The organism is Candidatus Binatota bacterium (assembly GCA_012960245.1).
Lineage (GTDB): Bacteria > Desulfobacterota > Binatia > UBA1149 > UBA1149 > UBA1149.
In genome coordinates, this window is record DUBO01000050.1 from 1 (window position 1) to 57,671 (window position 57,671).

Consider the following 57,671-nt stretch of genomic DNA (forward strand, 5'->3'; position numbering starts at 1 on the left):
CGACAGATTCCGCTTGCGGGCGAACCCGCCGACGTGGTTGAAATCGTCGCCAACTACGGCCAGTGGCTCACCACTTGCGACATTCCCAAGCTCTTCGTCAACGCCGAGCCGGGGGCCATCCTGGTCGGTGCGGCGCGCGATTTCTGCCGCCGCTGGAATAACCAGGAAGAAGTCACGGTCAAGGGCGCGCACTTCGTGCAGGAAGACTCGGGCGAAGAAATAGGCCGCGCCGTGGCCGACTGGATCAAGCGCCGGGCCTGACCACCCATGCAGCCCACCAAGCTTGGAATCATCGGACTGGGCCGCCACGGCAGCCGATACGCGCGCCACGCGGCGCAAGACGTGGAGGCGTTGCAACTGACGGCCATCTGCCGCCGCGACGAAGCAGCGGGCCGCGCCCTGGCCGGGGAACTCAACTGTCGTTGGACGGGCGACGCACGTGAACTGATCGCAAGCGACGACGTCGACGCGGTAGTACTGGTGACCCTGCCCTCGCTGCTACCCGAATTAGTGACCCTGGCGGCCGAACTCGGCAAACCGCTGCTGGTCGAAAAACCCGTCGCAACAGGGCTCGAAAGTGGCCGGCGCATTCTCGCGGCCGTCGAATCGGCCAACATTTACTGCATCGCCGGGCACACCCTGCGCTTCAATTCGCTCTGCCTGGCCATGCGCGATGAAATCGACAGGCTGGGCCGCATCGACACACTCACTTTCAGCCAGCGTTTTCCGCCGCAGCAGCAACTCGATTGGCTCGACGATCCGGCGAGATCCGGCGGAGGCAACATCATCCACACCGGTGTTCACTGCTTCGACCTGCTGCGCTGGTTCACCGGCCTCGAGGTATCCTCGGTGGCCTGCTCGATGCGCAGCACAGTGACCACCGACACCGAGGACAACTTCGTCGCCTCGCTGCAGCTCTCGAACGGCAGCACCCTGGCCCAGGTTAACTGTTCGCGAAGCAGCAACAGTCGCAACGGCCTGATCGAAATATCCGGCGAGCACGGCCAGCTCGTGGGCGATCACGTGCTGGGCACGCTCCACTTCCTGGGTCCCGATGGCCCGAGGGAGCTCACGACGGCCGCGCCGGTGATGACCGTGCCCGCCATACTGGAGGCCTTTGCCGCCGGCGTGGGGGGCAAGCAGAGTGCCACGGCCGCCGCCGCCAGTTACCGCGACGGATTGGCCGCGGTGGCCGTGGCCGAGGCCTGCTATCGCTCGGTGTCCAGCGGCCGTTTTGAAAACGTAACCGCGCTCTGAAGCCTGCGGCTGCCGGTTGGAGTTTCTCCAAAACGACCGCGAGCCTTACCCCGACGCCCGTGCTCGTGTATCATTCGTGTCACGGCTCGCGGGTGAGCCCAGTAGAAGCGTGGACAAGCGACTCGAGCATCTCTCCAGTAAGTACGGCGCACCCAGGCAGCTGACCCTCGAGCTGCCTTCGCTGGATTTCCCGCCGGTTTCGCGGCGACGCCACGGCGAAGTCTGCATGGCCATCCTGCGGCCCAGCGGGGGCTTTCTGCTACAGACCAAGGCCAGCTACCCCGGTTCGGTCATGCGCCTGCCCACCGGCGGTATACAGAAAGGCGAGGCGATAGAAGACGCACTGCTACGAGAAATCTGGGAAGAGACCAACCTCGAGGTAGACGTGGCCCGCTTCGTGGCCGCCATTCGTTACAGCCACGGCAAGCGCGTGTCGAGCTTCTGCACTTACCTTTTCTTCACCCGCGAAACCTCGGGCGTGCTGCAGAGCAACGACCCAGGCGAGAAAATAACCGAATGGGTAGAGGCCAAGCCGGCCGAGCTGGCCGACTACGCCGGCAAGCTACGGGACATCGTCCCGTCCTGGTCGAACTGGGGCACGTTCAGGGCCATGGCCATGGACGTGCTGCTTGAAGACTGCAACAGCCACGGCCTGTAACCACTGGCGACCAGGTTTTACCGTCCGCGGAAACCGTCCCCAGGAGGTCAGTTCAGGCGGGCGGAAACAGCGGCGAGCTCAGCAGCCCGGCGCGCGCCAGCCTGAATTGCACACCCGTGCGCAGGCAGCCGAGCCCGTACACCACGCTGCGGCGAAAATTAATGGACGACGCTTCGTTGCAGTAGCTGGTAGGGCAGCTGATCTCGGCCACCGTGTAGCCGAACCACATGACCTGGGCCAACATCTGGTTGTCAAAAACAAAATCGTCGGAATTGGCATCCAGCGGCAACTTCTCGAGCAGTTGCCTGGAGAAAGCGCGGTAGCCGCTGTGCAGCTCGGACAGTTTTGACCCCATCAGCAAATTGCCTGCCGCGGTGAGAAAGCGATTGGCGACGTACCGCCACAGCGGCATGCCCCCCTTGAGCGCGTAGCCACCGAGCACGCGCGAACCCATGGCGCAAGGATGCAGTCCGCTGCCTATCACCGCCACCAGCGCGGGTATCAACCTGGGCGTGTACTGGTAGTCCGGGTGCACCATCACGACTATGTCAGCGCCTTCTTCGAGGGCGAGACGATAGCAACTTTTCTGGTTGGCGCCGTAACCGAGATTGTTGTCGTGCCTGAGCACGGTCGTATCGGGAAACGTGCGCGCTATTGCAGCGGTCTGGTCGGCGCTGCCGTCGTCGACCACGATCACCCGGTCAACCACGCCCTGGGCCATGACCTCTTCCCAGGTGCGGCGCAATGTAGTCTCCGCGTTGTACGCGGGCATGACCACTATGATTTTATTTTCCCGGTACACCGACGCTCCCCTTCCCCCAACGAGTATACCAAGTACGGGCAGCGTCTACCCACATCGTGTAAAACATCAGTCTGTGCCTGTCTGGACGGCCGGCACAGACACGAACTCGTGGTAGCGCAGGTCGGCGCGGTCGGCCTCCCTCACCGACCTGAGATCGTGGCCCGGCACCACCAGCACACCGCCCTCGTCTTCGAGCAAACCCACGAAACGGTTTATGCGCCAGGCCTGTTGCCACCAGTCGTCCATGTTATGGGCGAAAGCCGGCTGTGCCACGTGGCGCCAGCTGGCCTCGGTGTAGGCCGCGTCGCCGGTGAGCAGTATCACCCCGCCACGGCCCCTCAGTACCAGCCCTTGCGTGCCCGCTGTGTGGCCGTGCAGGTCTACGAGCACGGCACTGCCGTCGCCGAATACGTCGTAGTGCCCATCAAAAGTTGCCCAGGGCTCGGTGGCCGCGTAATCGATAACCGTGCGCCGCTCCAGGTCGTCCCAGTCCTGCTCGAAGAAAAAATCCTCGAACCAGCGAGCACCCCACGCGCCCTCTTCCTCGCGGCGCGGCAACAGCAGAGTGGCCCCGGCAAAGGCCTCCACGCTTCCCGCGTGGTCAAAATGCAAGTGTGAAACCGCCACGTAGCCGACGTCAGCCGGGTCCAGCCCCGCCGCCGACATCTGCTCGGGCAAGGACTGCCCGGGCTCGGTATGGCAGAGATCGAGCGCCGCCAGCAATGGGCCCAGGTACTGCTCCGGGCTATCCCTCACTGCAGGTGAGTAACCGGTGTCGAACACCAGCAGGCCCTTGCTCTCGTGCTCGACCACAAAAGCAGGGACGGGGATTTCGCTGGCCTCCTGCCAACTTCCACCCTTGGCCATGACGCCGGGCAGGCTACGCATGGTGCCGGTGTTGAACGCGTGCAGCAGCAGGTCTACCGGCTCGTGGGCCTGCTCCCAACCCCGCAGCACGGGCTCTATTCGCGGCACCCGTCGTTGATCTGCACAGCCTGGCAGCAAGGTAGCGATCAACAGGCAACACGAAAGAAGACGCAGAGGCGCGCAGAAAGGAGAGGTCATTTTACAGCGACTGACTGTAACCGGGGAGGTCAGGAATTCCAGTAGCAGCCGAAGGGGTCGCGGGAGATCTCGCCGACGCAGTCGGCAAGCGAACCCTCGACCGCGTCTCCGCGATCGTCGTAGTAAGCCGCCCAGCGCCCGTTGCCCTTTTTCCAGAAGAGCTTGTAGCCGCTTTCTTTCTCCGGCCTCAACTGGGCAATGCGGTGATCGACGATGTCGCCGTTGCACCCATCGCGAAAGCGATGCACCACCGTGATGACTCCCGCCACCGAACACCTGGCCGTGAGTATTCCCCTGGGTCCTACTCTCCAGCCGAGTACGCGTCGGACGAAGGGGGCCATAAACTCGTGCACCGATGCGATGCGTTGAGTTTTCTTGCGAGCGGAGGAACGTGCCATACACAATTACAGTAGCCCCGGCGGCCGTAGCGGGCAAGTTCCCCCCCCCCTTGGCACACAGCGCATGTGCCCCGACCACTTCACTATCGTTCAAACAACGGGGGTTGCCCACGCAAGCGCAACTGGTTTCAATCCCCTGCAGGTACGCGTAAACTCTGTCACTTAGAAGTGAGTCCGTCATGAAAAAAATGAAGGTAGCCATTGTCGGAGCCACGGGTATTGCCGGGCAGCAATTCGTTTCTGCCCTGGCCCAGCACCCCTGGTTCAGGATCGCTCGATTGGGGGCTTCCCCCCGTTCGGCGGGGAAGAAATACGGTGACGCGCTGCGCGATGAGTCCAGTGGTTCAATGCGCTGGTGGGCTGGCGGCAGTGCCCCGGAATCTGTGCTCGGCATGACCGTGGAAAACGGTGCAGACCTGAAACTGGACAATGTGGACCTCGTATTCTCGGCTGTGGAATCCGACGTCGCCGTCGACCTCGAACCGATGTACGCGCAGACCACCCCGGTGGTGAGCACCGCCTCCGCCTTTCGCTACGAAGACGACGTGCCGCTTTTGCTGCCCGGCGTCAGCCTGCAACAGGCCTCCTTGCTACGCCGCCAACAGAAGAACCGTGGCTGGAAAGGATTTATCGTGCCCCAGCCTAACTGCACCGTTACCGGCCTGGCCATAACCCTGAAGCCGCTGGACGAACGCTTCGGGGTCAAAAAAGTATCGATGGTTTCCATGCAGGGCATTTCGGGAGCCGGCCGGTCGCCGGGAGTAGCCGCGCTGGACGCCATAGACAACGTCATTCCCTACATTCCGTCGGAAGAAGAAAAGGTGACCGCCGAGGCCCGCAAGCTGCTGGGCAAGGTCGTCGCCGGCAAGCTCGAGGAATCGTCGGTGAAGGTATCGTGCACCTGCACGCGGGCGGCAGTGCTCGAAGGCCACACCGAGGCCGTATCACTGGAACTCGAACGACCTGCGACACCTGCCCAGGCGGCCGCGGCCCTGCGCACGGCGGGCAAGCGGGCGGCGCGGCTCAAGCTGCCTTCGATGCCCGAAACGCTGATATACGTGCACGACGACCCTTTCAGGCCCCAGCCCAGGCTCGACCGCGACGCCGGTGACGGCATGACCACCTCGGTGGGCCGAATCCGCGAAGAGCCGCTGTACCGGCACGGCCTGCGCTACATGCTGGTATCACACAACACCAAGATGGGCGCGGCCAAGGGAGCTCTGCTCATAGCCGAGTACCTGCTCGACCGCGGTATACTCTGAAGAGCCAGGCAGCGGATTCGACTCAGCCGATGTCTGTTTCGCCTCCCCCGCTACGCCCAGCCCTGCTCCCGGACAAGCCGCGTGGCTTCATCCGCCTGCTCGGCCCGGGCGTCATGCTCGTCGGCCTGGCCATTGGCGCTGGCGAGCTCGTCATCTGGCCCGTTACCACGGCCCGCTTCGGCGCCACGGTGGCATGGGCCGCCGTGCTCGGCGTGAGCCTGCAACTGATCATCAACCTGGAGATAGGCCGCTACACCCTGGCCACGGGCGAAAGCGCCTACGGGGCCCTGGCCCGCCGGGGGCGCGGTTGGGTGCCCGTGTTCCTGCTGCTCAACGTCGTGTCGTGGATACTGCCGGGCTGGGCGCGCACCTGTGCAGGCGCCGTCAAGGTGCTTGTGGTCGGGCTCGATGGCCCCGGCGATCCCTGGGTCTGGACGGCGCTCACCTTCGCCATCGTAGCGCTGGTTATGTTCGGGCCGCGCAACGTCTACGGGTGGATGGAAAAGATCGTCACCGCCTTGGTCTGCTTCATGCTGCTGGGCCTGCTGGTAATAGTAGCCAGGCTGGGCAACGGCGAGACCGCCGCCGAGCTCGCCCGTGGCATAGCCTCGGTGGGTGTAAAACCACCCGACATGCCGCCCTACCAACTGCTGTCAGCCGTCGTCTTTGCCGGCGCCGGGGGAACCGCCAACCTGTTGTTCTCGTATTACCTACGCGACAAGGGCTGGGGAATGTGCGGGCGCCTGTCCAACTCCGGCGAATCAAACGAAGCGTGGATTCCCGACGATAACAGCGTAAACGCCGACCGCTGGAGCCGCTGGTTCAAACACATGGCCCGTGACCAGGTGATCTTCTTCTGGCTCACCAACCTCGTAACGATACTGTTGTTTATCTTCGCTGCGCTGGCGGTGCTGCACCCCGCCGGCATTGTCCCGTCCAACGAGGCCCTGCTCTACGAAGAGGCGGTGCTGTTGGACACGGTCTGGGGGCCGGGAGGAAAAATCCTCTTCATGGTCATAGGCATCGCCTGCCTGTTCACCACCCAGCTCACCCTGCTCGACGGCGTGGCCCGCAGCTGCGCAGACCTGCTGCACAACAACTACCGCTGGAGCCGCCGCTGGAGCCTCAAGGACTGGTACCGGGGCATAGCCCTGGTTTGGATGGTCGTGGGCACCGCGCTCACCTGGGCATGGGGAGCCCTGCCCCCGTTTGTCTTCCTGCTCTCGGCCGGCTTCTTCGGCGGCATAGCCATGGCGGTCTACTGCCCCCTGCTCCTGTGGAGCAACATCCGCGAATTGCCCGAGTTGTGCCGGCCTTCGATAACCGCGCGACTGGCCATGTCGGGCGTGAGCCTGTTCTACATCGCGTTTGCCACCATTTCGGTAGGCGTGGTCGTTCAACAGTTGTTTGTGGGCTGACCCCCGCAAGGGGGAGCCATTGGCGCGCAGCACCTCTGCTGCCGCAGACCGGCTAAGCGGGAAATCCGCCACCCGGTAGGGGAAAAATTGGCCCGACAGGCGAAAACTCGTTCCCAGCGAGCCTTCCGGACGCTAGAATGTAAGACTGCGGACAGGTCCGCGAACACATGTACCAGCACCTGAAACAATTCATCATCCGCCGACTGACGGCCATCCTTGTCAGGGAACGCATGGGTTACCGGCAACTGTTGCCCAGTGACATGGGTCGGCTGCGCGATGTCATACAGCCCGGTGACGTCCTGCTGGTGGACGGCAGCCAGCGCATAAGCGAAGTTATCAAGTACCTGACGCAGAGTTCGTGGTCGCACTCGGCGCTCTACGTCGGCGACGCGCTGCTCAAACGAGGTGGCCCCCAGGCCGACGAGTTTCACCGCTTGTACGGTGACGAAGCCTCGGCACTGCTCGTCGAGGCCACGGTCGAGAACGGCGTCGCCGCTGCGCCGCTGTCAAAATACCGCAACCACAACGTGAGAATATGCCGCCCCTTCAAGCTGCGCCCCGGTGACCTCAACACGGTACTCGCCACCGTCATCGACCAGATCGGCTCGAAGTACAACGTGGAGCAGATATTTGACCTGCTTCGTTACTTCTTTCCGGTAACCCTGGTCCCCAAGCGCTTCCGTCGCAGCATGCTCGAGCACGCGGGTACCCTGTCCAAGGAAGTAATCTGCTCGGCGCAGATAACCTCTGCCTTTCAGAAAGTACGTTACCCGGTACAACCACTGGTAACCTCGCCGCGGGTTTCCGAACGGGTGCAGGTAGACACCGGCAAGCCACGCAAGAGGTGGTTCGGCCGGGCAGAGCCCGACCTCGTCAGCGACGGGGTCTTCACAGCCTGCGATCCCAACCTGGTCACACCACGGGACTTCGACCTGTCACCCTACTTTGAAGTGGTGAAATCCGACCTGCTTGGCAACCGCAACTTCGACTACCGCAAGATCGTGTGGGCCGGCAGCGACGGCGGCGAATCTGAAGTAACCGAAGAAGAACTACTCGAGACCGGCTGACCCCCGGCCGCGTTGTTAACGATCAACGGGCCGCCAGTAGACAACAGGGATAAACTACCCCTGCAGGTGGCGGCTGCCTCAACCCGGCTTGAAGTCGGGTAACTCCGGGTTGTCGAAGAGGTAGGCGCAATCCCATTCCAGACCTGCAGCGCTGACCATGAGCTCCATTGCCCGCCGGTACTCCTCGCGGCTGAAACCTTCGATCGTCGACCCCAGCAACTCTCCATCGAGCTGCAGCAGTACCGGCACCGAGGCCAGGCCCAGCTCGGTCGACAACGGCCAGCCGGGGTTATCCAGGTACACCGGCATGGTTATCTTGTTGTCACGGACAAAGTCCTCGGTCTCCTCGAGGCTGTCCTGGGACACGGCCACGATGTCGATAATGCCTTCGCCCCGGCGGTAGAGCTGCTCAAGCAGGGGCAGGGCGATGCGGCAAGTGGGACAGCCGGCCTTGTAGAGCAGCAGCACCCTGCGCCCCTGCCCCGGCAGATCCGCCAGCTCGTCGGATCCCAGCCTGGGCAGTTGTCTCGTTTTCAGCTCAACCACGAACAAAGTTTAGCCCCGGTCTGGCTTACACGCCAGCGCAAGCCTGCCGCTGGTCGCGGCAGCAGGCACCCGGCTGGTGAAACAGCTGCGCGGGCAGGCTAGTATCGCGCGTCGTGTCGACGCCGCCCTCACCAGTTCCAAGCGCTTCGCAGGCACCGGCCACGCTGGCCACTGCCACCCCGGCCACTGCCGCCTCTACGGCCTCGACGACCACCGCGGGCCACAAGCGGGGCTGGCTCCTTCTGCTGCCCCTGCTGCTGACTCTGGCCTCGCTGCTCTACGTCGTACCGATTTCGCAGGTTCCCTTTTACACCAAGGGTGAACCCCGCGAAGCCATTGTCGTGCAGGCCATCGTAGAAAACGGGGACTGGATACTGCCCCTGAGAAACGGCCACGAAATACCGTCGAAACCACCGCTGTTTCACTGGCTGGGTGCGCTCGTGAGCCTCGCCGCGGGTTTCGTTTCGGAATGGACAACGCGCCTGCCCTCGGCCGCGGCGTCTATAGCCTGCGCTGCCGCCGTTGCCGCCGCCGCCGCGAGATTCTTCGGACCACTGGCCGCCTTCCTCTCCACCCTGGTGCTGCTCACCACCGTGCAGTGGACTATCTCGGCCACCACCGCGCGCGTGGACATGGTACTGGCCGCGGCAACGACCGGCGCGCTGCTGTTCTTCATGGGCGACTACCTGCGTGATCGCAGACCTCTGTCGTTGGGTTTCTACGCCTGCGCCGCCCTGGCCGTACTGGCAAAGGGACCGGTGGGCCTGGTGATCCCGGTGGCCGTTATTGCCTGCTTCCTGCTGCTGCGCGGCGACCGCGAATACCTGCGCCGGCTGCGCCCTGGCAAGGGCCTGGCGATCCTGTCGCTGGCGGCGGCCTGGTACCTGGCTGCCAGCTGGGAAGGCGGGATGCCGTTTTTCGACAAGCTGGTCATGAAGGAGAACCTGCAGCGGCTTGTCAGTGCCCAGGCGTCGGGCGTGGGCCACGTACACTCGCCTTTCTACTATCTGCCCGCCCTGCTCGGTGGCTTTGCCCCGTGGAGCCTTTTCGCGCCCGGCCTGGTGGTCGGTCTCACGGCCCGCGCGCGTCGTGGCGAGCACGACCAGGCCACCACCCTGTTGCTGTGCTGGTTTGCAGTCACGCTGCTCATCTACTCGCTGGCCGGATCAAAAAGAGGCGTCTACCTGCTCAGCCTTTACCCGGCGCTGGCCATGCTCTACGGCGCCTGGTGGGCATCGATGGCGTCCACCGGTCAGGACACGGCCGACGCACGGCCCTCACGCATGCTCTCCTGGCTGGCGAGCCTGGTGGCCGCCGTGCTGGCGCTGCCACTCATCGTGGTGGTCGCGCAAGCACTCGGGGTCGATGTCACCGCCTGGCTGGACCCGCTGCTCAGTCGCAGCGACGCCGCTAACCTGCCGGTTATCCGCGATACCATCGCGGCCAATCCCGTGGCCTGCGTTGCCTGGGCGTCCACCCTGCTTCTGGGCGCGAGCGGTGCGGTAGCAGCCCTTGCCCGTCGCAAGCCGGTCGCGTCGGCACTGCTCCTCGCCTCGGCCATCGCTGTATCCCAGCTCGTGCTGCCGCTGGTGTTTCAACGCCAGCTCGGACGCGAGCAGGGCCTGCGCGATTTCATGGCGAGGGTCAACGTACAGCTTCCCGAAAAAGACGCGCCGTTGTTTTTCTACCGCGGCTTTGACTACGGGGCCGTCTTCTATGCCGGTCGCAACGTATACCGCGTGGACGAGCACCTGCCCTTGTTCGACGAGCAGGACACCTGGCTGCTGGTAAACGAAAAGTCCCTGCCGCCGGACGGCGACTATCACTTGCAGGAGGTTATGCGCTATACCTACGGCGATAACCCGGGCAGGGAGGCTCTCCTTTTGACCAGGGCGCGGCGCGGGGACAAGGAAAAACGGAAATGAGCGACACGGTCGAGCAGGAGCGCGAAACACGCGAACGCGTGTTTGCGGCGGCAGCGCTGGCCGACGACCTGGTGCTACGCCAGGAAACCGCCCGCCTTCACCCCGCCGACATAGCCGAGATCCTCGACCAGCTCGACGACGATAACGAGCGCCTGTCGGTATTCTCGGTACTCGATGACGCCCGCGCGGCCGAGGTCATAAGCGACGTCGGCGAATCAGCCCGAGCGGCCCTTCTCGCGCGCCTGGCCGACGTGCACATTGCCACGCTGCTCGAAGGCCTCGACAGCGATGACGCCGCTGACCTTCTGGGCGAACTTTCCGAAGACCGCAAGCTGATGCTCCTGCACCGGGCCGACCCGGAGACCCGGCGTGACGTGCAGGGTCTGCTTTCCTATCCCGACGACAGCGCCGGTGGCCTGATGAAAACCGAGGTCGCATCGGTGGATGTTGGAACCACCGTGCGGCAGGTGCGCACCTACCTCAGGCAACACCGCGAGGATTTTCACGATATTCACAACGTCTTCGTCACCGACCACAAGAAAAGACTCGTAGGCTACGTGCCCGTCCGCAACCTGGTCATGGCCAACGACGGTTCGTCGGTGGACGAGATTCTGCTTGATGACTTCGTGTCGGTAAGCGCGACCGTAGACCAGGAAGAAGTCGCTCACCTGTTCGAAAAGTACGATTTGCTTTCGCTACCGGTGGTCGACGCTTCCGAACTGCTGGTCGGTCGCATAACCGTTGACGACGTGGTTGACGTCATAGAAGAAGAGGCCACCGAGGACATGCTCAAGATGGCCGGCGTGGGCGACGAACCGCTGGGCCTGCACGGGCCCGTAAAAGCCCTGCGCACACGGCTTCCGTGGCTGGGGCTGAATCTCCTGACCGCCACCGTGAGCGTTGCGGCGATCTCGCTGTTCCAGGACACCATACACCAGGTAGCCACTGCCGCGGCCTTAATGACGGTAGTCGCCAGCCAGGGCGGCAACGCCGGCGTCCAGACAATGACCCTGGTGGTACGCGGGTTGGTGCTCGGCGAGCTGAGCCCGCATAACACCCGCCGCATCGTAGTGCGAGAACTGGCCATCGCCCTGCTCAACGGCGCGGTACTGGGCTCGGTGGCCGCGGCTACTGTCTACGCGTGGAAGGGAGACGTAAGGCTGGCCACGGTCATGGCAACCGCGATGATCGCCAACATGCTCATCGCCGCGGCCCTCGGCACGCTCGTGCCCATGGGCTTGCGGCGGCTGGGAGCAGATCCGGCGGTAGCCTCGTCGGTGTTCGTGACGGCGGGAACCGACATGCTCGGCTTCCTCGTCTTCCTCGGCCTGCTCAGCGTCGCCCTCGGGATCTAATCACCGTCGGGAATATCGCCGCCCGGCTCAGGCTTCTTCCGAAATATCCCGGTACGAAACCAGGTCGATGTCTTCCCGCGCCGCGAGTTCCTTGCGAACCATCGGGCTGGTGAGCGCGGCGGCCTCGCCCACGCCGTCGTAACGCGGCAGCAACGATCCAGGGTGGCACACCAACTCGGTGACGCCACTCTTGAGAGAAGCGAGCAACTCGACCATGCCTCCCTCAGTCACCGGACGATGACGGCCCAGGATCTCTACCCGGTCGGGTCCGCGGAACCTGCCCGAGCGCAGCCGCCCCCAGGCAAGGGCGGGGCGCATGGCAGCGTTTTCGGCGCGTCGCTCCCAGTCACCCACCACGAACTCCCTGCTGTATTTCCAGGTCGGGCCACAGGGTTTGCGCATGGCCCAGATAGGGTACTCCAGCGAGAGCTCCCTGAGGATGGACAGCACCGAGGGCAGAAGGTGCAGGCCGTAGCTGCTCGAAACGTAGCTCAGTACGAGACCGCCGGACAGGAACTTCTCGACCTGGGCGCGAATTTCGGCACGCAGCTCCTTCTTCAGTCCACCGCCCCTGCGATACAGCCACATGGCCTCGAGGGGACGGTCCACGAAGCGGCCGCCCGCGTCGACCAGGTTGGGTATGTGGCGCCGCGGAAGCGTAGACGTGCCCTCGCACAACACCAGGTGCAACCCGGTACCGAGGCCAGAGCGCATGGAGGCCGAGACCATGGCCGACCGCGAAGCCGGACCGTTAACGCGCAGCCCCGTACTCGAGATTATACCCGAATCGTAACCGTCCATGACGGCGTCGTTCACCTCGGGGTACATGCCGAGGTCGTCCGCCGTTATTATTATTCCCTTGTCTGCCATCGCTGTTGAAACCCTGCCCCCCGGGCGGATATCAGCCGTGGAGCTCCCTGGCAAGCAAGCGCTTCTGGTAAAAGTTCTGCAGGTCGGCTCTCTTGAGCATACCTACGACCCGCTTGGGGTTGGATTCATCAACCACCGGCACCTGCTCCAGGCCGCGCGCGGTTATTAACTGCATGGTATCGTAAAGGTTGTCCGAGCCCGAAACGGTCAGAACCTCCGTCTCGGCCAGCTCGCCTACAACCAGGAACGGCCAGGCATCACGGTGCAACAGCACGGTCTTGAGGTCCTGCATGCTGATTATTCCGGTCAACTCGTTGTCCCGGTTCACTACCGGAAAGTACACGTGATGGCTGTTGGTAACGTAGCGTACAAAATCGGTAACGGCCATCGACTCGGGAATCTGCTGGAAGTCCCTGCTCACCAGGCCCCGGACGTAAAGCCCCCTGAGCAGGTTGGCCTCGGCGCCGGCGTGTATGTCAAGTCCGCGACGACTGAGATCGAAGCTGTCTATGCTGTCGGTCATCAGGCGCCGGGCCACGAGGGTGGCCGTTATGGCGGTGATCATGATAGGCAGCACCACGTTGTAGTCCCTGGTCATTTCCCACAACAGGAATATCGCGGTCATCGGCGCGTGCGTCGAGGCTGCCAGGAAAGCGCCCATGCCGATCAGCCCGAAACTGCCACTCGCGCCCAGCGCCCCGGGTATGAGCATGTTCACCAGCGATGCAAAGCCACCCCCGAACACGGCCCCTATGAACATGGCCGGGGCAAACACCCCGCCCGATCCTCCGCAACCCAGCGTCACGCCGGTCATCGCGATCTTGACCAGTACCAGCGACAGCAGCAGGCCCACGCTGAGGCCACCGGAGAACACCTCGTTCATGGTGGCGTAGCCGCTGGAGCTGACCTGCGGAAAAAATATTAACGACACGCCCACTATGAGCCCGCCGAGCATGGGGGTGACGCTGCGCGACAGCCGCGAACGCTGGAACCAGTCCCTTATCCCGTAGAAAGACTTGATGTAGAAAACCGCGAGCAGGCCGCACATAAGGCCAAGCAAGACGTAGAAGAGCAGCTCGTGGTTTATCGGGTAGTCGAAGCTTGGCGCGTGCAGAACCTGGTGATCGGCGCGCATGTACTGCGACACCACAGTAGACGCGCCCGACGCCAGCACTATGAGCGCGAAGGCCTGGGACTGGAACTCGCCGAGCAGGACGATCTCCTGGGCGAAAAAGACCCCGGCGATCGGGCTGGAAAAAGTCGCTGCGATCGCTGCCGCCGAACCGCAGGCTATGAGCACCCGCAGACGCTCGGCCGACGGACGTATGGCCCTTGAAACCGTCGAGCCAATCGAGCCGCCTATCTGCGCGATCGGCCCCTCGATACCCGCGCTCATGCCCGACCCCAGCGTGATGGCGCTCGACAGGGTCTTGAGCGTTATCCAGCGGCGACGGATGTAGCCGCCCTTGATGTTTACCTTCTCAAGGAAGTTGGGCAGGCCGTAGCCTTGGACCTCACCAGGAAACCAGCGGTCGAGTATGACCAGCAGGAACATGCCGGCCATGGGGACGATGGGGACCAGCCACCACCTTTGGGGCAGCGAACCCAGTCCGTCCAGTACGCTGTCGCCAACATCGCGGCCACCAATTCCGAGGCCACTGCCGAGCTGGTTCCAGAAAAGATCGTGGGCGCCGTCCATGGCCCAGTGAAAGGCCACGTTGGCCAACGCGGTTATCGCGCCGATCAGTATCGCGGCACCGAACAGCCACGCATTGTTTTCCGAGACCAGGCGCCACCAAAGGGCGCTCGCCCGGCCTTCCTGGCCGACCGCCAACTCAGAGTCGCTGCTTACATTGTCCGCGGGGGTCACCGAAGAATCCTCTCTTCAGGATAGCTGTCGCGATGATGGTAAGGGAAGGCTCAATCGCCGATACACGTCAGTCGGCCAATTCGGCCCGGATCTGCCCACAAGCGTCAGCCATCGTCCCGGGGTCGCTTAAGTCCAGCCTGAGCATGCTTTCCCCGTCCCGGTTGCCGTCCCGGCCCCCATGCTTTACGGCCCAGTCGGCCAGTATGCTCGTGGCCACAGCCACCTTGCCCATCATACGCCCATCCGGGGGTTCGCTGCCCAGAGCCTCGAACCACTCCTCCAGTTTTTCAACGTCGCTGGCAGCTCGAAGGGTAAACGTCGCCGCGAGCCGTCCCCAGGCAACCGCGTACACCATCCTGCCGCCGTCGAGAGCGGGCAGCACCGCGAGAAAATGCTGGCCGTACCACTGCAGGGGCTGCTTGCGGTGAACGCGCGCTATGCGCGAAGCCGAACTCCTGCGCGAGCGGCGTCTCGAAGATCCGCCGAGCACTTCCTCCACGTCGAAAGCGTCATCGTCGAGGGCCGCCCTGAACTCCTGCACCTGCTGCGCGTAAGACTGGGAATCAACGGTTTCGTCGCAGGGGCTCGAGCAGCGCCCCTTTTCTTTCAACTCGCAGGCCTTGAACTCCGTCGACACGTCGAGCTCGCCGGCGCAGGTGCGAAGACCAAACCGCGCCGCAAACAAGCGCGCCGCCTCTTCGGCCAGCCCGGGTGTCCCGAACGGCCCGAGGTAAAGGGACCGGTCTGCCCGCAGCCTCGGAGCTACGTAGACGGCCGGAAACTCGTCTTCAAGCGTGACCCGCAGGAAGTGTGGTCGCGGAAGATGCTTACTGCCACGGTTGTAGGTCGGTTCGTAACGACGCACGTGCTCGGCCTCTATCATGGCCGCTTCGGTCTCGGAGCCCGCCGCCTTGACCAACACATCGCAGGTGCTTGCTGCCATGCCCATCTGCCGGTCGCTGAGATGCGGCGCGCCCACGAACCACGGCAGCACGGCCTCGGCCACGTTGTCCGACCGGCTCACGTACAGCGCATCGCCACCCGCGTCGATCATCCTGAAACAGCCCGGCCCGCGCGGCAGCGCCTCGAGACACTGCTGGCTGATGTTTATCTCGTGACGAGGCCGCGGCTCTTCTTCGTCGAGCAGGCCCAGCGCCCCTTCGATGGTCGACACGCCCCGCCCCCTCATGTCTTCAATTAACTTGCCGAGCACACCGGCGGTGACCTCGGCATCGGCCAGCGCGCGGTGCCTGTTGTCGGCCTTGAGTTCAAAGTGCTCGGTCAGGTAGTCAAGCGCCACGCGTCGCAGCTCGGGCCAGGTACGCCTGGCCAGCTCCACCGTGCACAGGTAGGGCAAGTCCAACGAACGTCCGAGTAGCTGGCGGCAGCCGGTATCGAGTACGGTCACGTCGAAGGCCGCGTTGTGCGCCACCAGCACCGCGTCGCCGGCAAACTCGACGAAGTCGGCCAGTACCTCCGCAAAGGGAGGCTTGTCGGCGACCATTTCGTCGGTGATGCCGGTGATACGCGAAACGTAGGGGGGAATAGGCGAGCCCGGGTTCACCAGCTGTTCAAACCTGCCGGTGATCTCGCCGCCCACGTAGCTCACCGCGCCCACCTCGGTGACGCCCCCGCGGCCCGGGCTGTTGCCCGTACCCTCGAGGTCGACCACGACAAAGGGCACACGCGAAAAATCCCTGCTGAAGTGGTTGTCGGTGTCCGCCTTCCAGTTGCCGCTGTCGCGGTCCTTGCTGAAACGCGCGTCGTCGCTCAGCAGGCGGTGAATAAAGTTGCGGCCAAACTCGGTGTCCTCACCGCTGCCGGGGAATACATGTCGCAGCAGGCGAGCGGGGGTGCCCTCATCGGGACTGTCGAGAAGCAACTTGTATATATCGGTGTGCAAAACAGTGTTCCGGTAGAGTTCAGCCGAACATGGAACGCCGCGGGCGCTCCAGCAGCGACTCGACTATGCGCCGCAGTTCGTCAGCAGAGGCTTTCTTTATGTCAGTCATGTTGGCCTCGTGGCTCTCGACCTCGCCCTTGACCGCCGACTCGTGGCGGTCAACCTCCGCGTTCATCAAGTCAACGTAGCGATCGAGTCTACGCGAGATTTTGAGAAACACCCGTTGGCCCGGACTGAACGAAGCCTGGCATAGCGGGCAACGCAGCACGGTACCGGGCGAAAGGAACCTGAAGTCTACTTCGTACTCACCCTGGCAGCTCCGGCACAGCACGGGCACCGGGAAATCGAGCACTGAATTGGCCTCCACCACGGGGGCCGTGGCTACAGCAGCGGGAGCCGGGGGCGCAGCCGCCGCGCCTTCAGTCGCAGTGGACCCAGCCTCAGCCGCAGGCTCGCCCGCGTCGGCCCCACCGGCGTCATCCGAAAAGCGCGACGGGAAGCTGTCGCCGAAGTTCTCGTCGGGGTGCAGGACCCGCGCTCTTTCTATCAGTTGCACTTCGGTCTCCGGGCGATCGGGATCCGGAATGCAACAGTCAACGGGACAGACCACCGCGCAGGCTTCTTCGTCAAAAAAACCAACACACTCACTGCACCTGTCAGGAATTATGTAGAAAAAATCGTCGGACAACGCCTGGTGGGCCGAGCCCTCGTGCTGATACTCTACTCCACCCTCGTAGATCGCCGTGTTGGGACACTCCGGCTCGCAGGCGGCGCAGTTTATACAATCGTCGGTTATTACCGTAGCCATATCTCCTCATTCTGACTACACCGACGGAGAAAGACAAAAATCGTCCATCGCAGCAACCCCCCTTAAGGGGGTGACCAAAATATCGTCTTGTCAGCCTTCCGCGCGACGGCTACTCTGCAAGACCTTGTTCATTAAGCGCTTTCTTCTGACCCTGAGGCAGAGCACCGGGCTTCGCCGCCGCCTCGAGGGCTACACGGTATCGGCCCTGTTCCACCTACTGCTGGTGTTATTGCTGGCCACGATCACCATATCGGCTGGCGGAGAAGGCTTCGGCCTGGGCCTGAGATCAGATAAAACGCGGGTGCATCTTTCGCTCAAGGAAGAAAGCGTCGATGAAGCCGACCTCGAAAACCTCATTGAGACGGTCGAGATAAAGCCGATAGAGGTGCAAAGGGTGCGGCCCCAGGACGTGCGCCTGCCCGAGCTGGCCAGCTTTGCCGCTCCCATGCCCAGCGCCGATCGGCTGCGCGACCTGTCGTCTCGCCACAACCCCACCGCGAGCACCGGCAGCCGCTCGGCCCGTTTTGGTAGCTTTCTGGGCAGCCTGCGCAAGTCGGGACTGGACGTCGCGCTGGTGGTCGATTCGACCGCGAGCATGCAGGATGTCATTGACGATATAAAGGACAACAGCCTCCAGCTGGTCGGCCGCATACAGGAGCTGGTGCCGATAGCGAGAATTGGAGTGGTCGCCTTTCGCGACCGAGGTGAGCGCTTCGTAGTTCGTTGGTCCGATCTCAGTTTTCACGGTAGCAAGATCCGCGACTTTATCGGCGACATCGAAGCTGGCGGTGGTGGTGACTGGGAAGAGGGTGTACGCCAAGGCGTCGAAGCCGCCATGGACGAGCTGTCGTGGCGACGCAGGTCTAAGAAAGTAATCATAGTGATAGGCAGCTCACCGCCGCACGCCTCCGATCTCGACGCCATCGACGCGCTGGCCAGGGAATTCAACGGTACCGGCGGGGTGCTCAGCACCATCGACCTGACCCGCCGCATGCACGAACGCTACGAGATCCGACTCCACACCTGGCTTTACGGCGAGCCCCCGGACAAAATCTCTCCCCTGCCCGAGTTCTACCAGGAAGTCCGACGCAGCTACCGGGCGATGGCCAACGCGGGCGGAGGCGAAATGGCCGCCCTCGGCAGCGACGAAGAACTGGCCGAGCAGGTCCTCTACTTTGCCTTCGGCTCGCAGTGGCAGAAAGAAGTAGACCGTTTCAAGGCCGTGTACTGAAAACTAAGAAAACAGAGGAGCCCCTTTTCATGAACAAGCGCAAAAACTCCACCACACCCGGGTCGGCGAGCAAGGCTGCCGTCTTCAATGCCACTGCCTTGCTGCTGTCGGCCGTGTTCCTGCTGTCGGCGACGCCGGCGGCGGCCCAGGAGGGCGCTGCGAAGGCGGCCAACGGTGCCCTCAACTACAGCCTCATGGACCTCGTGCAATTCGGCGGCATCGTGGGCTACGTCATCCTGCTGTTGTCGGTGGTAGCCGTCGCCCTGATCGTGGAATACACGCTGTCAATCAGGCGTAAGACCCTCATGCCTGAAGAAGAACGCGTGGACCTGCGCAAGATGCTCGACGAAGGACGCTTTGACGAGCTGCGGACAAAAACCGCCTCGGGTGAGAGCTCGTTCTTCGGGCGCGTAGTTTCGGCAGGGGTAAAGGAACACGACCGCGGCTACGAAGCTGTCGTCAAGGCGATGGAAGATAGCGCCGACGAAAACGCCGGCCGGCTGCTGCGAAAAATCGAACACCTCAACATGATCGCCAACATCGCACCCATGCTCGGCCTGCTGGGTACCGTGATGGGCATGGTCAATTCGTTCAACCAGATATCGGTCGCCGTCGGTGGCGTTGATCCGCGCAGGCTCGCGGGCGGTATATTTGAAGCCTTGATGACCACCGTCATGGGCCTGATCGTGGCCATCCCCTCCTTGTATGCCTTCGGCATGTTCCGCAACCGGGTCGACGCGCTGTCGGCCGAGGTAGTGGCCGAGGCCGAGGACGCAGTGTCGCCGCTGAGGAACGGAATCTCCGGCAAGTGAAAGGAGCTCACTCACACCGGCCGAGGGCGATCTCATTTCGGGCGACCGCGATGATAGACATGGCATTTCTGCTCATAACCTTCTTCATCATGTCGATCCGTTTCGGCCAGGCGGGAGAAGAAACCATAGAGCTGCCCAACGCCGACCAGGCCCGCGAGGTAACCGACGAGCGCGTTGAGCTCGTGACCGTCAACGTGTCGGGCGAAGGCGTGTACCTGGTGTCGGGCGTACAACGGTCAAGGGCTGAACTGTACCGCTACATCGAGGCGCGCAAGGCAGAGGCCAGCGAACACCGCAAACTCGAAATCGTGGTGCGCGGCGACCGCTCGAGTCGTTTTGAGAACGTACAGGCGGTGATGCGGATGGCTGCCGACGCCGGGGTCACCGACGTGAGCCTCGCGGCCTTACAGGCCACCGACGACGTGGAGCAGAGGTAGGGCCTTGCGTCGACCGAGAACATCGAACTCCGATCGCGGATCGGGCGAGCTGCACATGGCGCCGCTGATCGACTGCGTGTTCCTGCTGCTCACCTATTTTCTGTTCACCATTTCGTTGGCGACCGTCGAGGGCCTACTGACTTCAAAGCTCGCCATGGGCGGCGAAATGGAAGAGAAGCGCTTCGACCTCAAGCTGCAGGAGAAAGAAACCATCGTACGCCTGGTCCACGCCGGCGAGAGCGTGCAGTACTTCATCGACGACTGGCCCGCAGCTGACTTCGCCGCCGTGGCCGAGCACCTGAAAGGCATCCCCGAGCAATCGCTGGTGGTCATCGATGCGTCTGCCTCTATTCCCTACGAACACGTCATCCGCCTCTACAACCAGTGCCTGCGCCTATCGCTGGCCAACGTGGTCTTTCCTCTTTCTTCGCGCAGCGGGACCATGGGGACAGCCCCGCGCCTGTGAAAGTAGCGCCTCTAACTGGAGCCGCGGTGCCTGCCGTGATCCTGGCTACCGTATTGACGGCGCTGTCGCTGCTGCCCGGGATCGCGGCGGCCGATGACCTGGAGGAGCTGCGCGGCCTGCTGCGCGAGGTCACAGCCCGGGCCGAGTCGCTCGACCGCCGCGCCTGGAATCGCGATGCGGAGAAATCGCTTACCGAGAAAGCTGAGAATGCCGTGGACCTGTTCCACCGCCTGGCCGGCAGCGGAAAGATGGACAGCCCCACTGCGCAGTTGACCCTGTCAACCGTCGAGCGAACCCGCGAGCGGTACACCACCGAGATCCGGCGTATGCAGGACGACGTCATAGAGGTGGACGGCGACCTCGAGGCCGCCCAAGACAGCGCCGCCTGGAAGCAGCGCGAGGTGTTGGCGCAAAGACTCCTCTACCGACTCAACTGGATTCGCTATGAGCTTGCGATGCGCTACGAAAGTCGCGGGCAGCAACGCACGCGGCTACTGCAACGCGCCGAACGGGGTTTCGCGGACTTCCTTGGCGCGAGCGATCGTGCAGTGGCCCTGGAGTGTCTCTACGGACACGGCCTGACTCTGAAGGCGATGAAGCGATACGACGAGGCTCTCGACGACCTCCATGCCGCACTCGACATGAGCCCGGCCGCCGCGCGAGCCACCGACATACGAGCAGCGGTGGCTGGCATCGCCTTGGCCACCGGTCGAATCGAAACCGCCTTGCGACAGACCGCAAGCCTGCTGGCCGGCGCCGGCAAAGAAGAGGACCGGTTGCGCGCCACGTTTCTGCGGGCCAAAGCCCTGCTGCTGGCCCTCGGAAAATACCGCGACCGCTACGACGACCGCAGCAGGGGTTCCATGCGCCTGGAGGCGGCGCGCATGCTCGAGAGATTGCACGCCAGCCCCGGCTACTGGCGCTCCAAGGCCAGCCAGTTGGTAGACGCCGGGGTAGAGGACCCCCTGGAATGGACAGCGGCCGGCACCGGTGGATTCGTAACGTTGCTCATCGCCGACTCGCTGAGAAGGCGTGGTGACTGCCCGCGGGCGCAGCCGCTGTACGATGCTCTCTTTGAACGCAATGAATACCTGTCCGAGGCCAGGCTTGGACGCGGCTTCTGCTTCTTCCATTCGGGCAAGTGGGAAGACAGCATCACCGAGCTCGGGCAGGCCCTTGAAGAAGCCGGCCCGGTGGCTCGGGAACAGGCCGCCTGGTTCATGTTCAAGGCCGCCGAGTCTCTGTACCTCTCGGCCGACGATCAGGCACGCGACGCAGCCGCCTTGCGCTACTCTAAACTCGCCCGTGCATTCGTCGACGCCGCGCCCCGCCACGAGAACGCCTGGGAAGCGTGGTTCCGCCTCGGTGAGTGGCACCGCGACCATCGCCAGTACCTCGACTGTGCCGACGCTTTCGCGCGTGTACGCGGCGACGCCGCTTTCATGCTCAAGTCGAGATTCCAATCGGCGCAGTGCGCGTTCCAGTCGATCACCGACCGCGACCCGGGCGATGACCCCGATATCGACGAGCTGGCAAACGCGCTCGCGTCACTGGACGGTTTCCTCTCGCACTCCGCCGACTTCCGTAAGCGGACATCGGCTGGCCGAGGTACCGCCGGTTTGCTGGATCCGCTCGAGGCAAGGGCAACGGTGATGGCCGCCGCGCTGGCGGGCCGACTCGAAGCTGCAAGCGAATCGCTGAAGCCATCGGCAGTGGACAGGCTTGCCGGCTTCGAGCTGCAGTTTCCCGAGCAGGCCGACCTGCTGCCAGAGGTGCTCGTGCTGCGGGCCTACTCTTTCCGTCGCCTGCAGGACCCGGTCCGGGCCGCCCGGGCGGTAGACCAACTGGCCGGACTCGACGGCAACGAGGGTAATGAGCAGCTGCGCAAACTTGGAGTGCTGTTTCTCAAGGACGCGGCCAGCATCGCCCAGGACGGCGACGAGGCCCTGGCCCGGAGCTACAGGAAGATCGCGCTCAGTGCCTGGGAAGGACTGCTCGCGCACACTGACGCAGGGGACCCGCGCGCCGCCGACATCCGCCGCCTGGTCGTCGACCTACGAAGCCAGACCAGCTCCTGAGCGCCGCTGGCAAAAGCTGCCGTTCAGTTCAGCCGCCGTCTTCGAGCTCGACCAGGAAGCCCTCGGTCTCGCCCGTTGCACGATCTGCCATGATGACCCGGGCGCGATCGTAATCACCCTCGCTGTAGTAGACAAAACCTTCGATGACCTGTCCCGGCTCCAGCTGGGCCGAGTGCAGCAAGCGGCGCTCCATGATAGCCGCCGCGCGTTTCACGTCACCCAGTGACTCGCCGGCCTGCTCGGCGCGACGGCCCGCCTTGCGCAAACTCGACAAGGCGACGTCCATTTCAAGCGGGTAAGCACGCAGCCTTTTGCCCGTGCGCCTGAGAACAACGTCGGCCGGGTGAAAGCGGTAGTGCCGCGAGCTGCCGTTTTCTATTCTCACTTTGACGGGTAGCAGATCGGCGGCCGACAGGTTTGCCTCGAAGTCGAGCACGGTAGAAAAACCGCGGATCGGTTCCAGCGTCACGATTACTCCCACGGCTTCCTTCTTTCGCTCTACGTGTTTGCGTGGCGGTGGCCGCGTGGTCACCACGCCGGCATCGGCTGGGGCTGATGATTTCTTCTTCAGGTCGGCCGCCCTGACGTCTTCTGCGCTGAGATCGGCGCGGCCGGTTATCGACAGGAACACAACCCTCTCAAAGTACTGCTCTCCGGCGATTCCATTCTCCGAAGGGACAATGTGAACACCGTTGGCGTCGCAATGTATTCTGACAGTGCCTGAAATGGTCTCCTCTTTGTCGTGGCGCTCGGCACTGATGAAACCCGGGCTACCGGGCGACGCCAGTCGAAAAGCCGTCACCGTCATTCTCGCCTGTCGCAGCGAGTCGTGGACGTAGCGGTTGGCCTGGTCGCAGGTCAGCCGGTCGGTGTGGATCTCGTAGAAGCGCGTAATGGGCGTGCAAGCGAACAGTACCCCGGCCGCAAGCACGACGACCGCCCTGCTGATGGCCTTCATTTTTGAGACACCCGCGTGCGGAATACCAGGCCGACGTTGTCGACTGCCGCGGTGGCGTTCATGAGCACAACCGTAACGAAGGCGGGCTCAAGCAGCCAGCGGGTTACAAACACTCCGGGAAAAACCGCCAGGCCGCCCAGCAGTGCCAGCACGTAATTAGCTACGCCCGCGGCGTGTCCCCGCTCTGAGCTCAACATGCCCTGGCCACGCCGGGAGGTGATCAACCACCTCCCCGAGTAACTGCCAAAGGACAGGACCAGGGCCGCGACCGGAAGCCAGTTGGCATGCTCGGTGTAACGCACGGCCGAACCGGTAAGGGGGTGACTCCAGGTGGTCGCGAGCGCGAAGCCGGTGAAAGCCAGGGCGAGGAAGGCAGCGTCCGACAGGTTATCGACCAGGCGACCGGTGTTGCTCTCCTCGTGTCGGGTCCTTGCCACCCTGCCGTCGTACCAGTCGCTGAGGCAGGCCAGCACGACAGCCGGTAACACCAACGCAGACGTCGGGGTGCGGGCCAGCTCAAGCAGTACCAGGACGCCCAGCAACACCCTGCTCAGGCTGAGCAGGTGCTGGGGCCCAAACACCGGCTTCACCCTCCGCTCCAGCAGGCGAAGCAGCCCTGGGCCAACTCGGTGATCAAGGAACCGTCGTCGAGGTCGACCAGGTAAACCGAGTTAGCGCGATTGTCGTCGGGGTTTCCACCGGCGGCGGTCAACCGCCCGGACAACAGCATCGACCGTCCATCGGCAGAAACCAGGGGATGAGAAACCGCGAACTGGTCAAAAAACTGGAGGAAATAGGTCATCTCGGGGCTGGGTATGAGCAGTGGGCCCGGCCCGTTGGTGTCTCCCTTATCATCGAAAACCGATATCCTCACGCCCTGGCCTTCGTCAACGCCCACAGACACCAGCCTGTTGCCCTTGCCGGCCCAGAAAAAACTCACCACGTCGCTGTCGTGAACTACCCTGGTGTTTCCACTGCGCACGTCGACCAGGGTGACGCCGGTAAACACGTGGGGGCTCTCGCCGAGGGCCTGCGAAATCGCCAGCGTGCGGCCGTCCCGTGACCAGTCCATGACCACGTGACCCTCCACCGGGCACACGATCTCGCTTACGCCATCCTCAACCCGATACACGGCGAGAAACTCCTGCTCGCCGGCACTCGCGTCCACGTACGCCAACCTGTCACCCGCGGGCGACCACACCGGCACGCGGAATTCGCCGGGCTCGAGGCTCGCGACCTCGACCGCACACTCGCCAACGTCCAGCAACAACAAGCGCGCGTCCTCGGATAAACTCGCGCTGCCACCAACGTGCACCGCCAGCATGCCGACCCCCGGGTCGGGAGACCAGGACCAGAACAACGGCGAGCCGTGCTCCACGGCCTCGAGCACGGTGGGACCATCCAGTCCTACGGTGCCGCCACGCGATACAAGATCGAGGTGGAGGCCATCGCTTGCTTCGTAGAGTATCGCAATGTGCTGGCCGTCGGCAGACCAGTTGTGGCACACCGGGGTCACCTGGGTGCTGCGCCACAGCTCCCGCATGCTCACACCGTCGCGCTCTACGAGATACAGGGCCGAGTCGGTTTCGGTTTCCTGGCCGGCGCACACGCCGAGGCAGGCAAGCCTGTCGCCGGCAGGCGAGAACACAGGCCAGGCGTAGTAACGCCGGTCGGCCTGTTCGACCCAGCCCCAGGTCAGCCGATGTGGTTCGCCGCCGCGTACTGATTCGTAAACGTCGCCGTCGTTGCCCACGAGGACAAAGTTGCCGTGCTGCCCCGTCCCCGGCCCGAGGTCCGCCTGCTCAAGCGCGGGCGCTTTATTTCCTACCGCTATACCAACCGCCACTCTTCCAACCGCCACTACTCCGCCACCACTCTTCGAGTCGCAACCCTTCCACCGCTGCACGTCCGCCCATCAGCGGGTGCGCAACAGCAGGTACAACGCTCCGTCTCCACCGTCACGACGAAGCGCGCTGCTGTACGCGTCCACGCCCAGGTCGGCTCCTACCGCTGACAACCAACGCGGTATTTCTTCACAAAGCACACCGCGACCACCGTTCGAGCCCCTGCCCTTGCCGGTTACCACCAGTGCGCAACGCTCCCGTGCCGCCCTGCAGCGCGCAATAAAAACACGCACCGCCCCGATGGCATCTTCCAATACCATGCCATGGAGGTCAAGATTGGATTGCACAGGGAACTCTCCTCGCTCCAGTCTCGAGACCAGGTCGCGACCCAGACCCTGCCTGGCCGCCTGCGCGGGACCCAGGTCGACCATGGAGTGGGCCACCTGCTCCAATCGGTGATTCTTGAGCCCTCGGCCGCCAACGGGGGGACTGTTGGAGCTCAAACGAGCAGCACCACCGCCACCGCTGAGCGGATTCACCCCCGCCACCGCTTCCCTGAATAGTGCGATTTCGTCAACAGGCGAAGACTGGAAATGCCCCCCGTCGACCTTGGTGTCCTCGCCTGCAGACGCTGCCGGCCCGGCCGGTGAAGCCACGCGGCCATCGCGCTCCTCGGGGCTCTGCTCGCGGCCCTTTACCCGTTCAAGCGCGTCTTGAAAGGGATTGTGGGACAAACCCTTGGCCGCGTCCTTCTCGCTGTCGCGTCTCGCCACTACCCCCTGATCATACTCCTGTGAGCGGCCTTCGCCCAAGCCCGCGACAAAAGAAGGGCACCCGGCATCCGGCCAGGGAGGTGGCTGGCCATGACCGGGCTGCGGGGATAGCTTCCGGCTTTTGCCCCGGAGGTAACCATGAAGCGCGAGCTGACGTTTTCCCTGTTCTTACCGCAAGCAGCCACCGACTGGCCGGCCCTTCGAGCCAAGGCCCTGCTCATCGAACAACAGGGCTGGGACGGCCTCTGGCTGGTCGATCACTTCTTCGCAGGCGGATCCCGGGGCCTGGATTTTTTTGAGGGCTGGACCGCCCTGTCCGCCCTGGCAGAGGCCACCGACCGGCTTCGGCTTGGCCTGCTCGTGAGCTGCAACTCCTACCGCAACCCGGCATTGGTGGCGAAAATGGCCTGCACGCTCGACCGCATCAGCGACGGCCGTCTCGAGCTGGGCATGGGCAGCGGTTGGATGGAAGAAGAATACCTGGCCTACGGCTTCGAATTTGCCGGCGTACGCGAACGCCTCGATCGACTGGACGAGGGTCTCGAAATAATACGCGGCATGTTAAGCGGGGGGAGCACAACTTTCGAAGGCCGCTACTACAAGGTACTCGACGCGCCCTGCGAGCCCCGGCCCGTGCAGGAGCCCTTGCCCATAACCGTGGGCGGCGCGGGCGAAAAGGTGTTGCTGCGCATCGTCGCGCGCCACGCAACGCGCTGGAACTGCCCCATGCCCGAAGCGCCCGAGATTCCCAGGCTGCGAAAGGTGCTCGAGGCTCACTGCAGGGAAGTCGGACGTGACCCCGACGAGATAACCATAAGTGAGCAGACCGCGGTGATCATCGGGCGCGACGAAAAACAGGTGGCCGAAAAACTCGAACTGGCAAAACTCATGATTGGTGGCTTCGTGGACATCGAAACCATGACAGTGGTGGGCACACCCGACCAGGTTACCGAGAGCCTGCTGGCTAAGACCAGGGGCGGGGTGACAGACTTCACCGTTCTTTTTGGCGATTTCGGCGAGCCCGATTCACTCGAGCTTTTCAGCGAACAGGTCGTGCCCGCCCTGCGCGAGGGCTTCGCCTCGAGCTGATCGGACCGCCGGACTCCGCCCGCGTCAGCCGATGTCGGACTTGGGCGCGGACTGCATGTACTCGATGAACTTCTCGGCCGCCGGGCTGAAGTGCTTGCCCGTGCGGTGGATTATGCCGATCGGCCGCGTCATGCCCGGGTCGGTCAACTCGAGTTTAACCAGGCTGCCGTTGTTGACCTCGTTGATGCAGGCCTTCTCGGGAATAATCGCAATGCCCGCGCCTACCTCGACCAGCCGCTTGACCATTTCGATGTTGTCCAGTTCGGCGACGTACTGGACCTCAACGTTACGCTCCGCAAAACGTCGATCGAGAGCCAGGCGGGTGGGGATGCCCTTTTCGAAGCCAACGAACTTCTCTCCCTCGAGATCGGCCAGCGCGATCTTGCCGCGCTCGGCCAGCGGGTGTTCGGGAATACAGACGACCACCAGTTGGTCGGTTCTGAAATCGAGGACGGTGATCTGGGCGCGGGCCGTGGGGTAAGCTACGATGCCCAGGTCGACGTTGGCCCGTAGCACCTGCTCGTAAACGTGGCTCGAACGATCGTACTCGAGGTAAACGTTGACCATGGGAAAATCAGCGAAGTAGGCCTTCAGCGGTTCCGAAAGTTCGTACAGGCCAACGCTGTGAACGGTGCCCACGCGGATGCTGCCCGTCACCACGTTGCTCAGCCCCTGCAGCTGGGCCTCCATTTCGTTGAAGGTGTGCAGCAGCTCGCGCGCGCCACGATGAAGAATGTCGCCGGCGGCCGTGGGCCTCACGCTCCCACGCTTCCTGTCGAGCAAGCGCTTACCGTAGCGCTCCTCGAGACCCCGGACCTGCTGGCTTACGGCCGACTGGGTTATGTAGTTCTGCGTGGCAGCCAGCGAGAAGCTCTGGTTCTCCACCACGTCACAGAAAATCTTCAGTGTCTCTATATGCATGACTGCCTCGCCCTGGTTATTACTATTCGTTATCAACAGCGCAGCGAACTGTTGGATTACTTATGCATACGTCCAGCGGCGGCTCAAACCCACGCTTCAGCTTATACTGGTAGATGATTTGGTGTGAGTAACTTACAGTTGGCTCAAGCCGCTCTTTGACGGGTGACTTTTGCCTGCCCGCTTCCCGGTGCTAAAGCGTCTATCCATGGCTGGCAACTCGCTTAACGTACTTCTCCTTGCCGGGGGACCGTCGGGCGAACACCCCGTGTCGCTGAGGTCGGCCCGCGCGGTGCGCGAATCCCTGCTGGCCGCCGGCCACGCGGTAACAGTGCTGGGAGTGACCGGCTCGGGGGCCTGGAAGGCAGGCGATTTTGACGACTTGCTCGAAAGAGCAGCCACCGAGCTGGTAAACGTGGACGAGCAGGCCGGGCGAGCGGTCAGCCTGGCCTGGGACGGCACGCACAGCAGGCTGCTCTATCTCGACGACGGCTCAAGCGTAGACGTAGCCAGGCCCGACCTGGTGTTTCCGGTCCTGCATGGGCCCGGTGGTGAAGACGGCAGCCTGCAGGGCTTGCTCGACTGCAACCACCTGCCCTACGTGGGCTCCGGCTGTGCGGCCTCGGCCCTGTGCATGGACAAACTGCTGTCCAAGCAGCTGGCCGCCGCCGCCGGGATAGCGCAGGTTCAGTTCTTCGACGCCTCGGGCCTCGACGCCGGCGAGACAGCAGCGCGGCTGGACCAGGCCTTCGGCTACCCCTGCTTCGTTAAGCCGGCCAACCTGGGCTCCTCGGTAGGTATCAGCAGGGTTGCCTCGGCCGGGGACCTGCAGGCGGCGCTGGCCGAAGCCCGGCGCTGGGACCAGCGGGTCATCGTTGAACAGGGCACGGATGCCAGGGAGATAGAGCTGGCGATGCTCGGCGACTGGTCCCAGGTGGCTATATCGCCGCCCGGAGAGATCGTTTCGCCCGGCGGCTTCTACGACTTCGAGCAGAAGTATAGCGGCAACAGCGAAACCACCTTGCTGGTCCCCGCCGATCTCGAAGATGCCACCCTCGCCGAGATGGAAGACTTCGCGCGCCGTTTCTGGCGTGTCGCGGGTTGCCACGGCCTGTGCCGCGCCGATTTCTTTGTTGAGAAATCCACGCAGCGGGTTCTCTTCAACGAGGTCAACACCATGCCCGGCTTCACGCCGATAAGCATGTACCCGCGCCTGTGGGCCGAGGCCGGAATACAATCGGCCGAGCTGGTGGACAGCTTGCTGAGAATCGCCCTTGAGCGCGCCGAGCTCAGCTCCGCAACACGCGCCTGAGCGTTTTCCCCGACGGGTTGCGGGGCAGGGAGTCGGCAAACTCCACCGTGCGCGGCTTCTTGTAAGCTGACAACAGCGCCGCGCAGTGCTGCTTGAGTTCCTGCTCGTCCACTTGCGCACCGGGCCTGCACACGACCACTGCGTGCACCGATCGGCCCCACTCGGGGTCATCACGGCCGACCACGGCTGATTCCAGTACCGCGGGATGGCTGGACAAGGCGTCCTCCACCTCGCGCGGGTGGACGTTGAAGCCGCCGGTGATGATGGTGTCATCGAGACGGTCGAGCACTGTAAGAAAACCTTCGTCGTCAAAAAACCCGAGGTCGCCGGTGTGCACCCAGCCCTGCTCGTCGAGCCCGCGGGGGTCGCGCTCGTCAGCCGAAGCCTGGCCCGGCGATTTTTTTCCGGCCCGCCAGTAGCCACTCATGGTGTTGGGGCCGCGAAGCAGCACTTCCCCCGGCAACGCGCCAACGACATCCCGCCCCGCCTCGTCGACTACCCGCACTTCGACCCGTCGCGCCGGCCGGCCGCAGGATCTCAACCTGCTGCTGCGTTCGTCGAGGCTTCCCGACAAGGGGTGCTCGGACTGGAGCAACGTTGTTGCCGGCCACGTGCACTCGGTGAGACCGTAGATCTGTATGAACACCTGGCCAAGCAACTCGAGTCCCTGCAGCAGCCGATCCACGGGCATGGGCGCGCCGCCATAGATGACCCTGCGCAGCGAAGAGAGGTCGGCGGCAACAGAGTCGCGGTCGAGAACCCGCGCGAGCATGGTAGGCACAAGAAAAACCGAGGTCACCGCGTGCGCGCGCACCAGGGGCCCGAAGCAACGGGCGTCAAAACGATCGAGTAACACCGCCCGGCCACCGCCGAGCAAACAGGGCAGCAGCATCGCACCAGCAGCGTGGGTCATCGGCGCCACCTGCAACAACACCTCGTCACGGCCGGGGTCGCCCAACACCTCGGTCACCGCCTCAATCGACCCGTCGTAACAACGCAGCGGCTGTACGACCCCGCGCTGTTTGCCCGAGGTCCCCGAGGTGTAGCGTATCCTTACAGCATCGTCTTCAGCGGGCGCGGCCCAGCCCTCCTGCGCCCATCCCTTTCCGCCAATGGGAGCAGCAAGCAGTTGCGACCAGTCCTCGCTGCCTACGAATACCAACCGGCAGCTCTCGGGAATCTGTACCGACCCCACCAGCCCCGCGCACTCGTTGGACACCAGCAGCACGCCGGGACTGCAATCAGCCAACAGCCCGGTAAGCTCGGCCGCCGAGCTGCGCGTGTTGAAGCTCACCCAGACGAAGCCGGCCACGAGGCAGGCCCACTCGCTGGCCACCATCTCGCAACTGTTGTGCATGAGGACCGCGAGCCGGTCGCCGCGGCGCAAGCCCCCATCGGCGAGCCCCGAACACAACCCCATTACCATGGAGTAGAGTTCTTCCCAGGTGGTCCGCCCCGTTACCGGACCGCCGCCGGGGTCATCAGGATCCGAGCTGACAGTGAGCAGTGCGATATCGCCGGCCCAGCGCCGGGCCGCCTGCTCGATACGATCGGCCAGGTTCAAGCAGCCGGCCCCTCGCCGGTGAACTCCAACCACGCGACCTCAACGGCGCGTTCCAGCTCGTCCACGGTGCCGTTGTTCTCGATCACCCGGTCGGCCACCGCGCGGCGCGCATCGTTGTCGGTCTGCGCGGCCACCCGCAGGCTCACTTCGTTTACGGTCATGCCCCGCCCCGACACCAACCTGCCCACCACCAGTTCGGGGTCGGTGAGCACGGCCCACAGTTCGCCCTCACCGCCGGTCCAGCCGGTCTCGGTCATCAACGCGGCCTCAACCACGACCACGCTTTGCGGGTGGTCGCGGTGGGCATCGGCCATGCGCCCCGCAACCTCGCTTCGCACCAGCGGATGAATGAGCCCGTTGAGCTGCGCGAGCTTGCTGCGATCGTTGAAGACCACTTGCCCGAGCAACTGCCGGTCGATGCTTCCGTCAGGAGCCAACACACCATCGCCGAACAGTCCGAGCACCGCCGCGTGCCCGTCGGTGCCGGGGAAATAAATCTCGTGGGCAATACGGTCGGCGTCGATAACCACTCCGCCGAGCGACGCCATTATGGCGGCGGCCGTGGATTTTCCGGAGCCGATGCCCCCCGTGAGACCTATCATTCTACTCATGGCTTTATTCTAAGGCTGCGCAGGATAAACAGAAGAGCGGTGCTGGGGCCAATGGCCCGCGCCGATAGAGCCGCACTGGACAAGCCACCACAGGATACTCGCTCCCCCGGGCCCGGCGACGCGGCTTCGACCGCACTCGTATTCCTGTTGTCGCTGCTCTTCCTGTTCAGCTTTGACCCCCTCTCGCGTCCACTGGGCCTGGATCCCGCGACCTGGGATTACATGTCGGTAGAGGTCTCGCGCGGACTTGTACCCTACAGGGATATTTTTCTTCACAAGACGCCGTTGGCCGCACTGCTCGGGTCCACCGGAGCGCTGGCGGCAAGCGCCGTGGGCGCCCGGCCGGTGGCCGGGGTACACCTGCTGTACCTGCTGTTCGCGGCGGCAGCCCCTACTCTCCTTTTTGCTCTCATGGGCGGACGGCGGGCGCTGCTGGTGGCACTGTCGTCGGCCCTTTTCATGCTGTCGGCTGACCAGTGGGTAGTCGCCGCTGTGGAAGGGGCAAGGCCCAAGGTGCTAACCGTTGCCCTGGGCCTGGCCGCACTGCTCGCGAACCGCCGCGGTCGCCCGCTCGTTGCGGGTATAGCCGCCGGCGCTGCTACGTTGTGCTGGCAACCGGGCCTCTGTTTCTTTCTGGGTGCGGCCTTCGAACTCCGGCGGGCGCCGTCGTCTCTCCTGCGCTTGCTGGCTGGCACGGTTGCGCCGGTGGCCCTGTTGCTGGCCTGGTTGTGGCATCACGCTGCGCTGGCTGACTTCTTTGCACAGGCGGTGACGTTCAACTTTGACTACATAGCCTTTCACGCCAGTGCTCCCTCCCACAGCGTCGCCAGGGTGCTGCGCCAGCTGCTCGCTTGGAACGGGCCGGAGATGTTTTTGCTCGTGCCTGCTTTGCTGGCTCTGTTCGTTACTCGCCGCGACCTCTCCGTGTCGGGACTGGCAGTGGCCACCGCCGCCTACCTGGGCATGACGCTGGTGAGCTTCCAGGCCTGGCCGGATACGCTACTGCTTATTCCCGGGATGGCCGCGCTGCTCGGCGCGGGCCTGCCGCGCTTGTGCTCCCGCCCCGCGATTGCCCACTTACGGTTTGCAGTGCCCCTGCTCGCCCTCGCGCTGGCCCTGACCCCCAGCCGCGATCGCCTGTCGCCCCCGCTTGACCTGGCCACGCAGCAGGCCAAATTCCAGCAACTGGCCGCCCATTTGCCCCCGGACGCACGCGTTATCGCCGTGGGTGTACCCGAGCTACTGCTCCACCTCGATCGCCGCAACGGCTGGAAGTGGCCTTACATGTGGTTCGGGGTCGACGCTTTCGCCGCAGAACAGTCGGGAGGAATGGACGCCCTGCTGGCCGATCTCGACAAGGACCCTCCGCGACTGATGGTAATAGGGCGACGCTGGCACGGGCCGTTACGCCGTGACTTTGACGCCTGGGCCGAGAGCCGATACAGCCAGCAAAGCGTGAGCATTTTTCCGCACACCAAGCGCCCCCTGCAGGTGTACCGGCCACTGGACCCTTCACCGCCCGCGGCAAACCCGGCGGCGCCCAAGCGCCCGTAGCAATGGCCTAGAAGTTATCCTTGAGCCTGCGCGTGGCAGCAAAGACGGCGACATCGTCAACCGCCGATTCTCCAGACAACGCAGTGATCGACGCGCGCAGCTCTTCGCTGTCTGACCTGAGGAAGGGGTTGGTGAGTTTCTCCTCCGCTATCGTGCTCGGGACAGTAGGCAGGTCTTGAGCCCGCAGCGAGTCGACGTCGCGGGCTTTCTGCACAAGATGCTCATTGCCGGGCTCGAGGGTCAGCGCGAACGCCAGGTTCGACTGGGTGTACTCGTGGCCAAAGTAGACCCTGGTCTCGTCGGGAAGGCTCGCGAGTCTTTCAAGCGATTCTTTCATCTGCGCGGCGTCGCCCTCGAACAGCCTGCCGCAGCCGGCTGCAAACAAGGTATCGCCGGTAAACACTGCCGCCTCATCGGCGAACCAGTACGCTATGTGGCCACGGGTGTGGGCAGGAATGAAAATGGCCTCACCACTTAATCCTAACGAGCCACCCGGTCGGCATAGCTCGAACTCCTGGCCGTCGTCGAGGGGGTCGGTGATTCCGGGAATACGCTCGGCGTCGCCAGAGTAACCGAACACCCGCATAGAGCCGTCGGGCTGCATTGCCAGCAGGTCCATGTTTCCGCCCACGTGGTCGGGATGATGATGGGTCGACATTACGGCGACCAGGGTCACGCCCTCGCGCTCGGCCGCCTCGGCAACTGGTCCCGCGTCGGAAACATCAACAACGCCGGCCTCACCGCTCTGCTCGTCTATGACCAGGTAGGCATAATTATCGAAAAGCTGGGGGACGGGTACTACGCGCACAGCAACAGTCGCTCTTCGCTCTTATTCTTCGGAGCTATCGTCGTCGAGGTCGTCCGGCTCCGGCGTATAGGGAATATCCATGTCCAACGTGTTGATGACGGCGCCTTCTTCATCGAAATGATCGGCATGACTGTGCATGACCTGCAGCTCGTCGTCGTAGGTCAACACCTGCTTGTTCAAGCGACCCCCCTGGGGGCTGAACCGTTCTCGCTCCTTAAACCACATGAGCCCGCCTTCATCGAAGAAACCCGAAGAGCGTGCGACCATCTTGCCGTCTATCCAGGTGCGATACTCGAAGCTGTCGTCATCGCGCCGCTCCAGGCCCAGCATCAAACCACGGTTCACCGGCTCAAGTACCGGACCGTTAAAGCGGGCCACCCTGAGCCGTCCGTAGCGGTCGGGCAGAAAGGTGGGGCCACCCACGTAGTAAGTCATGCCCTCACGCTTCTCGATGGCGGGCTGGGCTTCCGTTTCGATCGGATCGTCACTGGAACACGCGGGCTGCATCAGCGCTACAAAAAGGGTAGCGACGAGCGCCCCGGTTACTGGAATCTTCACAGTGTCCTCTCTCCTACCATGATGCTGGCTGGTTCAGTCCGCCGCAGCGGCCTCGGCGTGGCGGCCTGCTTGCCGATGGCGCTGGCCAATCGGCCGTCCACCACGGCAACGTGCCTCGACAGCGCGTCCAGGCGGCCGGTCTTGATGCGCGCCTCGCGAGACACCTCGGCGGTTCTTGCCTCCAGCCGGCTGAGCCGCTCACGCACAAGGTCCAGGCTCTCGGCGACACGATGCGCCCCGTTGCTTTGTATCTTGCGAAAATCGCCCAGGCGCGAATCGAGTTCATCCACGCGACTGGCCACCTGCCCGTCTTTGGCCTCCGTCTCGCCGGCTACCCGGCTGACCGTAGAGAGCCTCTCCATTCGAGCGTCAAGTTGTTCGAGTCTCGCACGCTGAGCACTGGTGTCGCGCAGAAGACGGGTGACGTGGTCATCGCGCGACTGCACGAGTTCACGAAAACCGTCGCTGTCTTTCTGCCTGCGATCCTGCACGGCGCAGCTTCTTCCCTGCACCCTTGCCAGGCCGTCAACCGCCGACTCAAATCTCGCTGCGCGCGCCCTGAGCTGCCCGAGAATACCGGCGGTGGCAAGCTCGCGCTCCCTGAGCTCGCTTACCTGCCCGCCCAGGTCGCCGAGCTCCCGGCTCAGCTCCTCCAGCGAATCACGGTCGGCCAGTCCCAGCAGGGCCACCAGGCCCGCGCGGCCCAGATCACCAGCCGAAGCCTTCGATCTCCCCTCGGCGCTGCCCGACAGCAGGCCCCTCAGGCTGGCCACGGCCGCCGTGGATACCCCGGCGCCCAGGAGCCCGAGGCCCGGTAGATTGAGCCCAGGGATATTGAGGCCGGGGATATTCAGCCCCCGCTTGCCTGTAGTCGCCTTGCCCATGAGCATTGCGGCTTCCCGCTCAAAGCTTCGCAGTGCGTCCAGGAAACTCGTTACTGATTTCATAAAACTCGTAGAACTGGTGCCGTAATCGGCCATTCGCCTGCCGCCTCCTCATCTCTCCACTCACAACCACTACCAGTCCCTCGACCAGCCGGCACCCGCCAAAAGCGCGAGTCCATCGGTCAAGGATACTATCGAATGCCCCCGGGGGGCAAACACCACGGCACAATATTTTCAGGCAACGCCCCAAACGTGCCCGCTACTGCACAGCCCCCGGTCCCCCGCGGGCTTGCGGATCAGCCCGGGGACCGTCGTCAGCCGCCGAGTTCGAGCAACAGGTCTACCATGCGCCCAACAGCATCCTGCAACGACGATACCGAAACGCGCTCGTCGGGGCCGTGCAAGGTTGAACGTTCCTCGGGCGAAGTTTCCAATGGCACCATGCCGTAGGCGTGGATACCCTTCTCCCGAAAATAGTGACTGTCGGTAAAACCACCCAGCAAGGCCGGCAGCACTATCGCTCGCTCGTCCATTGCGGCGGCCACCCGTTCGACCGCCTCGGTCAACTCGTTGTTCATCGGCGACTGGGTCGACGCGAAACTAAGGATGGGTTCTATCCGGACGTTTGGCCCACCGACCAACTGGCGAAGCTCTGACAGAAACGAAACGCAGTCGTGGCCGGGCAGCAGGCGGCTGTCTACCTGGGCGGTCGCGGTCGCCGGGATGATATTGGTTTTGGCCGAACCCTCGAGCATCGTGGGCGCCACGGTGTCGGTCACCAGCGCGGCCGCGGCCGGATCGGCCATGAACCAGTCCCTGAATTCGGCTGACTCCAGGGAGCGTTCCAGCTGGCGATACTGCCGGGCGTGCTCTTCGTCCAAGGCCGCGTAGGCCGCGTAATAACCGGCCACCACCGGGACGACCTCGATCTTTTTCTCACGCGCAGTAAGCTTGGCCAGCGCGTCTACCAGCCTCGTAACCGCCGTCTCGGCGGCTGGTCGCGAACCGTGGCCGGGCTCGCCGGTGGCTATCACGCGAAACCAGCACGGGTTCTTTTCGGCCACGCCGAGCTTGAACACCAGCGGTTTGCCCGGGTCGCGGTGAACGAACCCACCCTCGTTGAGCACGAACTCGGCATCGCCGAGCAGGTCGTAATGGTTATCAAGCATCCAAGCGGCACCCAGGCGACCGCCCGTTTCCTCGTCCGCCGTAGCCAGAAAAATAATATCCCGCGACAGGGTTGTCCCCGACTCCTTCAGGGCCAGCATAGCGAGCAACTGGATGGTGGTAATGCCCTTGCAGTCGAGCACGCCGCGCCCGTAAAGCGACCCGTCCTTGACGACGGCCTCGAAGGGCGGAACGCTCCACTGCTCAGGATCAGCCGGAACCACGTCGATGTGGCTCAACAGGATTACCGGCCGCCGGCTGCCGTCGCCTCGCAAGCGCGCGTAGACGTTTCCCCTGCCGGGACGCGACTCGAACACGCGCGCGTTTATGCCCGACTCTTCAAGTACCGACGCGAGAAAGTGTGCGCCACGCGACTCGTTGCCCGGTGGATTTACGGTGTCGATGCGTACGTAGCGCGACAGCAGTTCGACCGCGCGGCTGCTGGCCCGGTCCGTTGCCGCCTGGCGGAGGGCCTGGACACCCACCTTGGAACCAACCGTGGCCGCGACTTCTTCGATACCGGTGCGAGCGGCCGGGGACCCCTGGGCCATCGCCGGGGCTGACAACAGCGCAGCTGCCAACACAGCAGCTGACAACACCAGCAGGCTGTTGAACAAGGACGGGGCAAAGCTGTTAATCCTACTCATAGCCACCGTGCATGATACGGGCTGTTGCCTGCTTGCGCCAGAGGGCGTGCCTGTCCCCGCGAATAAAGGGCGGTGCTGCTTTCAGAGCCCGAAGGCCAGCACCAGGGGGATGGCGACCAGTGACACCAAGGTGCTCACAAAAACGGTAGCCGCTACCTCGCTAGCGCCGTCGCCATACTTCTGGGCAAAAACAAAGTTTATTACAGCTGACGGCATTACCGACAGCAGCATGACCACGCTGCGGGTCACCCCGTCCACGCCGGTGACCCAGACAAAGAGCAACGCTACGAGGTAGCCACCGCCCATACGCGAAACAGTGGCCAGCAGTGGCCCTTTCAGCGAGGGTAAGGGCTGCTGCTGCAAACGCGCGCCGAGAGCCAGCAGCATAAGCGGAATCGCGAGATCGCCCAGCAGTGCGACCGACCTCTGCACCGGCTCGGGCAGCTCGATGCCGGTCCAGCCCACCGCCAGTCCAGCAACAGCCGCGTAAATATACGGGAGGCGAAAAACTTCGCCCGGGCGCTTGCCGCCGGCGACGTAGACACCGAGCGAACTCATCAGAACCGACATCGTCGCGAACACTATCACCCCGCGCACCAGCCCTTCGTCGCCGAACGCGAACAGGCACAGGGGCAGCAGCATGTTGCCGGCGTTCATGAACATGGCCGGCAGAAGGTAGGGGCCCGGCCGGCTGCCCGAGGCGGCGAACAACAGCCTGGCCACCAACGCCGTGCCGCCGACCAGGAACAGGCAGGCGGCAACCAGCATGCCCGTCTCGGCCGCGTGAACTGTACCGCGCGATAGAGATGAGAACACCAGGCAGGGCGCGCCAACGTACATGACCACCTCGGTGAGCGTGTCTATCGACAGCCTGCGCCAGTGAGCCAGCCCCCACCCCACGCCGGCAAGCATAAAGACCGGCGCTACCGTCCTCAGTACTTCGGCACTCTCCACTACTGCACCTTTGTATCCCCGCCTTTATCAGCGGCCGTCCCGGCGCCAGGTAGCGCGGCCTCGGGGTGCTTTCGATACCCGCGCGCCACCAGGTAAATCTCGCGCGAACCCTTCCTCGTAGTGGGCGGCTTGAAGCGCGCCACCTTGTCAAAATCCGCGCGTAGACCGGCCGTTATTTCCTGCGGTATATCGGCGAACAATTTTACGACCAGTACACCGCCCTCGGATAGAGTCCTGCCGGCAACGGCTATCGCGAGCTCGACCAGGCGCTCGTGCCGCGCTCGATCGGCGGCGCGCACGCCGCTCAGCGAAGGAGACATGTCGCTCAACACCAGGTCGGCGGTTCCGCCCAGCTCTTCGAGCAACTCCCGAAAAACTGCTTCATCGGTAAGATCGCCAACCAGGGTGACGACGTTAGCGAGATCGAGTTTGTCCACGGCCAGCAGGTCAACTCCCACAACCCGCCCACGCTCACCCACGGCCGCGGCAGCTACCTGCAACCACCCCCCGGGCCAGCAGCCGAGATCAAGCACCCTGCCACCGCGACGAAAAACACGGAACTTGCCGTCAATCTCGCGTAGCTTGAGAGCCGCCCGGGATCGCAGCCCCTCATCTTTTGCCCTTCGCCAGGCCGCGTCGTGGTGTTGGTACTTAGCCATAAACGATAAAGCGCGGGTAGCACTTGAGGACAGCCGGGGCCTCGGGCACAGTGCCCCGGGAAGAATGCCCTATGGGCGGCTCCCCGGCCAACGATGCCACTTGATCTTGACAGCCTTAACCCGGCCCAGCGCGAAGCCGCCGAGCACAACGACGGCCCCCTGCTCATCCTGGCCGGCGCGGGTAGCGGAAAAACCCGCGTCCTCGTGCACCGCATAGCGCGCCTGCTTGAAGAGGGCCGGGCCCGGCCCTGGGAGATCCTGGCCGTTACTTTCACCAACAAGGCCGCCCGCGAACTGGTAGAGCGCTGCCGCTCAATGGTGGGCGACGCTGCCGACGAGTTGTGGGTAGGTACGTTTCACGGCATGGGCGCGCGCCTGCTGCGCCGGCACTGCGAAGAGCTGGGCTGCTCCCGGTCGTTTACGATCATGGACGGAGACGACCAGCTCAAAATCGCGCGCGACGTGATAACCGCCGCCGGGCTGGACCCCGCCGTACTGAGGCCCGAAACCCTGCGCAACTTCATAGAAAACGCCAAGCACGAGGCCCGCAGCCCGGCCGACGAAGAAGCCCGCGGCGCCTCCGACGACCTGGTGCCTCTTTACGCAGCCTACGAAAGACGCCTGCGCACACTCGACGCCATGGACTTCGGCGATCTGATAACACGGGTGCTGGAATTGTTCCGCGGGGCGCCGGGGCTGCTCAAGCGCTACCAGCAGCGTTTTCGTTACGTACTGGTAGACGAGTACCAGGACACCAACCACTCCCAGTACCTGCTGGTGTCGCGACTCGCGGCCGGCCACGGCAACCTCTGCGTGGTGGGCGACGACGACCAGAGTATCTACGCGTGGCGGGGCGCCAGCCTGCGCAACATACTGGAGTTCGAGCGCGACTTTGCCGGCGCCAACGTAGTGAGGCTCGAACAGAACTACCGCTCCAGCGGCAACATAGTGGCAGCGGCGCACGGAGTGATAGCCAACAACGGCGACCGCAAGGACAAGGAACTGTGGACCGATGCCACCGCTGGCCGGAAAGTGCACGTAGTGACCACCACCGACGAGCGCGACGAGGCACGCTACATAGTGGCCCAGGCGGCAGAGGGCGACCCCGGTGACGTAGCCGTGTTCTACCGCACCAACGCCCAGTCACGGGCGATCGAAGAAGAACTCGTACGCTCCCGCATGCGCTACGTGATCGTCGGCGGCACGCGCTTCTACGAGCGACGCGAGATCAAGGACCTTGTCGCCTACCTGCGCTTCATAGCCAACCCGCGCGACGAGATCAGCCTCGCGCGGGTGATAAACGTGCCCACGAGGGGCATAGGCCGTACGACCTGGGAACGGCTGATAGTGGAGGCGCGTAATCGCGACGGCACGGCCTGGGATTTGCTCGAAGGTGACGATCCGTTGTCCTTTGCTTCGCCTGCACCACGGCGTCGGCTCAACGACTTCCGGGTACTCGCCCGGCGTTGGCTGGCCATGGACAGGGCTGCGGTAACGCCGCTGCTCGAAGCCATACTCGAAGACACCTCCTACGAGGACCACCTGCACGACCACGACGGGGACGACGCCGACAGCCGCATTGAAAACGTGCACGAACTGCTGACCGTCAGCCAGGAGTTCGACGAGGAATACGACGAACGCGAATTCGCCGATGCCGATGATAACGCTGACGACGTAGACCCCACCCGCTTCGACCCCGTACTCGGAGCGCTCGCAACTTTTCTCGAGCGCCTGGCTCTCAACGCCGACGTCGACAGCTACGAGGAGCAGGGTGGCCACGTGACACTGATGACCCTGCACAACTCCAAGGGACTCGAGTTTGACCGCGTGTTCATAGCCGGTGCCGAAGAGGGCGTCTTTCCGCACGCACGCTCCATGGCCGAGGACGGGCGCGGCCTGGAAGAAGAGCGCAGGCTTTGTTACGTGGGCGTCACCCGCGCCCGCCGCCAGCTGTCGTTGCTTCACGCCAGCAGGCGCAGCCTGTACGGCACACTGCAGGAAAACCTGCCATCAAGATTTCTCGACGAGCTGCCCGCATCCGTGGTGGAAAGAATCGTCACCCCGCAACGCAGTACTCGCGGTGGCATATCGGCAAATAAGGGCGCCCGGGCTTATGGTAGCCAGGGCTACGGTGGGGTGCGCAAGCAGAACGACCAGTCCGGCACCACGCCGACCGGGCGCTCCTATGCCCAGCAGACCTGGGCCGAAGGTGCCAGGGTCGTGCACCCCATGTTCGGTGCCGGTCGCGTGTCGAGTTGCTCGGGAAGCGGCGACTCAGAAAAAGTCGAGGTGCGCTTCGACCAGGTTGGCCTCAAGCGCCTGGTGGTAAAATTCGCCAAGCTCGAGGCGGTCTGACACGGACAGAATCGCCACGGACAGAATCGCCACGATCAGTGCGAGGGCATCGCCCTGGGCCCAACCGCCTTTGAGCCGTCGCGGTCCGGCTCTTCACGTTCACCGGTCATCCATGACCCCACGAACTGTATGGGCTTGAACACGAGCAGCTCGATCAACTTACCCACTGGGTAAACGAGGTAGTACACAACCTTGAGTGGTTGTGAATCCGCGTCCTCGTAAGCGCCGGCTTCAGACGAGCTGGAGCCGGCCATCGCGTGCATGGGACTCAGCGCCGGTAACAGCGGCGCTGACAGCAGCAGCGCCGCCAGCAGGGCGACAACAACTGGCCTTACTGCAACTGGTCGTAATCGTTTCACGGCCCCCTCAGTGTACACCAACCCGGCCTGCTGCGCAGCCGACTAGCCCTCGGCCCAACCTATCCAGCTCAACTGCCGGCCCTGTTCGGCGCGATCGGCCCTCACCGAGTAGTAGTCCTCGGCGTGACAGCAGGTGCAGGGGCCCGTTGATTCTACACGCGACGCGCTCACGCCCATGGCCACGAGACGGGCGGTGTTAATAGCCCTGAGATCGAGGGCCGGCCGACCGGCAGCAGTGGTGGTAGTGCCCATTCCCGCAGAGCTGAAACGCTCGACCAGATCAGCAGACACCTCGTAGCAGCACGGTCCCACCGACGGGCCCAGCAACACCCGCAGGGCCGAGGCCTGGTAGCCGCTTTTCAGCGCGTGTTCCACCGCGGCGTCAACGACGCCGGCCAGGCTGCCCCTCCAACCAGCGTGCACGGCCGCCGCCCATGGCCTGTTGTCGACACCAGCTGTGGCTTCGTCGCCAGCTTCTCCAGGAACGTCGGCCAGCATGAGCAGGGGCACGCAGTCGGCGGTCCGCACAGCCACTATCGACTCGCCCCTGCTCACCAGCCCGTCGGCCTCAATTCTATGGCCACCCGGAGCCCGCGCTGTTCCTGCCGCCGCCACGGGCAGCTCGACCACGCGCCGACCGTGCACCTGCCTGGCCGTCAGTAAGCCGGTGGGTGGTCTTGCTTCGCGGCCGCCAAATCCCCAGCTGAAGCCCAGCCCGTGGCTGGCAGCGCCCAATCCCTTGTCAGTGGTCAGCATTCTGATAGTGTCCGTGTTTTGCCAACTCTAAGAAAGCCCCCTTATGCAGACACGGATTGTCGCAGCCATGGCGACTCGCCCCTGTACCACTGCCCCTGCAGCCCGTCGGGCCTGGAGACGGCGACGTGAAAAAAACCATCCGGGTAGCCGGCGCACGCACCAACAACCTGCGCGAAGTCAGCTGCCAATTCCCCATGCGCAAGCTCTCGGTCGTAACGGGCGTATCAGGGTCGGGTAAGTCATCACTGGTTTTCGACACCCTCTACGCCGAGGGGCAAAGACGCTACGTACAATCGCTATCCACTTACGCGCGGCTGTTCCTCGAGCAGATGGAACGCCCCGACGTTGACTCCATAAGCGACATTCCCCCCGCCATCGCCCTCGAGCAGAAAAACTCCATCCGCAACGCGCGCTCGACGGTGGGCACCATAACCGAGGTCCTCGATTACCTGCGCCTGCTCATGACCCACGCGGGTACAGCGAGTTGCGTGGACTGCAACGAAGAGCTCGGCGCCGACGGCCCGGCCGAAGCCGCGGCGCGGGTACTCGAGTGGGAAGAAGGCCTGCGCCTGCTGTTCCACGCGAGGGTGCCGTTGCACGGCCTGGAACCCGAAGAGGCGGCGGCAGCCTTTGCCGGGCAGGGATTCAACCGCTTGCTCATAGACGGAAAGGCGGTGGACCTTTCGGAAGCCGGCAGCGACTACTTCAAGCGCGACGAAATCGACGTTGTACTCGACCGCCTGGTTCTCAGGGCCGACAGCGCAGAGCGCGTGCAGGAAGCCCTGGAGCACTGCTATGAACTGGGCGACGGCGTGGCCAGCGTGTCGGTGCAGGGCGAGCCCGAAGCGCGGGCGGTCTATCGTAACGCCTTCTGCTGCCGCTCATGCGGCCGCGAGTACACGCGGCCCTCGCCGCACCTTTTCAGCTTCAACAGCCCGCTGGGAGCCTGCACCACCTGCGAGGGATTCGGTCGCGTGGTCGACCTGAGCTTTGACAAGGTCATCCCCAACCAATCGCTTTCGCTGCGGGGTGGAGCGGTGGCCCCGTGGAGCACACCAGCTTTTGCCGAGGTGCAGGAAGACTTCGTCAAGGCTGCCGAGCGCCTGGGTTACTCTACCGAACTGCCCTGGGCACGGCTGCCCGAAGAAGTGAGAAACTGGGTCATCGAGGGCGACCGCGACAGCCCGGGGGTGAAGGGTTTTTTCAAGTGGCTCGAAGGACGTCGCTATAAAACCCACGTACGGATACTGCTCGCGCGCTACCGCAGCTACCACGAGTGCGATGACTGCGGCGGCCAACGACTCAAGCCCGAGGCCCTGGCCGTCAAGATAGGACGGCGTAACGTGGCCGACTTCTGTGCCCTCAGCATTGCCGACCTCGCCCGTATCATGGCACGGCTCAAACTCACGCCCGAGGCCACCGAGCGCACCCGCCCGGTCATGCGCGAAATTCGTAACCGCCTCGCTTACCTCGCCGACGTGGGGCTCGGCTACCTTACGCTCGCGCGGCAGGCCCGCACCCTGTCGGGAGGAGAAGCCCAGCGCATCCACCTGGCGGCCGCACTGGGAAGCGCGCTCACCGACACCCTCTACGCACTCGACGAGCCCACCGTAGGCCTGCACCCGCGCGACAGCCGCATGCTACTCAAGGTACTCAAGCGACTCACCAAGCTAGGCAACACCGTTGTGCTCGTAGAGCATGACCCCACGCTCATCAACGGCTCCGATCACGTGGTCGAGATCGGCCCCGGCGGTGGCCACCTCGGCGGCAAGCTGGTCTACGAGGGTAAGCCGGCCGGGCTCGCGGGCACCGACACCGCGACCGGGCGCGTGCTGCTCATACGCACCATCGCCCGCCAGAAACGCAGCCTTACAGACTGCGGTTCACTGCTGATACGCGGCGCGAGGGAAAACAACCTCGACATAGACAAGCTCAGCATACCGCTGGGACAACTGGTGTGCGTGACCGGGGTCTCGGGCTCAGGCAAATCGACACTGGTTGAGCAGGTGCTGTACGAAGGCTACCTGCGGCAGACCGGCAACGGCGGCCAGGAAGCCGGCGAATGCGACGGAATTGACGGCTTCGACCAGATCGACGAGCTGTTGATGATGAGCCAGTCACCCATAGGCCGTTCGCTGAGGTCAAACCCGGCTACCTACCTGAAGTTCTACGACGATATTCGCAAGTTGTTCGCGGCCACTCCGGCTGCCCGGCGCGCACGCGTCAGCGCCGGGGCGTTCTCGTTCAACACCTCGGGTGGACGCTGCGAACACTGCCAGGGCACCGGCTCGGTCACCATCGAAATGCACTTCATGGCCGACATAACCGTTCCCTGCGACGACTGCGGCGGGCATCGTTTTAAAAAACGTGTGCTCGAGGTGCGTTACCAGGACCGCAACATCAACGAAGTGCTCGGCATGACCGTGGACGAAGCGCTCGAGTTTTTTGCCAATCGCCCGGCCATGGCTCGCAAGCTAGGTGGGCTGGCGGCTGTCGGACTGGGCTACCTCGCTCTCGGGCAGGCCACGTCGACGCTTTCGGGTGGAGAAGCGCAGCGCCTGAAACTATCTTCGTTCCTGGCCGAGGAGAGCAAGGCCGGTCGCACGCTGTTCATATTTGACGAGCCTACAACGGGACTTCACCTGCAGGACGTACATGTTCTCATCGAAGTACTCGACGGGCTTGTCGAGCGAGGCCACTCGGTACTGGTGGTGGAACACCACACCGACTTCATTTCCCACGCTGACCACGTCATAGACCTCGGCCCCGAGGGCGGCGATGGTGGCGGCCGCGTGATCGTACAGGGCACGGTGATGGATATAGCCGGCTGCGAACAATCTCACACCGGCGTCGAGTTAAAGAAGCACCTCGAGCTCTAAGCCCGACGGCAGCCACGTAGCCAGCGGTCACGGTCAGGCGGCGAACTCGACCTGCTGCAGCTGCATGCCCGAACGGTCGAGCAGCTCTTCTATGGTATCGAGCTTGTAAGCCTTGGCGTAGACCACGCGCTTGACGCCCGTGTTGACCAGGACCTTGAGGCAGTGAATGCAGGGCGTATGGGTAACGTACACGTCGGCACCGGCTATACCCGAGCCGTTACGCGCGGCCTGGGCTATGGCATTAATCTCGGCGTGTATGGTGCGAAAGCAGTTTTCCTCGATGTTGCCATCGGGGGTACGCGACTCGTAGACCAGGCAACCCACGTCGAGGCAGTGGGGCATGCCGGCGGGCGAGCCGTTGTAGCCCGTGGCCAGTATGCTGCGCTCACGCACTATTACCGCCCCCACCTGCGCCCGTGTGCAGGTGGAGCGCTTGGCCACCTCGGCGGTTATTGCCATGAAATACTCGTCCCAGCTTGGTCGTTCGTGCATCGCGCGCTTCTCCGGTGACTTTTCTACCACACCCGCGCGCGGTCGCCACCGCGCGTCCCCCCGCGCCCCGAATTGACCCGGTATCGCGCCCGACTAGAATCCACGACTCGAGCGGGTGTAATTCAGTGGTAGAATGCCAGCTTCCCAAGCTGGACGTCGCCGGTTCGAGTCCGGTCACCCGCTCCAATTGTTTTTTCAGCGAGGACCCGGGCTGACCCCGATTGAAACTTGCCGCTTGGTTGGTCGGCCCGCAGGCGTTAAATTGGTTTGGCCTGTCTCTCCGGGGAGCGACAGGCCAGCGGAGTATTATTTTGAGCACCCGAACCAGGTTCACCATAGGCATCGGCATCATAATAGCCACGGTGGGCTTTCTCATATTCACGGCGGTTGACCAGACGCGCATGTACATGGTCACGGTGAGTGAGTACCTGGATGCCAACCAAGCCTTTGCCGATTCCACCGTGCGCGTGGCCGGCCGCGTGGCTCCCGGCTCGATCGAGTGGGACCAGCAGAAGCTGCGCCTCAACTTCAGGCTCGACGACATGGAACAGGACCAGTCCATCGAGGTGACCTACGAAGGCATCCTGCCCGACATGTTTGCCGAGGACCGAGACGTCGTGGTCGAGGGTCCCTTCGCCGGCGCGGAGGCTTTCGAGGCCGACACCATAATCACCAGCTGTCCTTCCAAGTACGAGCCCGAGCAGACAGGACACGAATGATAGAATTGGGAACCCTGGCGCTGTGGTTAGCGCTGGTGGCATCGGTATACGCCGTGGCAGCCTCCGTGTACGGCGCCCTGCGGGGTCGTGCCGACTTCGTGGCCAGCGGCGAACGCGGGGCCTGGACTGCCGCGGCTTCGGTCGTTGTAGCCACCGGCGTAATGCTGCACGCCCTGATCACCAGCGATTTCAGCATCCGCTACGTCGCCGGCTACTCGAGCACCACCTTGCCCCTGCGCTACCGTATCTCGGCCTTGTGGGGCGGCATGGAAGGCTCGCTGCTCTTCTGGGCCTTGGTACTGGTCATGTTGAGTTCGCTGGTCCTGTGGCAGAACCGCAACCGCAACAGAGCGCTCATGCCCTGGGTCACCGCCACGCTGATGACCATCACTGCCTTCTTCGCCCTCATGCTGGTGTTCCTGACGCCACCCTTCGCGACCCTGCCCTTCGTGCCCGCCGAGGGCACCGACCTCAATCCCCTGCTGCAGAACTACTGGATGTCGATCCACCCGCCCGCCCTGTACCTGGGATACGTAAGCTGGGCGGTGCCCTTCGCCTTCGCAATCGCGGCACTGGCCAGCGGACGCCTCGACGACCTGTGGATACGCACCACGAGGCGCTGGGTTCTGGCTGCGTGGTTCTTCCTGTCGATGGGCAACCTGCTGGGCGCGCGCTGGGCCTACGAAGTGTTGGGCTGGGGCGGCTACTGGGCCTGGGACCCGGTGGAGAACGCCGCGTTCATGCCGTGGTTGACAGGCACGGCCTACCTGCACTCGGTGATGATACAAGAGCGCAAGGACATGCTGAAAGTCTGGAACATGGTGCTCATCATCATGACGTTCCTGCTCACGATCTTCGGCACCTTCCTCACCCGCAGTGGCGTCATCTCCTCCGTGCACTCGTTTACTGAATCGGGACTCGGGCCATGGTTCATGGGTTTTCTCGTACTGTGCCTGGCCGTGTCGGTTTCCCTGCTGCTGTACCGGCTCGACCGCCTTCGTCCGCGTCACGAACTCGACTCGCTGATTTCGCGGGAGTCGAGCTTCCTGTTCAACAACCTGGTGCTGGTGGGCATCGCCTTTGCGACGCTCTGGGGCACCATATTCCCAGTTCTGTCGGAGTGGGTGCGCGGGGTTAAGATCACCGTGGGGCCCCCGTTCTTCAACGCGGTGAACGCGCCGCTGGCGATCACGCTGCTCTTTCTCATGGGAGTTGGCCCGGTCATCGCCTGGCGCCGAGCAAGCCTGGCCAACCTCAAGCGTAACTTTCTCGGACCCGGGCTGGCAGGCCTGGGGGCGGGCCTGGTGGCGCTGCTTGCCGGCCTGCACTCGCTGTCAGCGGTGCTGGTAGTGTCAATGGCGGTGTTCGTCCTCTCCACGATGACCGCCGAGTTTTACCACGGTACCGCGGCCCGTTCGAAGGTCACGGGCGCGGCCTGGCCCTCCGCGCTTCTCGACCTGGTATCTCGTAACCAGCGGCGCTACGGGGGCTACATAGTTCACCTCGGAGTAGTGTTCATGTTCCTGGGCGTGACCATGTCGTCGGTATACCGGGTTGAAGAAATCCACACCGTCGACCGCGGACAGGAGTTCCAGATCGGCGACTACACTCTCAAGTACATCAACATGGAGACAAGCAGCGACGACCATATGGATCGCCTGATTGCCACCCTGCAAGTGAGCCGCGGCGGCGAGGTCATCGATGAGCTCAAACCCGAAAAACGCTTCTACCGTAAGCCCGAGCAGCCCGCCACCGAAGTGGCCTTTCGCTCGACGCTGAAAGAAGACCTCTACGTCATCCTCGGCAATCTCGGCGACAACGAGACCGCGACATTCCAGGCTTACGTCAACCCATTGGTCGCCTGGCTGTGGATAGGCGGCATCGTGCTGGCGCTGGGCACCCTGGTTTGCGTACTGCCCTTGTCGACACGCCGCGAGCAGGAAGCCCCCGTCCCAACCGCAAGGGGCACAAACGCGTGACCGGAGTGGCACCACAGTTGCGCAGGACAGCCCGGGTACTGGGCGCCTTTATGCTGGCGGCGACGATGGCCAGCGGCCTGCTGGCGACAGCAACGCCGGTCTCGGCCCGGGACATGTCGCAGGAGCAGGTAGAAGAACACCTTACCTGCCAGTGTGGTTGCGGCCTCACGGTGCGAAACTGCAATCACCTGCAGTGCAGCTCCGCCCTGCCGATACGCGCCGACATAAAACAATCTCTCGCTGCGGGCGAAAGCGGTGAAGACATCCTCGTGCGCTACGCTGACACCTACGGCGAAAAAATCCTCTCCGCGCCCGGGTTCACTGGCTTCAACCTGCTGGCATGGACCATGCCGGCCTTCGCCATGCTGCTCGGGGGCCTGCTGATAGCTCGGGTCCTGAGAAAACCCGTTCGCCATTCATCAAACGACAGCGACCCGCCGAATGACGACGACGCCTCGGCCGACGATGGCCATGCACCGACCGGCGGAAATGACGAGGACAGGCGTCGGGTCGCGCGTGAGCTGGAGAACCTGCCCCGATGAGTACCCTTGTCGCCCTGCTGGCCATGGCTGCCGCGTCAACCTGGATAAGCTGGCCGCTGCTGCGCCCGGCCGCTGCCAGCCTGGAGGCCGAAACCGAGGCCTCAAAAGAACTCTGGGAGCGTGAAAAGTTCGTCGCCCTTACCGCCATCAGAGAAGCCGAGTTTGACCAGGCCACCGGTAAGTTAAGCGACGAAGACTACGAAGTCCTTCGATCCGACTACGAAGAACGCGCCATGAAAGCCATGGCCGAACTGGAAAGAACTCCGTCGGTCGATACCCCTGCCGCGGCTTCGCAGGCCCCCGGTTTCTGTGTTGATTGTGGCCAACGATACGGGCAACAAGATCGCTTCTGCGCGGCCTGCGGGCGCGAGCGCTGAGAACCCGACGTGCCCGACTCAAATCAGACCGACGCCCCGATCAAGGGGATAGACCAGCTCGTCGAATACTTTGAGGCCGGCTGTACACCGCGTGAGCAGTGGAAGGTGGGCGTAGAGTACGAGCAGCCCGTGGTCTACACGGCCAGCGGACAGGCAGTGACCTACGAGGGGCCCTCGGGCATAGGAGAACTGCTGTCCTTTTTTGCCCGCGAGTTCGGCTGGACACCGATAGAAGAAAACGGGCAGGTGATCGCCCTGCACGACAACAGGGCCTCGATCACCCTGGAGCCTGGAGGGCAGTTCGAGTTGTCGGGCGCCACCCTGTCCAGCCTGCACCAGGCCGAGAACGAACTCAGCCGCCACCTCGAGCAAGTGAGCAGGGCCGGCCGCGAGCTCGGCCTTTCGTTTCTCGGGCTGGGCATATCTCCCAAAACCCCGCTGCCTCAAATGCCCTGGATGCCCAAGGGGCGCTACCGGGTAATGCGCGAGTTCATGCAGCGCACCGGCACGCTCGGCCACCGCATGATGCAGCAGACGGCCACCGTGCAATCCAACTTTGATTACTCGAACGAAGCCGACGCGCTGGCCAAGTTTCGCGTCGCGATGGCGGTGGCTCCGTTGCTGGTCGCGGTGTCTGCAAACTCGCCGGTCGTAGACGGTCGGCCCAGCGGTTACCGGAGCTACCGGGCACACGTGTGGAGCGATACCGACTCTGACCGCTGCGGCTACCTGCCCTTTGTTTTCAACAGCAACTCCTTTTTCGCTTCTTACACCGACTACGCCCTCGACGTTCCCATGTACTTCGTGCTCCGGGGCGAGAACTGCGTGGATTCGGAAGGGCTGACCTTCCGGCAGTTCATGCAGAAGGGCGTGGCCGGAGAGCAGGCCACGATGGTCGACTGGACCTACCACCTGTCGACTGTATTTCCCGAAGTCAGGCTCAAAAACTGGATCGAGGCACGCTCGGCCGACAACCAGCCTCCCCAGCTGATGCTGGCGACCCCGGCCCTGCTCAAGGGCCTGCTCTACGATGATGACTGCTTGCTGGCCGCGTGGGACCTGCTGAGGGATTGGCCGCTGGAACGCCTGGCCGAGCTGCACGAGGATGCCGCCCGCCTGGCGCTGTCAGCGAGGGTCAAAAAGCACACTCTTGGTCGCTACGGCCTCGAGTTGCTGGAAATCGCCCGTGAAGGCCTCAAGCGACAGGCCGGGGCCAATCCCGATGCCATCGATGCGCAGGGCCGCGACGAGACACGCCATCTGGACAGCCTCGAAGACCTGCTCGTGGCTGGGCGCTGCCCGGCAGACGGGATCATCGAACTGTGGGAAGGGCCCTGGTCCGGGGACGTCGACAAGCTGGTAGCCCAGGCCAACTGCGCCGGGTAGTGGCCATTCCGCCATTTCTCCTAACCCCGTGCTGGAACGCGCTTTTCGCTCACCCCCCGTTCGGGTAGTGCAAAAAAATACCATTAGTGTGCAGAAACCTATTGACAGGTAGCGCATCAGGGTGGTTTATTAACGCCCATCGGGAGCGATTTTTTTCAGGGGTGACCAGCCACCGGTTCTTCTACCCCCCCCTGCCCGAAAGGCCGCGTGATACGGGCCGGCAGAGATACAGGGGAGTTTTACAACAATAAACGGCCAGCCGGGTACCGAAAGGATAAGGGCTGGAAAAAGCGGGCGCCACCCATGGCTCCAGGAAAACGATAGAACGAAGGTAAATAAGAGCTACTTATCATGAGGCTGAAACTATTTCATGATATGTTATCTTCCAATACCTACGTAACTGGGGTTTAATAACGCCATGCATCATAGATGCTGAACTCTTAACGCGACCAGCTCGAAGTCCTGCCCCGGACTTTAAAACAGGGCGGACAGTTTCATGAATTTATTTGAACCAGACACCTTGTTGCCGGCCCAGTTTTTTGCAGCTTTCACCCGTGAAGGCGGAATGGTACGCGAGCGCAGGCTGATGCTTGCCGTGCTGCAGGACGCCGTAGAGTGCTACCAGAAATACGCCCTGGCCCGCGACCCACGTGGCAAGCTGCTTTTTGACGATGCCGCAGACTGGATAGACGCCGATGAGCGCGAATGGTCGTTCTCCTACGTCAACATCTGTGAAGTGCTTGGGCTCAATCCCGAATACATCCGCCGCGGGCTTTCGCGCTGGAGGCAGAGCAGGGCGCCGATCAAGCGCAACACCGCTCGCATCGTATCGCTGTTGGACCGCGAAGCGCTGTTGACGCAATTCGACGAAGCCGAACCCGTTGCCGCTGAGTTGCAGGAAGCCTCCTGAGGCCCCCCCGAACGAGGCAACAGCTTTTTTTCGGCTGACGCAGAGCGTCTCAAAACCGCAATTTAAAAGGCTGTCCCCCTTTGCAGGGGGGCAGCTTTTTTATTGTCTATTGACGACTCCCCCGCACCATGCTGACCTTGTCATATGGTTTGGCTATTCAGAGCAGCGACAGCTACCACCCTGGCCGTACTCCTCTGCGCTGTAACGGCAACAGCCGAAACGGGCAGTCGCCCGGCCACCGCTCCAGGCGACCAACAGGCGCTGGAACCCGACACCGCCGATATTGCAGAAAAGGCCTGGAGTGCCCTTGAGTACGACTCTGCAGCCCAGCGCAACTGGGCCACCGACCAGAAAGCCGTGCGCATGCATTTCGCTCGGACCCCGGACGAAGCAACACGGATGTTTCGCGAACAGTACGGACCCGACTCCATACTGACCCGCAGCGTTTCGGCGGTCGCGGTCATCACTAACGCGGCTGAACGCAGTGCCCAGCTACCGCTCGACAGCATCAACTCGGTTACCGAAAAAGTAAGCGGGGTGGCCCAGGAGATGGCCGGAATAGGCAGACTCCCGACTATAAAGCTGAAATCAAAGGTGGACAGCCACCATTTCGGAGTCAGCCTGACGACGAAGTGGTAAGCGCCTGCGGGCGATTCCCGAGGCCGGCCGACTTGCCGTCTCCCTCGTCAACCGGGTCGCCGACCTGGTTGAATTGCGGCGACTCGCCGAGGTCTTCTTCGGGCCAATCAACATAACCAACGTCGGTAGGAATACCGTTCATGGCCTCGATCGCTGCCTCGAGTAGTTCGGGGTCAACGTGGGCCACGACCCCCATTTTTTTTATCAACTCGTTTGCCGTCGCCCAGGCTCCGGGCTGCAGCCCGTAAATGTCCTCGTGCACTTCGACCAGCACACGGCCACGGCGAAGCCCCACCTTGACCGGCTGGTAGGTAAAACGCCCCTTCGAGCCGACCTTGATGAGTGGAAACACCGCCTCGATGTCTTCGGGGTACAAGCGCACACAACCGTGACTGACCTGCATACCCACTCCCCAGGTCTTGTTGGTGCCGTGGATGGCGTAGGAGGGCAGGGTGAGCTCTATGCGGTGACGGCCCAGCGGGTTTTCAGGGTCCCCCCCGGCAATGGTGAAATCCCTGCGGCCGAGTTCTTTCAAACGCTCAGCGCGAATTGACGCCGGTATCACCCAGGTCGGGTTCGTGGTCTTACCGCGCACCCGGAAATCGGCCTCCGGCGTCTGCCAGCCCTGCCGCCCAAGACCAACCGGGTAAGTGATCACCGTTGACGAACGCGCACCCTTGCGCGGCGAGGGCAGGTAGTAGTACAGCCTCATCTCCGGGATGTTAACCACCAGTCCTTCGTAGCGACCACTGGGCAGGATCCACTCTGACGGCAGTAGCAGGTCCACCCCCCCGTCGGGCAGCCAGGGGTCGACTACCGGGTTGGCCCCGAGGATTTCGTTGTACCCGAGGTCGTACTGCCGGGCGAGTTCAAGCAGGGTATCGCCGCCCACCACGCGGTGAGTATGGCTGCTACCCACCACGGTCTGCGTGCCCTGCGAGCCCTTGTCGAGACCGGAAACGAAAAAGTGGCTGACGATCTCGCGGGGAGGCCAGCCCTTCTCTTCAAAACCGCGGGGCTCCACATCGACTCGCTCGTCGATCAAAGCAGCGGTCTCCGCCCTGGCAGAACGGCTGAGCAGCGGCGCGGCTGCCAGCAACAAGCCCGCCACCAGCAGTATTCTTCTCAGCGGGGTCAGTCGCATACCATCAACCTGCAGGAGGCCGGCAGAAGCTTAGGCAACTTCTTCAGTACTTGTCCGCGAAACACCCTGTAGGGCAACGAGCGCCCATTTATGCCGGTCACAAGGCAGTTCACCTCAAGCTCTCGCGCGGCCCGGGCCAGCCCCTCGGGCACGGTGTAAGTCGTGGTCCAGATGGGTATCACCTGCACCCCCGCCGCCGCGGCCTGCCTGGCCGCAGAGGTGAGCGATTGTATCCCTTCTTCACTCGGAAGAGGGTCTTCTTTGCCGTACAGCATTCCGGGCCACTCCTCGACGTAAATGCAGTATAGCGCGTTTTCACCCATACCCTTCACCCTCGCGAGCGCCTCCGCCACTACCCCGGTGCTTTCCCCGCGTACGGCCACAAGGGTCGAACTGTTGTACAGCGGCTTCAAATCCGCCGCCATCGCGAGATTGACTATCTCTGCCTGTATCTCAGGGGCGTGGGCCTCGCCCCGTTCCGACCTGCGATGGTCTTCGCGCGACACCGACGGAATGTGATGGATCGCTTCTTTAATCCAACCCTCCCTCAGTGCGATGCCGTAGATCATGCCGGCGGTGGCTATGCCCCCACCAAAGGCAGTGGCCAGTGGTTTTTCTACTATGTTCACCAGCCAGGCCACCACCACCATCGCGGTTGGCACCAGGCCCAGCATGAATACCCAACCACGCTTCCTGTCGCGCCAGCGCAGAAGGTCGAGCCCACCCGACTCGATGGTAAACGCGCCCAGCAGGCCGAAGGCGTACATATCGCCCAGCACGCCCATCTCACCCTGCGTCACCAGCACAATCACGACGGGCACGATGGTGGCCACCAGTATGGCTATGTGCGGAGTGTTGAAGCGCGGGTTACGCCGCATCATGCGCCGGGGAACGTAGTGCAACTCGGCCAGTTTCAAGAAAACGTGGTAGGCACCGATGATAGCCGTGTTGGCCGCGAACAGCAGCAGCGACGCAGCGGTGAACACCACCGCCGTCGACAAGAACTGCACGTTGGTCTGGGCCGCGAGGTCAGAGATGAAACGTTCGCTGCCCGGTATCGATACGTTGGCGCCCACTTTTGCCACCGACAGCAAGGTGAGCATGGGCGAGGTCAACAGTATGGTGATTATCACACCCACCATGGCGAACATGGCCGTGCGCTTGACCGGTTGCCGCAACACCGGCGACAGCTGGCTGATGCTCTCCAGTCCCGAAAAGGCTAACCACGCCGCTCCAAAACCGACCAACAGCTCCCGCATGCCCAACTCGCGAAAGCCGTTAAAAAGACTGAACAGTGTTTTCCAGCCCTCGAGATCGAGGCTGGTGAGCATGACCACCAGCACGACCATGTTGGTGAGGAAGGAGGCCACTGCCATCACCAGCGAGAGCCTCGCGCTCTCCCGCACGCCCACGATGTTGACCGCCGCCAGCAGCGCCAGCCCCAGGCAGGCAAAAGCCGGTACGTTGCTAGCCACGGTCGGGAAAACACTCGACAGGTAATAAAAACCCGAAGTGGACGAGATCGCGCCGGTCAGGAAGAAATCCACCGTGATGAACATCCCGCCCAGGGCGCCCATTCGTTCCCCGAAGGCCATCTCGCCGATCGCCACCACGCCGCCGCCGTTGGGCGTGCGCTCCACGATCTCTATGTACTTGATAGAGATGAGCACAAATCCCACCGAAGTGAGCAGAACGAAGAAAGGAGCGTTGGTGCCTACCAGTTCGAACAGTATGCCCGGCACGTAGTAGACCGATGTCCCGATATCACAGAACACCACGGCCCATGCCAGCAACCACGTAAGCTGCCGTGCGCCGTCCTGGGAAGAATTGGATGCAGCCAACTGACCAGCGGGGCAAAGACCGTCGGCTACTCAGGCCTGCTCGAGCTGCAACAGCAGCTCTTCGCGACCGGTCACCGGGGCCGAACACGACGTGCCCCGGCAAAGCCAGGCCGTCGGAACTCCCTCAGCACTATTTTTACCGCGAACAGGAGCTGGGAGCCAGCTTTCGCCTGTGCCATCTGACAGGCATAGCACCTCGAGACCCGGCAGTGGCTGCGCGAGGGCCTCGGCGGTCAACGATCCGACCTCGCCCTGCAACGGCGCGGAGGGCAACGGCTTCTCGCCACGGATGACCAGCAAGGACCTGCCGCTGAGAGTCGCCAGGGTCCCCCCGAGCAGGGCCGCGCCACCGTGGGGGTTGGCCAGGGCGGTACCCAGCAGTGCCTCACGGGAACGTTCAGCCGCCTCGGACCAGTGCTCCTCGGCCGTGAAAAGATACAGCCTGTCGAGCAATTCCAGGGCAATCGCGTTGCCCGACGGGACCGCCGAATCCCAGGCTTCGCGGGTACGCGCAAGCGGGGTGTCGGCTCCCGCCTGGGAAAAATAGAACCCCCCCTCGGCGTGGGCAAAACGGTCGAGCAGGCCCTGCCCCAACCCCTTAGCTTCGTCGAGGAAGCGCGGTTGTGAAGTAGCCGTAAACAGTTCCAGGCAAGCTCGGCCCATGAAGGCGTAGTCGTCGAGGAAAGCCCCCACCCGCGCCGAGCCGCCGGCGTGCAGGTGCAACAGGCCACCGTCGCCGTCGCGCATCTGCGACAACACGAAATCGACCGCAGCCTGCGCGTCAGCAACCAGGTCAGCACGACCGGCTGCCCGGCCGGTGGCCGCCATCGCCGCTGCGGCCAGCCCGTTCCAGTCGGCCATCACCTTGTCGTCTCTCGTCGGAGCAACCCTGCCCTGCCGCCGTCCCAGCATGGCGGGCAGCACCCTGCCCAGAAGTTCCCGATCGTCGGCCGACGGCTCACCCGCGAGGGCCTCCAACCTGAGAACGTTGCCAGGCTCCGGGGCACCACCCCCTTCCCAGTTTCCGGCTTCGCTCACGTCGAGTAGTTCGCAAGCCCGGGCAAAGTCGGCCGGCGCCACCGCGTCGGCCAATTGATCGCGGGTCCAGGTATAAAAAATGCCCTCCACGCCTTCGCTGTCGGCGTCCAGGGTCGCCGCAAAACCACCGCCCGGCAAGCGCATATCACGCCTTAGCCAGTCAAGGGTGGAAACCGCGACCTCGAGATACCGCCCTTGGCCCGTCAGTTTCCAGGCGCCGAGGTAGCTGGCCGCCAGCGAAGCCTGATCGTAAAGCATCTTTTCAAAATGGGGCACGTGCCACACCCGGTCTACCGAGTAGCGATGGAAGCCACCGCCCACGTGGTCGTGCAAGCCACCGTCGGCCATCGAGTCCCAGCTCAGCCGCAGTAATGCGCGGCGCTTATCGTCGGGCTCGTGCGCCTCGGCTGTCGCGAGCAGGTCAAGCGCGCTGCAGGACGGAAACTTAGGCTGGCTGCCAAAACCCCCGTGCTCACCGTCCACGCTTTCGAGCAGGCCATCGGCCACGCGCAGCAAGCCGTCGGCGTCAACGGCGCGAGCGGCACCCCTGTCGCTCACCAATTCACGCCGCAACCAATCCGCGGTCTTGCCGGCACTTTCGCTGACCTCGTCGCGTCGGTCGTTCCAGGCCCTGGCCACTCCCGCCAGCACCCGGCCAAAACCAGGCAGCTGGCCGCGGTCCTCAGGCGGAAAATACGTACCGGCGTAAAACGGCTCGAGACCAGGAGTCAGAAAAACCGTCATCGGCCAGCCGCCGTGACCGGTCATGGCCTGCACCGCGCGCATGTAGAGTTGGTCAAGGTCAGGACGTTCTTCACGGTCGACCTTGATGCACACGAACAGCTCGTTCATCTGCGCGGCCAGAGTCGGATTTTCGAAGGTCTCGCGTTCCATGACGTGACACCAGTGACAGGCCGAGTAACCAATGCTCAGCAGGATCGGACGTTGTTCGCGCAACGAGCGGGCCAGTGCCGCCTCGCCCCAGGGTTGCCAGGCCACGGGGTTCTCCGCGTGTTGCTGAAGGTAGAGGCTGGGCTCCCCCGAAAGGCGATTATGCGCGGTCTGCGCAAGCGAAGACGTGGTCATCGCCAAGCATAGTCATAGACTTAGAAAGTCCACAATCGCGGAGAACAGTCGAATTTCGCGAGTGGATTTCGCCGAGCCGGCTTACGGGCGTCCGGATCTGGCCTGCCCGAGTCAGCTCACGCCCAGCCGTGTCTCGGCCAGCTTGAGAGCCAGCAGCGCAGCCTCGGTGGCAGCGGTATCAGCCGCCGGATCGTCGAGTGTCGCCTGGGCCTGGTCACGGTCCCGGGCTGCCGCTTCGGCGTCAATTTCGCCTGCCGGTTGGGCGCTGTCAGCGAGTACGGTGACTATATCGCCCACGACCTCGGCGTATCCGCCGCTCACTACGAGCTCGTGATTGTCACCCTTTGCGTCGGTGTAACTGAGCACACCGGTGTCCAGTCCGCCAAGAAAAGTAACGTGCTCGGGCAGTACACCGAACTCCCCGGCGACACCCGGAGCCGTGAGCTCACTGACCTCGGTATCGGCGAGGACCCTTTCCGGGGTCACTATGCGAAGGCGAAGGTTCACGTCAGGCCGCCATCTTCTCGGCTTTCTCGCGGGCCTGTTCGATGGTGCCTACCATGTAGAAGGCCTGCTCGGGCATATCGTCGTGCTTGCCTTCGATCAGTTCCTTGAAGCCCGAAATCGCATCTTCGCGCTTG

At 63.4% G+C, this 57,671-nt stretch carries 52 protein-coding genes, 1 tRNA gene and 1 pseudogene (1 of these 54 running past the window's edge); 25 read left to right on the top strand and 29 right to left on the bottom strand.

From position 1 onward, the window contains the following. The first annotated feature begins 267 nt into the window (after nt 1–267). Together EYQ35_08730 and EYQ35_08735 are read left to right on the top strand one after the other, a co-directional pair. Nucleotides 268–1,257, top strand: coding sequence for a Gfo/Idh/MocA family oxidoreductase (locus EYQ35_08730; protein ID HIF64221.1), 990 nt, complete (start codon nt 268–270; stop codon nt 1,255–1,257). Nucleotides 1,258–1,483: 226 nt separating this feature from the next. Next, entirely contained in the window at nt 1,484–1,915 is a 432-nt protein-coding gene (locus tag EYQ35_08735; protein HIF64222.1) for an NUDIX hydrolase, read from the top strand. Nucleotides 1,916–1,967: 52 nt separating this feature from the next. Here EYQ35_08735 and EYQ35_08740 read toward each other — a convergent pair whose 3' ends face one another. The 3 genes from EYQ35_08740 to EYQ35_08750 all read right to left on the bottom strand — a co-directional run bounded on the left by EYQ35_08740 (nt 1,968) and on the right by EYQ35_08750 (nt 4,180). Next, nucleotides 1,968–2,687, bottom strand: coding sequence for a glycosyltransferase family 2 protein (locus tag EYQ35_08740; protein HIF64223.1), 720 nt, complete (start codon nt 2,685–2,687; stop codon nt 1,968–1,970). 96 nt (nt 2,688–2,783) lie between these two features. Continuing rightward, complete coding sequence (locus tag EYQ35_08745; protein HIF64224.1) at nt 2,784–3,782, bottom strand: N-acyl homoserine lactonase family protein; 999 nt, start codon at nt 3,780–3,782, stop codon at nt 2,784–2,786. Nucleotides 3,783–3,811: 29 nt separating this feature from the next. After that, entirely contained in the window at nt 3,812–4,180 is a 369-nt protein-coding gene (locus EYQ35_08750) for a DUF3024 domain-containing protein (GenBank protein HIF64225.1), read from the bottom strand. A 179-nt stretch (nt 4,181–4,359) separates the two neighbouring features. On the opposite strand from EYQ35_08750, the gene asd reads away from it, so the two are divergent. From asd to EYQ35_08765, 3 genes are all read left to right on the top strand, one after another. Then, the gene (gene asd / locus EYQ35_08755; protein ID HIF64226.1) at nt 4,360–5,442 is read left to right on the top strand and encodes an aspartate-semialdehyde dehydrogenase; all 1,083 of its coding nucleotides are present in this window, start codon (nt 4,360–4,362) and stop codon (nt 5,440–5,442) included. 29 nt (nt 5,443–5,471) lie between these two features. Further along, nucleotides 5,472–6,860: a hypothetical protein gene (locus EYQ35_08760; GenBank protein HIF64227.1), complete on the top strand. Its 1,389-nt coding sequence runs from the start codon at nt 5,472–5,474 to the stop codon at nt 6,858–6,860. Nucleotides 6,861–7,027: 167 nt separating this feature from the next. Continuing rightward, nucleotides 7,028–7,927 (top strand): lipo-like protein, encoded by a 900-nt coding sequence (locus EYQ35_08765; protein ID HIF64228.1) that lies wholly within the window; start codon nt 7,028–7,030, stop codon nt 7,925–7,927. A 78-nt stretch (nt 7,928–8,005) separates the two neighbouring features. On the opposite strand, the gene EYQ35_08770 is transcribed toward EYQ35_08765, so the two are convergent. Then, a complete protein-coding gene (locus EYQ35_08770; GenBank protein HIF64229.1) occupies nt 8,006–8,479 on the bottom strand; it encodes a redoxin domain-containing protein in 474 nt (157 codons plus the stop codon). 107 nt (nt 8,480–8,586) lie between these two features. Between EYQ35_08770 and EYQ35_08775 the strand changes: the two genes are divergently transcribed. Both EYQ35_08775 and mgtE read left to right on the top strand, forming a co-directional pair. Beyond that, nucleotides 8,587–10,398, top strand: coding sequence for a glycosyltransferase family 39 protein (locus EYQ35_08775; GenBank protein ID HIF64230.1), 1,812 nt, complete (start codon nt 8,587–8,589; stop codon nt 10,396–10,398). Beyond that, nucleotides 10,395–11,753: a magnesium transporter gene (mgtE, locus tag EYQ35_08780; GenBank protein HIF64231.1), complete on the top strand. Its 1,359-nt coding sequence runs from the start codon at nt 10,395–10,397 to the stop codon at nt 11,751–11,753. Before EYQ35_08775 ends, mgtE begins: the two co-directional genes overlap by 4 nt. A gap of 27 nt (nt 11,754–11,780) precedes the next feature. Here the strand turns inward: mgtE and EYQ35_08785 are convergent, their stop codons facing one another. The 4 genes and pseudogenes from EYQ35_08785 to EYQ35_08800 all read right to left on the bottom strand — a co-directional run bounded on the left by EYQ35_08785 (nt 11,781) and on the right by EYQ35_08800 (nt 17,204). Then, nucleotides 11,781–12,623 (bottom strand): ChbG/HpnK family deacetylase, encoded by an 843-nt coding sequence (locus tag EYQ35_08785; GenBank protein ID HIF64232.1) that lies wholly within the window; start codon nt 12,621–12,623, stop codon nt 11,781–11,783. A 31-nt stretch (nt 12,624–12,654) separates the two neighbouring features. Beyond that, nucleotides 12,655–14,493: a chloride channel protein gene (locus tag EYQ35_08790; protein ID HIF64233.1), complete on the bottom strand. Its 1,839-nt coding sequence runs from the start codon at nt 14,491–14,493 to the stop codon at nt 12,655–12,657. A 67-nt stretch (nt 14,494–14,560) separates the two neighbouring features. Continuing rightward, entirely contained in the window at nt 14,561–16,396 is a 1,836-nt protein-coding gene (locus EYQ35_08795) for a hypothetical protein (GenBank protein ID HIF64234.1), read from the bottom strand. Between the two features lie 514 nt (nt 16,397–16,910). Then, nucleotides 16,911–17,204: pseudogene (locus EYQ35_08800) on the bottom strand (4Fe-4S dicluster domain-containing protein). 124 nt (nt 17,205–17,328) lie between these two features. Here EYQ35_08800 and EYQ35_08805 point away from each other — a divergent pair. The 5 genes from EYQ35_08805 to EYQ35_08825 are packed head-to-tail and all read left to right on the top strand — an operon-like array spanning nt 17,329 to nt 22,228. Continuing rightward, nucleotides 17,329–18,435 carry a VWA domain-containing protein gene (locus EYQ35_08805; protein HIF64235.1) on the top strand — a complete coding sequence of 369 codons (1,107 nt, stop codon included), beginning with the start codon at nt 17,329–17,331 and terminating at the stop codon, nt 18,433–18,435. A 29-nt stretch (nt 18,436–18,464) separates the two neighbouring features. Further along, nucleotides 18,465–19,247, top strand: coding sequence for a MotA/TolQ/ExbB proton channel family protein (locus EYQ35_08810; GenBank protein HIF64236.1), 783 nt, complete (start codon nt 18,465–18,467; stop codon nt 19,245–19,247). 50 nt (nt 19,248–19,297) lie between these two features. Next, nucleotides 19,298–19,684: a biopolymer transporter ExbD gene (locus EYQ35_08815; GenBank protein HIF64237.1), complete on the top strand. Its 387-nt coding sequence runs from the start codon at nt 19,298–19,300 to the stop codon at nt 19,682–19,684. A gap of 4 nt (nt 19,685–19,688) precedes the next feature. After that, the gene (locus tag EYQ35_08820) at nt 19,689–20,150 is read left to right on the top strand and encodes a biopolymer transporter ExbD (protein ID HIF64238.1); all 462 of its coding nucleotides are present in this window, start codon (nt 19,689–19,691) and stop codon (nt 20,148–20,150) included. Nucleotides 20,151–20,176: 26 nt separating this feature from the next. Next, nucleotides 20,177–22,228, top strand: a complete 2,052-nt coding sequence (locus EYQ35_08825; protein HIF64239.1) for a tetratricopeptide repeat protein — start codon at nt 20,177–20,179, stop codon at nt 22,226–22,228. Nucleotides 22,229–22,256: 28 nt separating this feature from the next. Here EYQ35_08825 and EYQ35_08830 read toward each other — a convergent pair whose 3' ends face one another. The 4 genes from EYQ35_08830 to EYQ35_08845 are packed head-to-tail and all read right to left on the bottom strand — an operon-like array spanning nt 22,257 to nt 25,803. Beyond that, complete coding sequence (locus EYQ35_08830) at nt 22,257–23,186, bottom strand: hypothetical protein (GenBank protein ID HIF64240.1); 930 nt, start codon at nt 23,184–23,186, stop codon at nt 22,257–22,259. Further along, the gene (locus tag EYQ35_08835; GenBank protein HIF64241.1) at nt 23,183–23,800 is read right to left on the bottom strand and encodes a CDP-alcohol phosphatidyltransferase family protein; all 618 of its coding nucleotides are present in this window, start codon (nt 23,798–23,800) and stop codon (nt 23,183–23,185) included. The genes EYQ35_08830 and EYQ35_08835 overlap by 4 nt, the downstream gene beginning before the upstream one ends. Further along, entirely contained in the window at nt 23,773–25,047 is a 1,275-nt protein-coding gene (locus EYQ35_08840) for a hypothetical protein (GenBank protein HIF64242.1), read from the bottom strand. Before EYQ35_08840 ends, EYQ35_08835 begins: the two co-directional genes overlap by 28 nt. Nucleotides 25,048–25,101: 54 nt before the next feature. Continuing rightward, nucleotides 25,102–25,803 carry a hypothetical protein gene (locus tag EYQ35_08845; protein ID HIF64243.1) on the bottom strand — a complete coding sequence of 234 codons (702 nt, stop codon included), beginning with the start codon at nt 25,801–25,803 and terminating at the stop codon, nt 25,102–25,104. 138 nt (nt 25,804–25,941) lie between these two features. On the opposite strand from EYQ35_08845, the gene EYQ35_08850 reads away from it, so the two are divergent. Then, a complete protein-coding gene (locus tag EYQ35_08850) occupies nt 25,942–26,892 on the top strand; it encodes a TIGR03560 family F420-dependent LLM class oxidoreductase (protein ID HIF64244.1) in 951 nt (316 codons plus the stop codon). Nucleotides 26,893–26,916: 24 nt separating this feature from the next. Here EYQ35_08850 and EYQ35_08855 read toward each other — a convergent pair whose 3' ends face one another. Next, complete coding sequence (locus tag EYQ35_08855) at nt 26,917–27,813, bottom strand: LysR family transcriptional regulator (GenBank protein ID HIF64245.1); 897 nt, start codon at nt 27,811–27,813, stop codon at nt 26,917–26,919. Nucleotides 27,814–28,018: 205 nt separating this feature from the next. On the opposite strand from EYQ35_08855, the gene EYQ35_08860 reads away from it, so the two are divergent. After that, a complete protein-coding gene (locus tag EYQ35_08860; protein HIF64246.1) occupies nt 28,019–29,122 on the top strand; it encodes a D-alanine--D-alanine ligase in 1,104 nt (367 codons plus the stop codon). Here EYQ35_08860 and EYQ35_08865 read toward each other — a convergent pair. Together EYQ35_08865 and EYQ35_08870 are read right to left on the bottom strand one after the other, a co-directional pair. Continuing rightward, nucleotides 29,100–30,719 (bottom strand): fatty-acid--CoA ligase, encoded by a 1,620-nt coding sequence (locus EYQ35_08865; GenBank protein HIF64247.1) that lies wholly within the window; start codon nt 30,717–30,719, stop codon nt 29,100–29,102. The genes EYQ35_08860 and EYQ35_08865 overlap by 23 nt on opposite strands. Continuing rightward, entirely contained in the window at nt 30,683–31,288 is a 606-nt protein-coding gene (locus tag EYQ35_08870) for a dephospho-CoA kinase (GenBank protein ID HIF64248.1), read from the bottom strand. The genes EYQ35_08865 and EYQ35_08870 overlap by 37 nt, the downstream gene beginning before the upstream one ends. Before the next feature lie 60 nt (nt 31,289–31,348). Here EYQ35_08870 and EYQ35_08875 point away from each other — a divergent pair, with 60 nt between their 5' ends. Continuing rightward, complete coding sequence (locus EYQ35_08875) at nt 31,349–32,851, top strand: hypothetical protein (GenBank protein ID HIF64249.1); 1,503 nt, start codon at nt 31,349–31,351, stop codon at nt 32,849–32,851. 7 nt (nt 32,852–32,858) lie between these two features. On the opposite strand, the gene gloB is transcribed toward EYQ35_08875, so the two are convergent. The 6 genes from gloB to EYQ35_08905 all read right to left on the bottom strand — a co-directional run bounded on the left by gloB (nt 32,859) and on the right by EYQ35_08905 (nt 38,528). Beyond that, nucleotides 32,859–33,659: a hydroxyacylglutathione hydrolase gene (gene gloB, locus EYQ35_08880; protein HIF64250.1), complete on the bottom strand. Its 801-nt coding sequence runs from the start codon at nt 33,657–33,659 to the stop codon at nt 32,859–32,861. Nucleotides 33,660–33,680: 21 nt separating this feature from the next. After that, complete coding sequence (locus EYQ35_08885; GenBank protein HIF64251.1) at nt 33,681–34,217, bottom strand: hypothetical protein; 537 nt, start codon at nt 34,215–34,217, stop codon at nt 33,681–33,683. Beyond that, nucleotides 34,214–35,197: a hypothetical protein gene (locus EYQ35_08890; protein HIF64252.1), complete on the bottom strand. Its 984-nt coding sequence runs from the start codon at nt 35,195–35,197 to the stop codon at nt 34,214–34,216. Before EYQ35_08890 ends, EYQ35_08885 begins: the two co-directional genes overlap by 4 nt. 218 nt (nt 35,198–35,415) lie before the next feature. Next, entirely contained in the window at nt 35,416–36,915 is a 1,500-nt protein-coding gene (locus EYQ35_08895; GenBank protein ID HIF64253.1) for a M20/M25/M40 family metallo-hydrolase, read from the bottom strand. Between the two features lie 81 nt (nt 36,916–36,996). Next, nucleotides 36,997–37,869, bottom strand: coding sequence for an AEC family transporter (locus EYQ35_08900; GenBank protein HIF64254.1), 873 nt, complete (start codon nt 37,867–37,869; stop codon nt 36,997–36,999). After that, nucleotides 37,869–38,528, bottom strand: a complete 660-nt coding sequence (locus tag EYQ35_08905) for an RlmE family RNA methyltransferase (protein HIF64255.1) — start codon at nt 38,526–38,528, stop codon at nt 37,869–37,871. The genes EYQ35_08900 and EYQ35_08905 overlap by 1 nt, the downstream gene beginning before the upstream one ends. A gap of 93 nt (nt 38,529–38,621) precedes the next feature. Between EYQ35_08905 and EYQ35_08910 the strand changes: the two genes are divergently transcribed. After that, nucleotides 38,622–40,883, top strand: a complete 2,262-nt coding sequence (locus tag EYQ35_08910) for an ATP-dependent DNA helicase PcrA (GenBank protein HIF64256.1) — start codon at nt 38,622–38,624, stop codon at nt 40,881–40,883. 35 nt (nt 40,884–40,918) lie between these two features. Here EYQ35_08910 and EYQ35_08915 read toward each other — a convergent pair whose 3' ends face one another. Together EYQ35_08915 and EYQ35_08920 are read right to left on the bottom strand one after the other, a co-directional pair. Then, nucleotides 40,919–41,242: a hypothetical protein gene (locus EYQ35_08915; GenBank protein HIF64257.1), complete on the bottom strand. Its 324-nt coding sequence runs from the start codon at nt 41,240–41,242 to the stop codon at nt 40,919–40,921. A gap of 42 nt (nt 41,243–41,284) precedes the next feature. Then, nucleotides 41,285–41,998, bottom strand: a complete 714-nt coding sequence (locus EYQ35_08920) for a laccase domain-containing protein (protein HIF64258.1) — start codon at nt 41,996–41,998, stop codon at nt 41,285–41,287. A gap of 56 nt (nt 41,999–42,054) precedes the next feature. Here EYQ35_08920 and uvrA point away from each other — a divergent pair, with 56 nt between their 5' ends. After that, on the top strand, nt 42,055–44,877 hold the full coding sequence (gene uvrA, locus EYQ35_08925; GenBank protein HIF64259.1) for an excinuclease ABC subunit A: 2,823 nt from the start codon (nt 42,055–42,057) through the stop codon (nt 44,875–44,877). Between the two features lie 33 nt (nt 44,878–44,910). Here uvrA and EYQ35_08930 read toward each other — a convergent pair whose 3' ends face one another. Further along, a complete protein-coding gene (locus tag EYQ35_08930; protein ID HIF64260.1) occupies nt 44,911–45,369 on the bottom strand; it encodes a dCMP deaminase in 459 nt (152 codons plus the stop codon). 111 nt (nt 45,370–45,480) lie between these two features. Between EYQ35_08930 and EYQ35_08935 the strand changes: the two genes are divergently transcribed. From EYQ35_08935 to EYQ35_08970, 8 genes are all read left to right on the top strand, one after another. Beyond that, nucleotides 45,481–45,555, top strand: a tRNA-Gly gene (locus tag EYQ35_08935). A 35-nt stretch (nt 45,556–45,590) separates the two neighbouring features. After that, nucleotides 45,591–46,088 (top strand): cytochrome c maturation protein CcmE, encoded by a 498-nt coding sequence (locus EYQ35_08940; GenBank protein ID HIF64261.1) that lies wholly within the window; start codon nt 45,591–45,593, stop codon nt 46,086–46,088. Continuing rightward, the gene (locus EYQ35_08945) at nt 46,085–48,067 is read left to right on the top strand and encodes a heme lyase CcmF/NrfE family subunit (GenBank protein HIF64262.1); all 1,983 of its coding nucleotides are present in this window, start codon (nt 46,085–46,087) and stop codon (nt 48,065–48,067) included. The genes EYQ35_08940 and EYQ35_08945 overlap by 4 nt, the downstream gene beginning before the upstream one ends. A 17-nt stretch (nt 48,068–48,084) precedes the next feature. Next, complete coding sequence (locus tag EYQ35_08950) at nt 48,085–48,609, top strand: hypothetical protein (protein ID HIF64263.1); 525 nt, start codon at nt 48,085–48,087, stop codon at nt 48,607–48,609. After that, entirely contained in the window at nt 48,606–48,986 is a 381-nt protein-coding gene (locus tag EYQ35_08955) for a hypothetical protein (protein HIF64264.1), read from the top strand. Before EYQ35_08950 ends, EYQ35_08955 begins: the two co-directional genes overlap by 4 nt. Nucleotides 48,987–48,995: 9 nt before the next feature. Further along, a complete protein-coding gene (locus EYQ35_08960; GenBank protein ID HIF64265.1) occupies nt 48,996–50,372 on the top strand; it encodes a glutamate--cysteine ligase in 1,377 nt (458 codons plus the stop codon). Nucleotides 50,373–50,868: 496 nt separating this feature from the next. After that, nucleotides 50,869–51,282: a hypothetical protein gene (locus tag EYQ35_08965; protein HIF64266.1), complete on the top strand. Its 414-nt coding sequence runs from the start codon at nt 50,869–50,871 to the stop codon at nt 51,280–51,282. A 144-nt stretch (nt 51,283–51,426) separates the two neighbouring features. Further along, nucleotides 51,427–51,921 (top strand): hypothetical protein, encoded by a 495-nt coding sequence (locus EYQ35_08970; GenBank protein ID HIF64267.1) that lies wholly within the window; start codon nt 51,427–51,429, stop codon nt 51,919–51,921. On the opposite strand, the gene EYQ35_08975 is transcribed toward EYQ35_08970, so the two are convergent. The 5 genes from EYQ35_08975 to atpD form a co-directional block, all read right to left on the bottom strand. After that, nucleotides 51,899–53,065, bottom strand: a complete 1,167-nt coding sequence (locus tag EYQ35_08975) for a hypothetical protein (protein HIF64268.1) — start codon at nt 53,063–53,065, stop codon at nt 51,899–51,901. The two genes, EYQ35_08970 and EYQ35_08975, sit on opposite strands and share 23 nt — an antisense overlap. Then, nucleotides 53,056–54,906, bottom strand: a complete 1,851-nt coding sequence (locus EYQ35_08980; protein ID HIF64269.1) for a universal stress protein — start codon at nt 54,904–54,906, stop codon at nt 53,056–53,058. Before EYQ35_08980 ends, EYQ35_08975 begins: the two co-directional genes overlap by 10 nt. 30 nt (nt 54,907–54,936) lie before the next feature. Continuing rightward, entirely contained in the window at nt 54,937–57,030 is a 2,094-nt protein-coding gene (locus EYQ35_08985; GenBank protein HIF64270.1) for a thioredoxin domain-containing protein, read from the bottom strand. A 111-nt stretch (nt 57,031–57,141) separates the two neighbouring features. Beyond that, complete coding sequence (atpC, locus tag EYQ35_08990; GenBank protein HIF64271.1) at nt 57,142–57,537, bottom strand: ATP synthase F1 subunit epsilon; 396 nt, start codon at nt 57,535–57,537, stop codon at nt 57,142–57,144. A 1-nt stretch (nt 57,538) separates the two neighbouring features. Next, nucleotides 57,539–57,671 carry the 3' portion of a F0F1 ATP synthase subunit beta gene (atpD, locus tag EYQ35_08995; GenBank protein HIF64272.1) on the bottom strand. The gene runs 1,274 nt beyond the window's last position, so 133 of the gene's 1,407 nt are visible here — the last part of the coding sequence; the start codon falls outside the window, past its right edge; the stop codon is at nt 57,539–57,541.

Excerpts from the sequence above, each read along its gene's own strand:
- EYQ35_08730 (HIF64221.1), top strand. The coding sequence starts at position 268 with ATGCAGCCCACCAAGCTTGGAATCATCGGACTGGGCCGCCACGGCAGC.
- EYQ35_08735 (HIF64222.1), top strand. The coding sequence starts at position 1,484 with ATGGCCATCCTGCGGCCCAGCGGGGGCTTTCTGCTACAGACCAAGGCC.
- EYQ35_08740 (HIF64223.1), bottom strand. The coding sequence starts at position 2,687 with ATGCCCGCGTACAACGCGGAGACTACATTGCGCCGCACCTGGGAAGAG.
- EYQ35_08745 (HIF64224.1), bottom strand. The coding sequence starts at position 3,782 with ATGACCTCTCCTTTCTGCGCGCCTCTGCGTCTTCTTTCGTGTTGCCTG.
- EYQ35_08750 (HIF64225.1), bottom strand. The coding sequence starts at position 4,180 with ATGGCACGTTCCTCCGCTCGCAAGAAAACTCAACGCATCGCATCGGTG.
- asd (HIF64226.1), top strand. The coding sequence starts at position 4,360 with ATGAAAAAAATGAAGGTAGCCATTGTCGGAGCCACGGGTATTGCCGGG.
- EYQ35_08760 (HIF64227.1), top strand. The coding sequence starts at position 5,472 with ATGTCTGTTTCGCCTCCCCCGCTACGCCCAGCCCTGCTCCCGGACAAG.
- EYQ35_08765 (HIF64228.1), top strand. The coding sequence starts at position 7,028 with ATGTACCAGCACCTGAAACAATTCATCATCCGCCGACTGACGGCCATC.
- mgtE (HIF64231.1), top strand. The coding sequence starts at position 10,395 with ATGAGCGACACGGTCGAGCAGGAGCGCGAAACACGCGAACGCGTGTTT.
- EYQ35_08785 (HIF64232.1), bottom strand. The coding sequence starts at position 12,623 with ATGGCAGACAAGGGAATAATAATAACGGCGGACGACCTCGGCATGTAC.
- EYQ35_08810 (HIF64236.1), top strand. The coding sequence starts at position 18,465 with ATGAACAAGCGCAAAAACTCCACCACACCCGGGTCGGCGAGCAAGGCT.
- EYQ35_08815 (HIF64237.1), top strand. The coding sequence starts at position 19,298 with ATGATAGACATGGCATTTCTGCTCATAACCTTCTTCATCATGTCGATC.
- EYQ35_08830 (HIF64240.1), bottom strand. The coding sequence starts at position 23,186 with ATGAAGGCCATCAGCAGGGCGGTCGTCGTGCTTGCGGCCGGGGTACTG.
- EYQ35_08850 (HIF64244.1), top strand. The coding sequence starts at position 25,942 with ATGAAGCGCGAGCTGACGTTTTCCCTGTTCTTACCGCAAGCAGCCACC.
- EYQ35_08855 (HIF64245.1), bottom strand. The coding sequence starts at position 27,813 with ATGCATATAGAGACACTGAAGATTTTCTGTGACGTGGTGGAGAACCAG.
- EYQ35_08860 (HIF64246.1), top strand. The coding sequence starts at position 28,019 with ATGGCTGGCAACTCGCTTAACGTACTTCTCCTTGCCGGGGGACCGTCG.
- EYQ35_08870 (HIF64248.1), bottom strand. The coding sequence starts at position 31,288 with ATGATAGGTCTCACGGGGGGCATCGGCTCCGGAAAATCCACGGCCGCC.
- EYQ35_08875 (HIF64249.1), top strand. The coding sequence starts at position 31,349 with ATGGCCCGCGCCGATAGAGCCGCACTGGACAAGCCACCACAGGATACT.
- EYQ35_08890 (HIF64252.1), bottom strand. The coding sequence starts at position 35,197 with ATGGCCGATTACGGCACCAGTTCTACGAGTTTTATGAAATCAGTAACG.
- EYQ35_08895 (HIF64253.1), bottom strand. The coding sequence starts at position 36,915 with ATGAGTAGGATTAACAGCTTTGCCCCGTCCTTGTTCAACAGCCTGCTG.
- EYQ35_08905 (HIF64255.1), bottom strand. The coding sequence starts at position 38,528 with ATGGCTAAGTACCAACACCACGACGCGGCCTGGCGAAGGGCAAAAGAT.
- EYQ35_08910 (HIF64256.1), top strand. The coding sequence starts at position 38,622 with ATGCCACTTGATCTTGACAGCCTTAACCCGGCCCAGCGCGAAGCCGCC.
- EYQ35_08920 (HIF64258.1), bottom strand. The coding sequence starts at position 41,998 with ATGCTGACCACTGACAAGGGATTGGGCGCTGCCAGCCACGGGCTGGGC.
- EYQ35_08930 (HIF64260.1), bottom strand. The coding sequence starts at position 45,369 with ATGCACGAACGACCAAGCTGGGACGAGTATTTCATGGCAATAACCGCC.
- EYQ35_08945 (HIF64262.1), top strand. The coding sequence starts at position 46,085 with ATGATAGAATTGGGAACCCTGGCGCTGTGGTTAGCGCTGGTGGCATCG.
- EYQ35_08955 (HIF64264.1), top strand. The coding sequence starts at position 48,606 with ATGAGTACCCTTGTCGCCCTGCTGGCCATGGCTGCCGCGTCAACCTGG.
- EYQ35_08965 (HIF64266.1), top strand. The coding sequence starts at position 50,869 with ATGAATTTATTTGAACCAGACACCTTGTTGCCGGCCCAGTTTTTTGCA.
- EYQ35_08970 (HIF64267.1), top strand. The coding sequence starts at position 51,427 with ATGGTTTGGCTATTCAGAGCAGCGACAGCTACCACCCTGGCCGTACTC.
- EYQ35_08975 (HIF64268.1), bottom strand. The coding sequence starts at position 53,065 with ATGCGACTGACCCCGCTGAGAAGAATACTGCTGGTGGCGGGCTTGTTG.
- EYQ35_08985 (HIF64270.1), bottom strand. The coding sequence starts at position 57,030 with ATGACCACGTCTTCGCTTGCGCAGACCGCGCATAATCGCCTTTCGGGG.